The 55,755-nt window shown below is 40.6% G+C and carries 61 protein-coding genes, 1 rRNA gene, 2 riboswitches and 1 other annotated feature (1 of these 65 only partly in view); of the genes, 38 read left to right on the top strand and 24 right to left on the bottom strand.

What is annotated here, in order from left to right; translation table 11 throughout:
• Both B5354_RS06005 and B5354_RS06000 read right to left on the bottom strand, forming a co-directional pair.
• Positions 1-309: the start of a M23 family metallopeptidase gene (locus tag B5354_RS06005; protein ID WP_079526928.1), read on the bottom strand. The gene continues 636 nt to the left of window position 1, outside the view; the window shows 309 of its 945 coding nt (coding positions 1-309); the start codon lies at positions 307-309; its stop codon lies off the left edge, out of view.
• Between the two features lie 83 nt (positions 310-392).
• Positions 393-977, bottom strand: coding sequence for a YhcN/YlaJ family sporulation lipoprotein (locus B5354_RS06000; RefSeq protein WP_079526927.1), 585 nt, complete (start codon positions 975-977; stop codon positions 393-395).
• A gap of 114 nt (positions 978-1,091) precedes the next feature.
• On the opposite strand from B5354_RS06000, the gene B5354_RS05995 reads away from it, so the two are divergent.
• Positions 1,092-1,391 carry a YutD family protein gene (locus tag B5354_RS05995; RefSeq protein WP_079526925.1) on the top strand — a complete coding sequence of 100 codons (300 nt, stop codon included), beginning with the start codon at positions 1,092-1,094 and terminating at the stop codon, positions 1,389-1,391.
• A 73-nt stretch (positions 1,392-1,464) separates the two neighbouring features.
• Here the strand turns inward: B5354_RS05995 and B5354_RS05990 are convergent, their stop codons facing one another.
• Both B5354_RS05990 and glpX read right to left on the bottom strand, forming a co-directional pair.
• Positions 1,465-1,731 (bottom strand): DUF3055 domain-containing protein, encoded by a 267-nt coding sequence (locus B5354_RS05990; RefSeq protein WP_079526923.1) that lies wholly within the window; start codon positions 1,729-1,731, stop codon positions 1,465-1,467.
• Between the two features lie 11 nt (positions 1,732-1,742).
• Positions 1,743-2,714, bottom strand: a complete 972-nt coding sequence (gene glpX / locus B5354_RS05985) for a class II fructose-bisphosphatase (protein ID WP_079526921.1) — start codon at positions 2,712-2,714, stop codon at positions 1,743-1,745.
• 142 nt (positions 2,715-2,856) lie between these two features.
• Between glpX and B5354_RS05980 the strand changes: the two genes are divergently transcribed.
• Together B5354_RS05980 and B5354_RS05975 are read left to right on the top strand one after the other, a co-directional pair.
• The gene (locus tag B5354_RS05980; RefSeq protein WP_079526920.1) at positions 2,857-3,294 is read left to right on the top strand and encodes a DUF86 domain-containing protein; all 438 of its coding nucleotides are present in this window, start codon (positions 2,857-2,859) and stop codon (positions 3,292-3,294) included.
• A 44-nt stretch (positions 3,295-3,338) separates the two neighbouring features.
• A complete protein-coding gene (locus B5354_RS05975; RefSeq protein WP_079526918.1) occupies positions 3,339-4,106 on the top strand; it encodes a TIGR01457 family HAD-type hydrolase in 768 nt (255 codons plus the stop codon).
• Positions 4,107-4,167: 61 nt separating this feature from the next.
• On the opposite strand, the gene B5354_RS05970 is transcribed toward B5354_RS05975, so the two are convergent.
• Entirely contained in the window at positions 4,168-5,724 is a 1,557-nt protein-coding gene (locus tag B5354_RS05970) for a hypothetical protein (RefSeq protein ID WP_079526916.1), read from the bottom strand.
• A gap of 117 nt (positions 5,725-5,841) precedes the next feature.
• Complete coding sequence (locus B5354_RS05965) at positions 5,842-6,333, bottom strand: phosphatidylglycerophosphatase A family protein (RefSeq protein WP_079529094.1); 492 nt, start codon at positions 6,331-6,333, stop codon at positions 5,842-5,844.
• Between the two features lie 198 nt (positions 6,334-6,531).
• On the opposite strand from B5354_RS05965, the gene B5354_RS05960 reads away from it, so the two are divergent.
• A complete protein-coding gene (locus B5354_RS05960) occupies positions 6,532-7,497 on the top strand; it encodes a 2-hydroxyacid dehydrogenase (RefSeq protein WP_079526914.1) in 966 nt (321 codons plus the stop codon).
• Positions 7,498-7,604: 107 nt separating this feature from the next.
• Here the strand turns inward: B5354_RS05960 and B5354_RS05955 are convergent, their stop codons facing one another.
• The gene (locus tag B5354_RS05955) at positions 7,605-7,826 is read right to left on the bottom strand and encodes a NifU family protein (protein ID WP_079526912.1); all 222 of its coding nucleotides are present in this window, start codon (positions 7,824-7,826) and stop codon (positions 7,605-7,607) included.
• Positions 7,827-7,992: 166 nt separating this feature from the next.
• On the opposite strand from B5354_RS05955, the gene B5354_RS05950 reads away from it, so the two are divergent.
• The 3 genes from B5354_RS05950 to B5354_RS05940 all read left to right on the top strand — a co-directional run bounded on the left by B5354_RS05950 (position 7,993) and on the right by B5354_RS05940 (position 9,154).
• A complete protein-coding gene (locus tag B5354_RS05950; RefSeq protein WP_079526910.1) occupies positions 7,993-8,322 on the top strand; it encodes a YuzD family protein in 330 nt (109 codons plus the stop codon).
• A 96-nt stretch (positions 8,323-8,418) separates the two neighbouring features.
• A complete protein-coding gene (locus B5354_RS05945; protein WP_079526908.1) occupies positions 8,419-8,655 on the top strand; it encodes a YuzB family protein in 237 nt (78 codons plus the stop codon).
• 136 nt (positions 8,656-8,791) lie between these two features.
• Positions 8,792-9,154 (top strand): HesB/IscA family protein, encoded by a 363-nt coding sequence (locus tag B5354_RS05940; protein ID WP_079526906.1) that lies wholly within the window; start codon positions 8,792-8,794, stop codon positions 9,152-9,154.
• Between the two features lie 94 nt (positions 9,155-9,248).
• On the opposite strand, the gene B5354_RS05935 is transcribed toward B5354_RS05940, so the two are convergent.
• Positions 9,249-10,235, bottom strand: a complete 987-nt coding sequence (locus B5354_RS05935) for an NAD(P)/FAD-dependent oxidoreductase (protein WP_139377077.1) — start codon at positions 10,233-10,235, stop codon at positions 9,249-9,251.
• 314 nt (positions 10,236-10,549) lie between these two features.
• Between B5354_RS05935 and B5354_RS05930 the strand changes: the two genes are divergently transcribed.
• From B5354_RS05930 to B5354_RS20865, 3 genes are all read left to right on the top strand, one after another.
• Positions 10,550-11,770, top strand: a complete 1,221-nt coding sequence (locus tag B5354_RS05930; RefSeq protein WP_079526902.1) for an NAD(P)/FAD-dependent oxidoreductase — start codon at positions 10,550-10,552, stop codon at positions 11,768-11,770.
• Between the two features lie 110 nt (positions 11,771-11,880).
• Positions 11,881-12,198 (top strand): YuiB family protein, encoded by a 318-nt coding sequence (locus tag B5354_RS05925; protein WP_176142419.1) that lies wholly within the window; start codon positions 11,881-11,883, stop codon positions 12,196-12,198.
• Positions 12,199-12,286: 88 nt separating this feature from the next.
• A complete protein-coding gene (locus B5354_RS20865; RefSeq protein ID WP_079526900.1) occupies positions 12,287-12,970 on the top strand; it encodes a 3D domain-containing protein in 684 nt (227 codons plus the stop codon).
• A 42-nt stretch (positions 12,971-13,012) separates the two neighbouring features.
• Here the strand turns inward: B5354_RS20865 and B5354_RS05915 are convergent, their stop codons facing one another.
• Positions 13,013-13,489, bottom strand: coding sequence for a divergent PAP2 family protein (locus B5354_RS05915; protein ID WP_079526898.1), 477 nt, complete (start codon positions 13,487-13,489; stop codon positions 13,013-13,015).
• Between the two features lie 162 nt (positions 13,490-13,651).
• Between B5354_RS05915 and B5354_RS05910 the strand changes: the two genes are divergently transcribed.
• Entirely contained in the window at positions 13,652-15,139 is a 1,488-nt protein-coding gene (locus tag B5354_RS05910) for a leucyl aminopeptidase (protein WP_079526896.1), read from the top strand.
• Between the two features lie 320 nt (positions 15,140-15,459).
• On the opposite strand, the gene B5354_RS05905 is transcribed toward B5354_RS05910, so the two are convergent.
• Together B5354_RS05905 and deoD are read right to left on the bottom strand one after the other, a co-directional pair.
• Positions 15,460-16,914, bottom strand: coding sequence for an IS1182 family transposase (locus tag B5354_RS05905; protein WP_079526894.1), 1,455 nt, complete (start codon positions 16,912-16,914; stop codon positions 15,460-15,462).
• Between the two features lie 150 nt (positions 16,915-17,064).
• A complete protein-coding gene (gene deoD / locus B5354_RS05900; protein WP_079526892.1) occupies positions 17,065-17,775 on the bottom strand; it encodes a purine-nucleoside phosphorylase in 711 nt (236 codons plus the stop codon).
• 210 nt (positions 17,776-17,985) lie between these two features.
• Between deoD and B5354_RS05895 the strand changes: the two genes are divergently transcribed.
• Both B5354_RS05895 and B5354_RS05890 read left to right on the top strand, forming a co-directional pair.
• Positions 17,986-18,474 carry a cation:proton antiporter regulatory subunit gene (locus B5354_RS05895; protein WP_079526891.1) on the top strand — a complete coding sequence of 163 codons (489 nt, stop codon included), beginning with the start codon at positions 17,986-17,988 and terminating at the stop codon, positions 18,472-18,474.
• 6 nt (positions 18,475-18,480) lie between these two features.
• Positions 18,481-19,659, top strand: a complete 1,179-nt coding sequence (locus B5354_RS05890; RefSeq protein WP_079526889.1) for a cation:proton antiporter — start codon at positions 18,481-18,483, stop codon at positions 19,657-19,659.
• 112 nt (positions 19,660-19,771) lie between these two features.
• Here B5354_RS05890 and kapB read toward each other — a convergent pair whose 3' ends face one another.
• Positions 19,772-20,155 carry a kinase-associated lipoprotein KapB gene (kapB, locus tag B5354_RS05885; protein ID WP_079526888.1) on the bottom strand — a complete coding sequence of 128 codons (384 nt, stop codon included), beginning with the start codon at positions 20,153-20,155 and terminating at the stop codon, positions 19,772-19,774.
• Between the two features lie 121 nt (positions 20,156-20,276).
• On the opposite strand from kapB, the gene B5354_RS05880 reads away from it, so the two are divergent.
• Positions 20,277-20,465 (top strand): hypothetical protein, encoded by a 189-nt coding sequence (locus B5354_RS05880; RefSeq protein ID WP_079526886.1) that lies wholly within the window; start codon positions 20,277-20,279, stop codon positions 20,463-20,465.
• Between the two features lie 134 nt (positions 20,466-20,599).
• On the top strand, positions 20,600-21,169 hold the full coding sequence (locus tag B5354_RS05875) for a superoxide dismutase family protein (protein ID WP_079526884.1): 570 nt from the start codon (positions 20,600-20,602) through the stop codon (positions 21,167-21,169).
• A 40-nt stretch (positions 21,170-21,209) separates the two neighbouring features.
• Here B5354_RS05875 and B5354_RS05870 read toward each other — a convergent pair whose 3' ends face one another.
• Entirely contained in the window at positions 21,210-22,382 is a 1,173-nt protein-coding gene (locus B5354_RS05870) for a MalY/PatB family protein (protein WP_079526882.1), read from the bottom strand.
• A 323-nt stretch (positions 22,383-22,705) separates the two neighbouring features.
• Here B5354_RS05870 and yugI point away from each other — a divergent pair, with 323 nt between their 5' ends.
• Positions 22,706-23,086 (top strand): S1 domain-containing post-transcriptional regulator GSP13, encoded by a 381-nt coding sequence (yugI, locus tag B5354_RS05865; RefSeq protein ID WP_079526880.1) that lies wholly within the window; start codon positions 22,706-22,708, stop codon positions 23,084-23,086.
• A 93-nt stretch (positions 23,087-23,179) separates the two neighbouring features.
• Here the strand turns inward: yugI and B5354_RS05860 are convergent, their stop codons facing one another.
• Positions 23,180-23,419, bottom strand: coding sequence for a DUF378 domain-containing protein (locus B5354_RS05860; RefSeq protein WP_079526878.1), 240 nt, complete (start codon positions 23,417-23,419; stop codon positions 23,180-23,182).
• A 141-nt stretch (positions 23,420-23,560) separates the two neighbouring features.
• Here B5354_RS05860 and B5354_RS05855 point away from each other — a divergent pair, with 141 nt between their 5' ends.
• The 3 genes from B5354_RS05855 to B5354_RS05845 all read left to right on the top strand — a co-directional run bounded on the left by B5354_RS05855 (position 23,561) and on the right by B5354_RS05845 (position 26,926).
• Positions 23,561-24,727 carry an iron-containing alcohol dehydrogenase gene (locus B5354_RS05855; RefSeq protein ID WP_079526876.1) on the top strand — a complete coding sequence of 389 codons (1,167 nt, stop codon included), beginning with the start codon at positions 23,561-23,563 and terminating at the stop codon, positions 24,725-24,727.
• A gap of 336 nt (positions 24,728-25,063) precedes the next feature.
• A complete protein-coding gene (locus B5354_RS05850) occupies positions 25,064-26,410 on the top strand; it encodes a glucose-6-phosphate isomerase (protein ID WP_079526874.1) in 1,347 nt (448 codons plus the stop codon).
• A gap of 93 nt (positions 26,411-26,503) precedes the next feature.
• The gene (locus B5354_RS05845) at positions 26,504-26,926 is read left to right on the top strand and encodes a YugN-like family protein (protein WP_079526872.1); all 423 of its coding nucleotides are present in this window, start codon (positions 26,504-26,506) and stop codon (positions 26,924-26,926) included.
• On the opposite strand, the gene B5354_RS05840 is transcribed toward B5354_RS05845, so the two are convergent.
• Positions 26,903-27,901 (bottom strand): potassium channel family protein, encoded by a 999-nt coding sequence (locus B5354_RS05840; RefSeq protein ID WP_079526870.1) that lies wholly within the window; start codon positions 27,899-27,901, stop codon positions 26,903-26,905. The two genes, B5354_RS05845 and B5354_RS05840, sit on opposite strands and share 24 nt — an antisense overlap.
• A gap of 91 nt (positions 27,902-27,992) precedes the next feature.
• Positions 27,993-28,547 carry a thioredoxin family protein gene (locus B5354_RS05835; RefSeq protein WP_079526868.1) on the bottom strand — a complete coding sequence of 185 codons (555 nt, stop codon included), beginning with the start codon at positions 28,545-28,547 and terminating at the stop codon, positions 27,993-27,995.
• A 167-nt stretch (positions 28,548-28,714) separates the two neighbouring features.
• Between B5354_RS05835 and B5354_RS05830 the strand changes: the two genes are divergently transcribed.
• The 4 genes from B5354_RS05830 (at position 28,715) to B5354_RS05815 (ending at position 32,931) form a co-directional block, all read left to right on the top strand.
• Complete coding sequence (locus B5354_RS05830; RefSeq protein ID WP_425432122.1) at positions 28,715-29,740, top strand: M20/M25/M40 family metallo-hydrolase; 1,026 nt, start codon at positions 28,715-28,717, stop codon at positions 29,738-29,740.
• A gap of 103 nt (positions 29,741-29,843) precedes the next feature.
• Complete coding sequence (locus B5354_RS05825; RefSeq protein WP_139377119.1) at positions 29,844-31,457, top strand: FMN-binding glutamate synthase family protein; 1,614 nt, start codon at positions 29,844-29,846, stop codon at positions 31,455-31,457.
• A gap of 22 nt (positions 31,458-31,479) precedes the next feature.
• Positions 31,480-31,953 (top strand): PTS sugar transporter subunit IIA, encoded by a 474-nt coding sequence (locus B5354_RS05820; protein ID WP_079526862.1) that lies wholly within the window; start codon positions 31,480-31,482, stop codon positions 31,951-31,953.
• Between the two features lie 72 nt (positions 31,954-32,025).
• Positions 32,026-32,177: riboswitch (FMN riboswitch) on the top strand.
• Between the two features lie 157 nt (positions 32,178-32,334).
• On the top strand, positions 32,335-32,931 hold the full coding sequence (locus B5354_RS05815) for an ECF transporter S component (protein WP_079526860.1): 597 nt from the start codon (positions 32,335-32,337) through the stop codon (positions 32,929-32,931).
• 79 nt (positions 32,932-33,010) lie between these two features.
• On the opposite strand, the gene B5354_RS05810 is transcribed toward B5354_RS05815, so the two are convergent.
• From B5354_RS05810 to B5354_RS05800, 3 genes are all read right to left on the bottom strand, one after another.
• Entirely contained in the window at positions 33,011-33,379 is a 369-nt protein-coding gene (locus tag B5354_RS05810) for a TraR/DksA C4-type zinc finger protein (protein WP_079526858.1), read from the bottom strand.
• A 29-nt stretch (positions 33,380-33,408) separates the two neighbouring features.
• Positions 33,409-33,804 (bottom strand): hotdog fold thioesterase, encoded by a 396-nt coding sequence (locus B5354_RS05805; protein WP_079526856.1) that lies wholly within the window; start codon positions 33,802-33,804, stop codon positions 33,409-33,411.
• A 139-nt stretch (positions 33,805-33,943) separates the two neighbouring features.
• Positions 33,944-34,891, bottom strand: a complete 948-nt coding sequence (locus B5354_RS05800) for a 1,4-dihydroxy-2-naphthoate polyprenyltransferase (protein WP_079526854.1) — start codon at positions 34,889-34,891, stop codon at positions 33,944-33,946.
• Between the two features lie 229 nt (positions 34,892-35,120).
• On the opposite strand from B5354_RS05800, the gene B5354_RS05795 reads away from it, so the two are divergent.
• The 7 genes from B5354_RS05795 (at position 35,121) to B5354_RS05765 (ending at position 42,988) form a co-directional block, all read left to right on the top strand.
• Positions 35,121-36,515, top strand: a complete 1,395-nt coding sequence (locus B5354_RS05795; RefSeq protein ID WP_079526852.1) for an isochorismate synthase — start codon at positions 35,121-35,123, stop codon at positions 36,513-36,515.
• A complete protein-coding gene (menD, locus tag B5354_RS05790) occupies positions 36,512-38,248 on the top strand; it encodes a 2-succinyl-5-enolpyruvyl-6-hydroxy-3-cyclohexene-1-carboxylic-acid synthase (protein ID WP_079526850.1) in 1,737 nt (578 codons plus the stop codon). The genes B5354_RS05795 and menD overlap by 4 nt, the downstream gene beginning before the upstream one ends.
• A 3-nt stretch (positions 38,249-38,251) precedes the next feature.
• Positions 38,252-39,049, top strand: coding sequence for a 2-succinyl-6-hydroxy-2,4-cyclohexadiene-1-carboxylate synthase (gene menH / locus B5354_RS05785; protein ID WP_079526848.1), 798 nt, complete (start codon positions 38,252-38,254; stop codon positions 39,047-39,049).
• A 57-nt stretch (positions 39,050-39,106) separates the two neighbouring features.
• Positions 39,107-39,925, top strand: coding sequence for a 1,4-dihydroxy-2-naphthoyl-CoA synthase (menB, locus tag B5354_RS05780; protein WP_079526846.1), 819 nt, complete (start codon positions 39,107-39,109; stop codon positions 39,923-39,925).
• Positions 39,926-40,005: 80 nt separating this feature from the next.
• Positions 40,006-41,481, top strand: a complete 1,476-nt coding sequence (locus B5354_RS05775) for an o-succinylbenzoate--CoA ligase (protein WP_079526844.1) — start codon at positions 40,006-40,008, stop codon at positions 41,479-41,481.
• A complete protein-coding gene (gene menC / locus B5354_RS05770) occupies positions 41,481-42,584 on the top strand; it encodes an o-succinylbenzoate synthase (protein ID WP_079526842.1) in 1,104 nt (367 codons plus the stop codon). The genes B5354_RS05775 and menC overlap by 1 nt, the downstream gene beginning before the upstream one ends.
• Before the next feature lie 86 nt (positions 42,585-42,670).
• Entirely contained in the window at positions 42,671-42,988 is a 318-nt protein-coding gene (locus B5354_RS05765) for a hydrolase (RefSeq protein WP_079526840.1), read from the top strand.
• Between the two features lie 30 nt (positions 42,989-43,018).
• On the opposite strand, the gene B5354_RS05760 is transcribed toward B5354_RS05765, so the two are convergent.
• Entirely contained in the window at positions 43,019-43,834 is an 816-nt protein-coding gene (locus B5354_RS05760; protein ID WP_079526838.1) for a DUF6612 family protein, read from the bottom strand.
• A gap of 250 nt (positions 43,835-44,084) precedes the next feature.
• Here B5354_RS05760 and ytkD point away from each other — a divergent pair, with 250 nt between their 5' ends.
• Positions 44,085-44,570: an RNA deprotection pyrophosphohydrolase gene (gene ytkD, locus B5354_RS05755; protein ID WP_079526836.1), complete on the top strand. Its 486-nt coding sequence runs from the start codon at positions 44,085-44,087 to the stop codon at positions 44,568-44,570.
• A gap of 82 nt (positions 44,571-44,652) precedes the next feature.
• Here ytkD and pckA read toward each other — a convergent pair whose 3' ends face one another.
• Positions 44,653-46,245: a phosphoenolpyruvate carboxykinase (ATP) gene (pckA, locus tag B5354_RS05750; protein WP_079526834.1), complete on the bottom strand. Its 1,593-nt coding sequence runs from the start codon at positions 46,243-46,245 to the stop codon at positions 44,653-44,655.
• Positions 46,246-46,679: 434 nt separating this feature from the next.
• Positions 46,680-46,794, top strand: a riboswitch (SAM riboswitch).
• 233 nt (positions 46,795-47,027) lie between these two features.
• Here pckA and metK point away from each other — a divergent pair.
• Entirely contained in the window at positions 47,028-48,224 is a 1,197-nt protein-coding gene (metK, locus tag B5354_RS05745; protein WP_079526833.1) for a methionine adenosyltransferase, read from the top strand.
• Between the two features lie 57 nt (positions 48,225-48,281).
• Here the strand turns inward: metK and B5354_RS05740 are convergent, their stop codons facing one another.
• Positions 48,282-48,797, bottom strand: coding sequence for a gamma carbonic anhydrase (locus B5354_RS05740; RefSeq protein WP_079526831.1), 516 nt, complete (start codon positions 48,795-48,797; stop codon positions 48,282-48,284).
• A gap of 70 nt (positions 48,798-48,867) precedes the next feature.
• Between B5354_RS05740 and B5354_RS05735 the strand changes: the two genes are divergently transcribed.
• Both B5354_RS05735 and B5354_RS05730 read left to right on the top strand, forming a co-directional pair.
• Complete coding sequence (locus tag B5354_RS05735) at positions 48,868-49,647, top strand: alpha/beta hydrolase (RefSeq protein WP_079526829.1); 780 nt, start codon at positions 48,868-48,870, stop codon at positions 49,645-49,647.
• A 3-nt stretch (positions 49,648-49,650) separates the two neighbouring features.
• Positions 49,651-50,727, top strand: a complete 1,077-nt coding sequence (locus B5354_RS05730) for a tetraprenyl-beta-curcumene synthase family protein (protein ID WP_281252725.1) — start codon at positions 49,651-49,653, stop codon at positions 50,725-50,727.
• A gap of 10 nt (positions 50,728-50,737) precedes the next feature.
• Here the strand turns inward: B5354_RS05730 and mnmM are convergent, their stop codons facing one another.
• Together mnmM and B5354_RS20435 are read right to left on the bottom strand one after the other, a co-directional pair.
• Positions 50,738-51,310: a tRNA 5-(aminomethyl)-2-thiouridylate-methyltransferase MnmM gene (gene mnmM / locus B5354_RS05725; protein ID WP_176142418.1), complete on the bottom strand. Its 573-nt coding sequence runs from the start codon at positions 51,308-51,310 to the stop codon at positions 50,738-50,740.
• A 149-nt stretch (positions 51,311-51,459) separates the two neighbouring features.
• Positions 51,460-51,606 carry a hypothetical protein gene (locus B5354_RS20435; protein WP_176142417.1) on the bottom strand — a complete coding sequence of 49 codons (147 nt, stop codon included), beginning with the start codon at positions 51,604-51,606 and terminating at the stop codon, positions 51,460-51,462.
• A gap of 124 nt (positions 51,607-51,730) precedes the next feature.
• Positions 51,731-51,948, top strand: a binding site (T-box leader).
• A 55-nt stretch (positions 51,949-52,003) separates the two neighbouring features.
• Here B5354_RS20435 and leuS point away from each other — a divergent pair.
• From leuS to B5354_RS05705, 4 genes are all read left to right on the top strand, one after another.
• Positions 52,004-54,418 (top strand): leucine--tRNA ligase, encoded by a 2,415-nt coding sequence (leuS, locus tag B5354_RS05720; protein WP_079526827.1) that lies wholly within the window; start codon positions 52,004-52,006, stop codon positions 54,416-54,418.
• A gap of 131 nt (positions 54,419-54,549) precedes the next feature.
• Entirely contained in the window at positions 54,550-54,861 is a 312-nt protein-coding gene (locus B5354_RS05715; RefSeq protein WP_079526825.1) for a rhodanese-like domain-containing protein, read from the top strand.
• Between the two features lie 21 nt (positions 54,862-54,882).
• The gene (locus tag B5354_RS05710; protein WP_079526823.1) at positions 54,883-55,218 is read left to right on the top strand and encodes a rhodanese-like domain-containing protein; all 336 of its coding nucleotides are present in this window, start codon (positions 54,883-54,885) and stop codon (positions 55,216-55,218) included.
• Positions 55,219-55,690: 472 nt separating this feature from the next.
• A 16S ribosomal RNA gene (locus tag B5354_RS05705) occupies positions 55,691-55,755 on the top strand; the annotation flags it as partial.

Here is a 55,755-nt window from a genome sequence, read left to right as displayed (position 1 = left end):
TTTTTTATCAGCGTTTCCGCTGGCTCCCCATCCATCTGGAAAAAAGAGCGAAGGTCCTTTGACTCCTTTCCAAAATAACGGATCAGGTTTAATTGCTGTTACTCTTTCCTCGGGAATTTCTTCGTTTATTTGCCGCTCATACTGATCAATAGCAGCAAAGTAATACCAAGGGATGTTGGTGACAGCAGAAGTTTTTTTGTAAAGGGACATGCGTTCAGACTCTTCGCTTGCTGAAACATTATATATAGAGAACAACTGACAGATAGCTGTAATCACAATGGTTAAAAGTACTGTAGAACGAATGTTCATTTTTATTCACCTTCAAATTAATTGGTACAGTTAGCCTTTCTTTCCTATCAACCTCTTATGCTTGGTAAAAGTTAGGGAAAGAATTAGGATGGATCTGTATTTTCAGCCTGGTCCTCTTTACCTTGAGGAGCTTCCTTTAATTTTTGAATAATGTTATCGATCACTTCATTATATTGATCATCATAAACTGTGGAGTTGCTTAAGCTTTGAATATCGCCAAATGCAGAAGGGTTATCGGAAACATATACATGGTAAAAGCTTGGAACTAATGAATAGGCTGTCTTTTTCACTATATCAGCTGATAGCTCCCGATCTTGACCTTCCGGTGCTTGATAAGCAACAAGAACTTCTTCATCAGTAACAAGAGTTGCTACGTCTTCAAATTCATCGTATTTAAGAATCATGCGTGAAATCATGTCAGCCACTTTTTCTTTATTAACTTTAAAGTTCTGATTTTGTTCCGCGTCCTGGTCAAGCTGATCTTTTTCATAACGAACGTAACCTACCTGTCCTTCCATGGGACGGTCGTTATAGTCATCCATTTCATTTCGATGGAGTGCTTCATCCGTACCCTGGTCTCTTGCTTCTTCTTTCTGAGCTTCCGTACAACCGGCTAATAACAGGAAAGTCAGTCCCATTATAAGTGTAATTAATCTATAATTTTTCATGTTAAATCCTCCTGTTCATATGACAACTTACTTTTTAGGTTGGACTTTTTTTAAGGAATGATACAAAATTTTTATGGATGTATTATCACCACTGTTTTTAAATATGGTACACTAATGACAAGGTATGAGGTGATCCGAGTGATTGAACTGTTTGGGAAAACATATGAAGTCGTCGAGAATTATCGGGATGGCTTTAATGAGGAAGAATTAGAAGGCCGTTTTAGTGATATTTTAAGTAAATATGATTTTATAGTTGGGGATTGGGGCTACGGTCAGCTTCGTCTTAAAGGTTTTTACGATGATCAAAATGCTAAAGCCACTTTTGAAACGAAAATAAGTACGCTTGAGGATTATTTATACGAATATTGTAACTTTGGCTGTGCTTACTTTGTGTTGAAAAAAGTAGTCAAGTAAATCAAAAACCGGCAAGGTGTAGAAACCATGCCGGTTTTTTGATGTGGAGCCTGCCAAGAGAGGAAGGCTTTAGTTAAATGAGTTCGTGTAACCTTGCTCTAAGTTCTTCTGCATCAATTTCATTAATTTGAAATGTATGTTCAAGATAGTTTGGTTTATCCAACGTTTCGTGATCTAAAAGACCGAATCTATTTTTGTTTAGGTCTAAAACCATGGTTTGATCAGGAAAGTGCTCTGTTTGTAGGAAGGCTAATTCATATCGGTGACCTCCGACGGAAAATACAACAAAGCGGGTTGTTGTATTTTCCGTAACATCTTTCATGAGTTGATAATCACTCATAACGTCAGCTCCTATTTTTCAAACTTAAGATGTGGTTTATGGTCCAGGTGATGGTTGGCTTTAATAAAGCGGACTGTTCGTGTTTTGGCACGCATGACAATCGAGTCTGTTTCAACCAGATCGCCTCCGAGAAACTTCACGCCATTTAACAGTTCACCTTCTGTCACACCTGTAGCGGCGAAGATCGCATCATCACCCCTGACAAGATCATTTAAGGTAAGGTGCTGAAGAGGATCTTCAAGTCCCATAGTCTGGCAGCGTTGTGCTTCTTCATCGTTTTGAGGGACAAGTCTAGCCTGCATATCACCGCCTAGGCTTTTGATGGCAGCGGCGGATATGACTCCTTCAGGTGCACCGCCAGTCCCTACGAAAAGGTCCACACCTGTTTGGGGCAGACATGTTGCAATCGAAGCGCCAACATCTCCGTCTCCAAAAAGCTTAACACGGGCACCTTTTTTAATGATGCGATCGATGATTTCCTGATGACGCTCTCGTTCCTGAATAATAACGGTTAAATCTTCAATGCGTTTATTATTTGCTCTGGCAACGATATCAATGGTCCGTTCTATGGGATCGTCGATATGTATAAGGCCTTTAGCCCTTTTACCTGCGGCTATTTTGTCCATATACATATCTGGAGCATGAAGCAAAGTACCGCGTTCCGCTGCTGCAATAACGGCCATGGCATTATTATGACCTTTTGCAACAATATTAGTACCTTCTAAAGGATCAACAGCGATATCGACCTTAGGCCCTGTTTTATCTCCAAGCTCTTCACCAATGTAAAGCATAGGGGCTTCGTCTAATTCGCCTTCGCCAATGACAACAACACCGTCCATTGAAACTGAATCAAACATCGTTCTCATTGCGGTTGTAGCAGCATCGTCGGCATTCATTTTATCGCCGCGGCCCATCCATTGGGCAGAAGCTATGGATGCTGCTTCTGTTACACGTACTAATTCTAATGCAAGTTCTCTATCCAATAAGTTCGCCTCCGATTCCTTTAATTCCACTATATACTATAGCAGAATTCGTATAAAAACGTAAATATACATCCTAATATCCCATGAAAAGACAATTGTGTTATTCTATTTAAGTGAAAGAGTGTTAGAAGGAGGAGACATCATGTATTTTGTTGATCGAAAAAAAATTGAAGAGTTATTGTTATATATGGAGACATTACTAGCTGAACAAAAGAAGCATTCATTCCAAACGTTTGCCGACTATTTAGGTTTAGAAAGACTGACACATCTATGTGTGGAAATTATCATTGATGTAGGCAATCAAATGATTGATGGTTTTATCATGCGTGATCCTGGAAGTTATGAGGATATCATTGATATTTTAACGGATGAAAAAGTTCTTCCTGAAGAGGAACTAGGCAACTATAAAGAAATAATCAAACTCCGTAAAATCGTTGTACAGCAGTATTTAATGGTTGATCATGAAGCGATTTTGCAAACTTGGGATCAAAACAGTGGGTCGCTTAGTCAGTTTCCAGGTCGGATTCGTAAGTATTTGAACGACGAGCTAGGTCCTGTAAGTGCTTTCTCAAAGGAATAGAACGAGAAAAATATCAGCAAATTGAGAGAGCAGGTGTGAAATCAATGAAAAAGTACAAGGCTTATTTTATCGACCTAGATGGAACCATGTACAGAGGCAAAGATCCAATACCCGGAGCTGCAGAGTTTGTTAATTTTCTACAGGGTCAATCGATTCCTTTTATGTATTTGACAAACAATTCGTCGGCAAAACCAGAGCAGGTAGTGGAGAAGTTGACTAATATGGGCATCCCTGCTGCAGATGATCAAGTGTTTACTTCAAGTCTTGCGACAGCAAAGTATGTCACCTCCTTGAAGTCCCAGGCTAAAGTATATGTGATTGGAGAGGAAGGACTGTATGATGCTCTCGAGAAAGAGGGGCACGAGATTACTAATGATGGAGCGGATTATGTAATTATAGGGATTGATCGTCACATTTCTTATGAAAAACTTGCTGAGGCCTGTCTAAATGTTCGAAACGGTGCGAAGTTAATAAGTACGAACAAGGATGCTGCCATCCCCACAGAGAGAGGAATGCTTCCTGGAAATGGAGCGATCACTTCTGTAGTATCGGTCAGCACGGGGGTGGAGCCAATTTTCGTTGGAAAACCGGAGGCTATTGCCATGGAGCAGGCTTTGAATAAAGTTGGCTTAAAAAAGCAGGAGGTACTGATGGTCGGTGACAATTATGAGACAGATATTCTGGCTGGGATAAATGCTGGTCTGGATACATTAATGGTGGAAACTGGAGTTTCATCCTTTAAAGATATTCAACACTGCTTAAAACAGCCGACCTATAAAATGAAAGACTTATATGAATGGTTGAAATCATAAATACTAAGATTAGTGGGTAAGTCATCGACGGATGATTTTACCCACTAATCTTAGTATGTTTTTAAATAAGGTAAGGTCCGAAAAATATAGTGACAAATAGAATGTGAACACCAACAAAATAACTAAGGCGTACTGTGATTGACCAATCCCTTCTGCTTATGTGCATAATCACATAGGTGATCAAAGCAAATACAAGGGTATAGACAATGGAACTGCCTGTAAAGCTTAAATACTCAGGAGTACGTGATAATAAAGAAGGCGTATAAATACTATCTTTAAATACGATAGCGGCTCCCAAGTATATACCGGCCCCTAAGAAAAATATCCATTCCCGATCTCTATCATAGGCTTTATTTGAGCTAAACATCATGACCGTAATGAAGAGTAAGGGCCAAATATACCAAATGATTCCCACGATAATTGCGAAAAAGCTATAAGAAAGCATCCCTAATGTTTTCCCTAATGCACCGAGAAGATAATCCCCGGAAATCTGCTGAGATTGCTCAATAATTTCAGGATGGGAAGAGGCAAGCAGCAGGCGTTTTGTATCCCCCTGTTCATCCACCCAAACTATGGCATCTTCATTGATTCGTTCTGGATTGGCGGAAGAATTAGGCGTATTACTCAACCTTGTGGTGATTGGTTCACCTTGTTGATTAATTCTGGCTTCATAAATGTTGAACTGTCCTTCTTCACGGTAACCTGTTTTCGTAAATCCATACCCTTTAAAAAGGAGGGTCGTTTGCCCATTTCCGGATTTCATTTCGAAGTCTGAGACCTCCGTTAATGGTTGATGGGCTGCCGGGTCAGAAAAGGTAACTGCCTCTAACCGTGGCTTCTCATTAAGGGGTTGTTTAGAATAGTAATAGTGTGAAACTGGTTTGCCTGACATACTTTGTTTCTGGAATGTTTGCAGAAACAGCGAATACTCCTGGTCTTCTATTGTGAACTGAATAGCTTCTGCTACCTCAGATGGCTTTGTCTTGAATTGGGTTTCTGCTATTTTAGCAACCGTAGTATCTTTTACTTGATAAAAAGTAAGATCAATCCCTGAAGTGTCTGTTTGCTGTGTCATCAAATAGATCTGTGAATTAGATTCATACACACTGAATTCAACTTTATCGCTTGCTAAGGTCAATAATGAAGATGAAGCTTTTGTTGCTGGATTCATTATGAAAATATCCGGCCCCTGCTGGTAGATTATATTATTTTTGAGTGGGATAAAACGAGATGCGTCGGTAACTTTTTCTTTTGTCTTGCCATCATAGATTGTATAGTAATCAAAATAAAGTATGTGATCATTCTTTACATAGGTTTCTGTCCATTTATTATACGGAATATCATATGTATGTTCCGCAATGACTTGATGAGTGTCGTTAAGTATTTTCTGGCGTACTCCTTCTCTCGTTGCATATGAAATGGAAAGCTTTTCATTATCTGTTTTTGTAATGTGTGGTTCAATGTTTGAAGAGGCGATTCCGAGTTCAATTTCCCGACTCCACTCTTCATTCGGAGGTACGGTTACTTCTTGGTAATTTTCGATAAACAGGATGAAAACACCGACCAGGACGATCAATAACGGGCCAATCCATATCCAACTTTCCTTAAAACGTGCCATAACCCCATTCCTTTCAAAGTCATTATAACTACTATATGCTATATAACGAATAAAAAGGTTTAAGGTTTCAGAAAATTATTAAAAAAAGCCACGCGTTGAGCGTGACTTTCACTTTTCTTATTCTTCTTCAGCCTCGCCAACTGCACTGTGAGCAAGTCTGCTTGAAGCAGCCGCTGCAATGGCTCCGACAATGTCGTCTAAGAATGTATGACATGCCCCGGAAGATTTATCATTCAGTGCCTTAAGGATGCCAGGTTTCTGTTTATCTATATATCCGTAATTTGTGAAACCAATGGATCCATAAACATTTACAATAGAAAAGGCGATGATTTCATCTACTCCATATAATCCTTCATCAACTTCAATGGTGGACTGAAGCGGTTCCTCAAGCTTTTTTTCTTCAGCGAGCACGTCAAGCTGGATCCCGGTGACGATCGCATTTTGTACTTCACGTTTTTTAAGTACTTGATTTACGTTAAACCGACACTCCTCCATGGTTAGCTTTGGATGGTATTTCGATTGAAGGTAATGGACGAGTTCGGCCATATCGTCTACGGTTACTCCTCTTTCAATCAGCCATTCTCTTGCTTTTTTCTCTAATACAGACATTGTTCGATTTTCTCCACTCATGATTATCGACCTCCTTGCATGTAGTTACCGTACCATAATGTTTCTGTTTTATGGAAAAATGATCAAGCCATAACTGCATTATATCAAAAATTTCTGTCAGGCATTCCATCATATGTTTTCCTGTTTATTTTCGTTTATAATATATTCTATAAGGATGTATGAAAGGGAGGGGATAAAGTGAATAAACCGTACGTGTATATCACGAGGAAACTGCCGGAAGATGTGGTGGCTCCTTTTAGGGAAAAGTTAAACATTGACATGTGGGACAGTGCTGAAGAATCTGTTGAGTATAATAAGCTGCTGGAAGAATCCAAGAAGGCGGATGGACTAGTGACGATGCTAAGTGACCCCATCGATGAGGCGCTGCTGAACCAAACAGAAACCTTGCAGGTTGTCGCTAATTTAGCGGTGGGTTTTGACAATATCGATATCGATGCCGCTAAAAAGAATGGCATCACGGTGACGAATACACCAGATGTGTTAACAGATACAACAGCTGATTTAACTTTTGCTCTGTTAATGGCAGCTGCAAGGAGACTCCTCGAAGCAGCGGATGTGATTAAACAGGGAAAGTGGGAGCATTGGTCACCACTGTTACTTGCAGGTACAGATATTCATCATAAGACAATAGGTATAGTTGGAATGGGACGAATAGGCGAAATTGTGGCGAAACGGGCTAATGGTTTCGATATGAATGTGCTCTATCATAATAGAACCCGAAAGCAAAAAGCTGAGGAGGAATTGGGACTTAACTATGTCAGTTTCGACCAGCTTATCAGCACGGCTGACTTTATCGTTTCCTTAGTTCCGTTGACAGATGAGACATACCATTTGTTTAATGCCGATGTTTTTAGAAGTATGAAATCTGAAGCCATTTTTATTAATGCATCCAGAGGAAAAGTGATGGATGAAATGGCTCTTTATGAGGCAGTAAAGTCTGGTGAAATTAAGGGAGCAGGACTTGATGTATTTGAAGAAGAACCGATTTCAGAGGATCATCCGCTTCTAACGCTTGAAGAAGTGATTTGTTTGCCGCATATTGGATCTGCGAGTCTCGAAACCAGATACAGAATGATGGAGTTGAGTCTTAAGAACACCCTCCACGTGTTAGAAGGGAAAAGTCCGCTGACAGCAGTTGACTAGAAAATAATGAAGACCGCCCATGCCTCCTGCATGGGCGGTCTTCATTAAAATGAGGTGTTCTATTTCGAAAGGGTATTACCCTCGTTAGTTGACACCATTCAACTTTTTTAAAATACCTGCTCAACTTCATGAATTCCAGGGATTTCCTGAGAAAGTGCACGCTCAATTCCTGCTTTTAAAGTAATGGTAGAGCTTGGGCAATTGCCGCATGCTCCCATTAAACGAAGACGGACAATGCCATCTTCAACGTCAACTAATTCTACATCTCCTCCATCACGCAGTAAAAATGGGCGAAGTTTATTTAGTACTTCTTGGACTTGTGTTTCCATGTTTGATCGTCCCCTTTCGATATGATCATTATAAAACGGATTGAACTAAAAATCTATGGATGGCTCTTCAAAATATGATTTAATTGAGAACTACTTTCATTTTATCTTTTTTATCATCTTTTGTAAAATGGTTGTATATGACTAACATCGAGATGGAGGGGCTTAGATGAGTAATCAAAAGATTTACTTAACAGTTTATGGTGCAGAAGAAAGGTGTGCCAGCTGTGTCAACGCACCAGGATCAAAAGAAACGTTTGAATGGCTGGAAGCAGCTATTACACGGAAGTATGGACAAGGGCATGTAGACTTTGACTATGTGGATATTCATTCAGAGCATCATAATGGGACAGACTATGAATATGTGCAGCAAATCTTAAATGACGAGCTTTTCTATCCATTGATCATCGTAAACGGAGAAGTGGCCGGTGAGGGGATCCCGCGCTTGAAATCAGTTTATGCCGTGCTTGAGCAACATGGTTTGCAAGAATTATCTTAAGGCTGTTATGAGTAAGTATGATGGTGTCTTTTTAATGAATAATGTGATAGGATTATATTCTAGTGGGGTTTCATCCAGGGTAAAGAGGTGAAGCGGATGAATCCAATTATTGAATTTTGTGTAAATAATTTAATCAGCGGGGCTGATGAAGCTATGGAAGAGCTTGAAAAAGACCCGGACCTTGATGTTATAGAATACGGTTGCCTTAGCCAGTGCGGCATTTGTTCTCAAGGATTGTATGCATTGGTAAATGGTGATCGCGTAATGGCGGACACACCTGAAGAGTTAGTGCAAAATATTTATCAGCACCTGGAAGAAAATCCCCTGTTTTAAAGGTGTCATGCTGACTGTGAAAATCCTTTTATGATCTTTTTTCATAAAGGGGTTTTTTGATAAAGTAGCGGATATTTGCTCAGGGTTGAGTTAATTTAGTATACTAATTATAAGGATATGAAAGGAGAGGCTCCAGATGATTCTTAATATCACGGAAGCAGCTAACCATCGAATCACAGAAATGATGAAGGAAGAAGAATCGAGCGATGTACACCTTCGTTTTGGAATAAAGGGTGGAGGCTGTAGTGGATTGTCTTATGCGATGGGCTTCGAAGAGGAAATTAATGAAGAGTTAGACAAGACTATGGTATTGGACGGCATCCCTGTCGTCATTCATAATCAAGATATTCCGATCATTGAAGGCACAACAATTGACTTCAAACAAAACATGATGGGCGGCGGTTTTACGATCGATAATCCGAACGCCATTGTTTCGTGCGGCTGTGGATCTTCTTTTAAAACAGCAACAAACGCAGGGACACCGGATCCTAATTGCTAAAAGCTGATGATCCTCCTTACGTTCTAACGAATGTAAAGGAGGATTTTTTATGCAACAAAGGCTAGGCTCAATAACTGAGCCTAGCCTTTAATAGTTAGGAAAACATGCTTGTAGAATGTTTCGGCTGTACCCGTGCATTTGGGTCTAAGTAAGCTTTAGCATTGTTCACCGCAGTTGGTCCTTCACCAAAACCAGAAGCGATCAGCTTCACTTTTCCTGGATAGGTGCAAATATCTCCCGCTGCATAAATTCCTTCAATATTTGTTTCCATTTTAGAATTTACAACAATACTATTTTTTTCGATTTCCAGTTCCCAGTTTTTAATGGGACCTAAAGATGAGATAAAACCATAATTCACGACTACTTCATCCACATCGATGGTTTCCACGCGGTCACCTTTAACTTCATGCAGCTCTACCTGGTTTATGCGATCTTCACCGATCATTTTTTCGGGGGTAAAGGGAGTCATCAATTTGACACTAGAGTTCATAAGCTGCTCGACACTGTGTTCGTGGGCTCGGAATTTATCACGACGATGGACTAATGAAACTTGTTTAGCTACAGGTTCAAGCATTAATGCCCAGTCAACGGCTGAATCTCCGCCGCCGCAAATCATAACATTTTTATCAGCGAAATGATTCATATCATTAACGTGATAGTGTAAGTTGGTCTGTTCGAATCGTTCTGTGTCGTCTATTTTAAGTCTTCTAGGCTGGAAAGCCCCATTGCCGGCAGTTACGATCAGTGTACGTGTATAATGTACTTCGGAATTTGTTGTCAGCTTGAAAGAGCCATCTTCAAGACGTTCTACCGTTTCAACTGCCTGATCCAGAGCAATCGCAGGATCAAATGCCAATGCTTGTTCTTCTAGATTATCAACAAGTTCCTGGGCCCGAACACGTGGGAACCCAGCCACATCAAATATATATTTTTCAGGGTATAGTGCAGTAAGCTGCCCGCCCAAATGAGGTAAACTCTCTATTATCTTAACGCTTGCTTGACGCATGCCGCCATAGAATGCAGTAAATAAACCGACGGGGCCTCCGCCAATGATTGTTATATCATATACTTTATCATCCATTAAGTTTGCCTCCTTCAGATAAAATTACACTTTTTCTATTCTATCATAAACTAAATTTTATTGGCAGTTCTATTGATTTGTATGGAATATTATAAAGTCATAATAGTTAGGAAATTTCGGAAAATTACTCAAGGGTTGAAAATAGAAAAGAAAAGGTCTAAGATAAAAATTAGAAAACATTTTACGATTTTATGACAAAATTAAATAAGAATCGACGGTCTTTTTTTTATGTTGGATTGTGTGAAACGAGTCACAAAGGAACAATATTTAATAAGCCAGTATGAGGTTAAAAATTTCGAGATGGAAGTGATATCATGAATAATCCTAATATCGTGATCATTGGAGCCGGGTACGGTGGAATTATGACAGCAGTTAAGCTGCAAAAAAGCTTAAACGTAAATGATGCGAACATTACGTTAGTGAACAAACATAGCTATCATTATCAAACGACTTGGCTTCATGAAAATGCAGCTGGAACATTGCACCATGACCGGACCAGGATCCAAATTAACGATCTTATTGACACAAGCAAAATTAATTTTGTTCAGGACACTGTAACGAAAGTAAGACCAGATGAAAAGAAAGTCACACTGGAAAACGGTGAACTTTCTTATGACTATTTAGTAGTTGGGCTTGGCTTTGAAGCTGCAACATTCGGAATTTCCGGTCTAAAGGAAAACGCCTTTACAATTAGCAGTATTAATAGTGCCCGACTTATTCGTCAGCATATTGAATACAACTTTGCTAAGTATAATAATGAAGCAGACAAAAAAGAAGAGCGGTTAAATCTGGTTGTCGGAGGCGCAGGATTTACAGGAATTGAGTTCGTTGGTGAACTCGCAAACCGGGTTCCTGAACTTTGTAAGGAATACGATATTCCACGTGAAAATGTGCGTATTATCAACGTTGAAGCAGCACCTACTGCACTTCCAGGTTTTGATCCTGAATTAGTGGAGTATGCAATGAATTCCCTTGAAGCACGCGGTGTAGAATTTAAAATTGGTGCGATGATCAAGGAAGTCACTGAAGATAAGCTGATATTTGAAAAAGATGAAAAGCGCGAAGAGATTGCTACCAACACGGTTGTATGGGCAGCTGGTGTTCAAGGTAACTCCTTAATTGTTGACGCTGGTTTTGAAACAAACCGTGGTCGTATTCCAGTACGTGACGATTTACGTGCTCCTAATTACGATGATGTTTTCATCGTTGGCGACTGTGCGTTAATTATGAATGAGGAAACTGAGCGTCCATATCCTCCAACAGCACAAATAGCTATTCAAATGGCTGAACATACAGCAGCGAGCCTTACGAAATTAGTGCAAGGGGATAACCACCTAGAGTCATTTACACCTAAAATTCAAGGTACGGTTGCCTCACTTGGTCATAGTGACGCAATTGGAGTTGTGTTCGACGATAAGAAGTTATTTGGCTGGTCTGCCTCAGCAATGAAGAAAGTGATTGATAATCGCTATCTTCTCAAACTGGGTGGAATCGGACTTCTCCTTAAAAAAGGAAAACTTAATCTCTTTAAATAAGTTTGATAAATACAAGCAAAGGCAGGCTAGCTGTCTTTGCTTTTTTAAGGCCGAGAATATATAATTTTTATGCATGATCGTTCTTGCGCTTTTAATTAGGGGGATTTATTTTGAATATTGTTCAGTTTGTTGTGTCAATGCTATTGTTTTTTGTGTTGTTCTTTGGGATTTCTTTTTTGATTAACATGATTTTACGATCTTCCTGGATTATGGCGATTGTATATCCTGCCATTGTTTTACTCATCGTAGATAATTTTGAGATGAGTCGATATTTTACTGAAACTTCCGCAGCCTTTGGAACTGTTTTCGATCAAATCGTTCATCTTCAAGCTGTTGATATTACTATTCTTCTTTGTGGTTTTGCTGGAACCATTGGAGCAGGTATAGTTATCAAATTACTTAGAAAACACGGATATCAAATGTTTTAATCCACACACCACGGCGTTTTTGATGAACGTCGTGGTGTTGTATATTTCAGGTAAATGTTGGACATGATGACATCGTGAGGTGATAATCATGAGAAAATATTTACGGACTCTTTTTTTCGTAGCATTATTTGCGACTGCTGTTTATTTTACCTGGGTGAACATTACTAATATTACACTTAAAGATGTCGATAACTGGTTATCTAGTAGTAATGACAAGGTCTCTGCATTGACTATTAATGCATTTGAGGGTAGAGAAACAGGACTTGAAACAAAATCTCTTAATGTAAAAAAAGCACAACAACGCTATGTTTCAACTTCTACTGTGGAAGCACCTGCTTCTCTTAAGGAAACGATAGATCTATCTCAGTATCCAAGTCATACAGTGGTTGCGACAGGCTATACAGCTGGGTATGAATCAACGGGGAAAACACCAAATCATCCTCAGTTCGGAATTACTTTTTCCGGCGTTACCGTAAAAAGAGACTTATATTCTACCATTGCTGCAGATTTATCCGTATATCCAATAGGGACGATTTTATTTATCCCTGATTACGGCTATGGAGTTGTAGCAGATAAAGGTTCTGCGATTAACGGAAACGAGATTGATTTATATTACCCGACAGTGGATGATGTATATGAGCATTGGGGTAAGAAAAAGGTCGATGTATATGTCATTAAACAAGGCGATGGCACTCTTACTGAAAGGGATTTAACTCAACTTAATAAAAATGAAGCCCTGCAAGTATTTAGAACACAGATTCTTGAAGAATAAAATAATACCGGATCCGATCTAATCGGATCCGGTATTATTACATTAATAGACTAATACATTCAGCACTAAGGTTAAACCAATTCCAGTGAGTGCCCCAAAAAAGACCTCAATCGGCCTGTGGCCTAGCAATTCCTTCAGCTCTTCTCGTTTTTGAAACTCTTCTTTATTTCCCCATTCTTTCGCTTCCCCAACGAAGCGATGAAAATCATTTAATAAAATATTTAACATAATAGCTTGTTCCCCTGTTTGCCTTCGAACTCCTGTAGAATCAAACATGACGATAATTGAAAACACACAAGCAACAGCAAAGATCGAGGAATCAAAACCTTGGTCGAGCCCGACACCTGTTGCTAAAGCCGTGACAGCAGCTGAGTGACTGCTTGGCATTCCGCCAGTGCTGAACGCAAGGCCTCCGTCAAATTTACGAGAGGCGATAAATTGAATGGGAACTTTAATGATTTGTGCAAAAATTATCGCGGCGAGTGCCGCCCAAAGAGGGAAATTTTGTAGTAAATTCATACGGCCGAAAGACATCCTTTCCTTCATTATGCCTGTAAAGGAATATAGGTTTCTAAAGATCTTAAGTGTATTGTATCATATGAATCTTCCCTGAGTCCTTCTAAAAGTTGTGGGAAGCAGTCTGATAGTTTTTTTAGTATACTGACAATGGAGGTGTTAACCATGTTCAACATTGAAAAAGATTTATTTGGCCAAAATCACACACTTGTTGTCGGTTTATTTAAGGGAGATATTGATCATCAAATAACCTATCAAACATTAAATGATCACTCCTCCGGCCAAATTGCTTTGTACACTAAGGAAGGTGATCTCTCCTCAGAGTATAAAGAAGTTTCCAAATATCTGCCTTCTGATCAACTTCCTCTAAAGCGGATTTATTTTTTGGGATTAGGTGACAGTAAACAACTTACAAGAAAACAGCTTAAGAGTGCGTTTGGGAAGTTATTTAAAGAGCTGCAATCTGACAACGTCAACGAAGTTTCCATAGCTCTTGATAGTTTCCAATCAGACAACCTTAGTAGCAATGATTGCGCTCAACTTATTGCTGAATCAATGGGCACAGCGACTTATCAACTCGTTCATTTTAAACATGAGCAATCTAAAATACCATCAATGATTGACTCACTCACTTTAATTTCAAATGATCAGGAAGAAGACCTTCTCCGTTCGTTAAAAAAAGGATATTCCTTCAGTCACGGTGTGAACACAGCCAGGCATTTAGTGCATCTCCCTGCTAACATGCTGACATCCACCAATATGGCAAATCATGCTGTGAGTATGGCTGACAGTTATGATTTTGAAGTGGAAATCCTGGAAAAGAATCAAATGGAAGAGCTGGGCATGGGGGCCTTGCTCGCTGTCAATCAGGGTTCCGTAGAGCCTCCGAAGATGATTATATTGAAATATCAGGGGCTGGAGGAATGGACAGATGTTACTGCCCTAGTCGGTAAAGGGATTACATATGACACTGGAGGTTACTCAATCAAGACGAAGACAGGCATGCCTGGCATGAAAGGGGATATGGGTGGAGCAGCAGCTGTACTTGGGGCAATGGATATTATTGGCCGTTTAAAGCCCGAGCAAAATGTATTAGCTGTTATCCCTTCCTCTGACAACATGATTTCCGGTACAGCGTTTAAACCTGATGACGTTATTACATCTTTGAGTGGACGTACAATTGAAGTGCTAAATACTGATGCAGAAGGTAGATTGGCCCTTGCCGATGGAGTAACCTATGCCAAACAACTGGGTGCTGAACGTATTATCAACGTAGCTACCTTAACAGGTGGGGTTGTTACAGCATTAGGTTCATGGATGACAGGTGCTATGACGAATAACAAAGACTTTTACGAAGCAGTGCAGAAAAGCAGTGAAGCTGTAGATGAGCCAATTTGGCAGCTTCCTTATAACGATGATTATCGGGAACAAGTTAGAAAAAGCTCGATTGCTGACTTAAATAATTCTCCTACACGCAAAGCCCATCCCATTATGGGAGGAGCTTTTGTCGGGGAGTTTGCAGAAGAAACCCCGTGGGTGCACTTAGATATTGCTGGAACGTCAATCGCGGAAGCATCTCACGATTTAGGCCCTAAAGGTCCAACAGGTGTGATGGCTCGAACTTTATCTCATTACATTCTAACAAGATCTTGAGAGCTTTTCTGATTCTTTAAGAAGCAATCTAAGGATCATAATTCAGGTTGTTTTTTTACTGAGTGCAAAAATGATCGATTAATTATAGGCATTGGCACTGAGCAAAATCAGGCAAGTGTATAGAATAGAGGATAAGGTTAAGGGGTAGCTTTAATACACAGAATGGAGATCAATTTTGTATCAAATAAAAAAGCCCGCACAGTAGCGAGGCCACTGAAGAACTGCGCGATTTCAAATGATGTGTAAAAATATAGGCGGGTTGAACGAAGAATTCATTCAACCCGCCTATTTCTTTTAATTTTAAGAGGGTCTTTTTCCTCTTATTCCTCCATGAGCTTCATAATTCGCTTTAGATTAACGGTGAATATTGCCATCGCCCCTTGTATACGCATGCCTCGGAGACCCGAAGATGAGGCAATCTCATATCCGTGTCTATGCTTCAATTCACTATTCTTCGCTTCGATCTTATATCGTTCTTTTGCCCTTTCCTTAAAGTGTTCGCTGTTTTGAAACGCTAGTTGGTTCTGGTGTTCCTCCGATTTTATGGAAACGGAATAGGACTTGGTTTTAGCTCCTGGCTTATAACACCCTTCTTGAAGGGGACACCTCTTACACTTTTCCACATCAAAGTAGTACGAGTCCACTTGATTGGTGGCGTCACCCTTTTTTCCTTGACGGGCTTTTCGAACAGCCATATGACCGGCGGGGCATACATACATCCCGGCATCCTTATTGAACTCAAATTCATCTTCTTTCTTTCGGTAACCATGGGATACTGAAGGGTTTAACTTGGAAACGAGGCTCATGTCGTTTTCTCTGGCATAAGCGATATTTCCTTTTTCTGAATACCCAGCGTCTCCAATGATTTCTTCAACTTCCATTCCAGCTTCCTGGCTCTTTCCCACTAACGTCTGAAGGTGTTTTCCATCTGTCTTTTCGCCTGTCGTCACGGTTGCCGCGGTGATGATGCGATCCTGAGACAGCGCGAGGTGAGTCTTATATCCAAAGAAGGAAGAGTCTGCGGATTTGTGACCAAGACGGGCATCCGGGTCTTCTGACTCCCTAAGTTCCAGTTGGTCGTCTTCGATGGTTTCCTTCAATAAATTTAATGGTTCTTTGATCTTGGGAAGCGAAACGAGGGCAGGTTCTTTTTCGATCACTTCGACCAAACGTTGGGAATAGTCCAATTCAGCATCCAGGGTGTCTTCCGTGGGCTTACCAGGGAACTTATGCTTCATATCTTCATCTTCAGTGTAAATTAATTTACGTACGGACTTTGAACGGTTGCGCAGCACTTCTTCTGGAGACGTCTGATTATAGCGGGACCTGGTGTGCGTTGCGTCCAGGATGACAGACTTGGATTGAATAACATCTTTTTCAATCGCAATCTCGACGCTCTTCTGAATTAAGAGATCCATCAGATCATCGTCATCCAAGCGCTTACGTCGAAAGTAAGCTAGTAAACTTGGGTCGATGACCTCCTCTTCGGGGGCCATCTCTAAGAAGTATTTGAAGGACATGTCCACTTGAGTACGTTCCACTAAGTCGACGTCCGAAATCTTATAAATGGTCTTTAATAATAGGTATTTAAACATACGAATAGGGTGAATAGCATGTCGACCGTTCGTGTGACAGTATTTACTTTCAAGCTCCTCGTACACGAAAGAAAAATCAACAAGGTCATTAATTTTTCGAAGCAGGTGGTCTTTCGGAACCACCATATCGTATAGCCCCTCAAATTGACTGAAGTTCATTGATAATTGTCGGTCTAACATCCAATCCCTCACTTTTATGTAGTCTTTTCATTATACAAGAAAACACAGTGCCTTTCTTCGATAAATCGAAGAAAGGCACCGTGTTTAGTTTTATCGTGGACTTTTTCAGTGGCCTCACAGTAGCGGGCTTTTAAATTCAAGTGGTATGAGTTAGTCTTCAATGGCTGCGTCTAATGCTACCTCAATCATGTCATTAAAAGTGGTCTGACGTTCCTCTGAAGACGTTTCTTCGCCAGTTAAAATGTGATCACTAACGGTAAGTACAGAAAGCGCCTGGCGGTTGTATTTGGCTGCAAGTGTGTATAATGCGGTTGTTTCCATTTCCACTGCTAATACATTGTATTTAGCTAATAAGTTGAAAAGGTCCATGGCATTATCACGGTAAAAACTGTCGCTTGTGAAAACATTCCCGACACGTAGTTTTAGGCCTTTATCAATACCGGCATCATAAGCGTTTTTCAGTAGACCGAAGTCAGCTGTCGGCGCGAAATCTATGTGGTTAAATACCATTCGATTCATTTGTGAGTCAGTAGTTGATGTTGAGGCTAAAATAACATCACGTACTTTAACATCTTTTTGCAGGGCTCCACACGTACCCACACGGATGAGCTTCTGAACATCGTAGCTTTCCATCAATTCATTAATATAGATTGAAATGGATGGAACACCCATCCCAGTTCCTTGAACAGAAATACGTTCACCTTTATATGTTCCTGTGTAGCCATACATGCCGCGGACTTCATTGTAGCATGTGGCATCATCCAGGAAATTCTCAGCAATATATTTTGCTCTTAAGGGATCTCCAGGTAATAGAATTTTATCGGCAATTTCTCCAGGTTTGGCACCAATATGTACACTCATTGGTATAACCTCCTCTTAGACATTTAACACTATTTAAAATTACCATAGACGAAACTAGAAAACAAATTCGGGTGTAGATTGGCAGCTCAACTCCTGATAGTATAACAATGTAACCGATTAAAGCTAATTTGGTTTTTATTACTAATGAAGCCGTCATAATGTGTGATACTAATGAGACTAAGTCAAAGAAGAAAAAGGAGTGGTTCGAAAATGAATATATCTGTTTCGCAGTTACCAGGCATTGGTCAAAAAATTACCTTAAAGACAGCTGAGGACAGTATGCTTGTATTGATCGTACATCATACAGGCAAGCGGGAGCTGTATTTTTTTGAAGAGGCTGACAGTGAAGAAGCAGACTTTGCTATGGATTTGACATCGGATGAAACGAGGGAGCTTGGCGCCCAGCTGCTTGGTGCAACATACCAGCCTGTCGATGCCAATAAATTAAAGATGTTCAAGAATCAGATTGTGATCGATTGGATTGAATTAAAAGAGGCTTCTCCTATTACTGAACAAACAATTGAGGAATCTGAAATCAGAAATCGGACAGGAGTTACAATTATTGGTATCATTAAAGGAGACGAAACCATTGCTATCCCAGAGGCAGATACAAAACTGTTACCAGGGGATGTCATTATGACGATTGGTAAGCAGGAGCAGATTGACAGCTTCTCTGAATTGTGCAGTGGAAAGGGCTGATGATTAGTGCATAGTGAATTTCCTGCCCTGTTGGGTGCAGGGCTAATTCTAATTGCTATTTTTTATTTAGGTTTTTTAAGTCTTAAAATTAAGGTCCCTGGAGTTATTCTTTACATTCTATTGGGGATCGTCTTAGCTGGAGAACTAGGCGGAAACGAACTTCTACACTTTGCAAGTGAAATAGGAATTGTTCTGTTATTTTTCTTATTAGGTTTAGAGTTCAACGTGAAACGACTTGGTGGGATTGCTAAAAAGATCTGGCCATCAGGTTTGTTGGACTTGCTCTTAAGCTTAGGGATTACTACAGGTATTGCCCTTTTATTTAATCTTGATCTGTTTTCTAGTTTTTTAATAGGCGGGATTGCCTATGCCACGAGTTCATCGATTACAGCTAAGCTGTTGGATGACCGGGGCAGGATGGCTAACATAGAAACAGAATATATATTAGGTATACTTATTTTTGAAGACCTCGCTGCGCCGATTGTGGTAGCTATTTTATTTGGTGTCAGTTCTGGTGAGACTTTCACAACAGTTTCTTTTCTAGCTATTACCGGAAAAATTATCGGATTAACGTTAGCTGCGATCATCCTTGGTAAAACAGTATTTAAAAAAGTTGAGACGCTGCTTGATCGTATAGCAGACGAAGATTTTAAGATTGCGTTGCTGACAGGGATAGCTTTATCTTACGGTGGTTTAGCTTTATACCTTGGTTTATCAGAGGTACTGGGAGCATTTTTAGCAGGTATGATGTTGGCTGAGATTGGAAAAATAGAAAAAGTAGAACAAACCGTTTTTCCAATTCGAGATCTTATGCTTCCAACTTTCTTTGTTTACTTTGGGACAACCATTGACTTAGGCAATGGTGTACCGATGGCAGGTCTGCTCGTCACTGTTCTAGTATGGTCCGTGATTGCAAAACTGCTAGTCGGCATACTTGGCGGACCACTTTATGGATTGCCAAAACGAGCTTCCTTACGAGCAGGTTTGTCGATTTGTTCAAGAGGTGAATTTTCTGTGGTTATTGCCGGTGTCGCTACTGGGGTGTTTAAAGCCTTTAGTGGGTTGTATATTCTCATCGCGGCTTTCATAGGAATGGTTTTGTTTGAGCAGGCACCGAAAATCGTTACAAAAGTTTATGGAAAGCCTCAAAAAAAGAAGAAAAATTTAAAAGTGCCTGGAACCTGAAAAAATCAGGCTGTCGAGAAAGTCTCGGCAGCCTGATTTTTTCTGATTTCTTTCATTTTTCCCCGCGCTCATTTGTTATTCTATTGATAAGATTCTGTTTCGACGGTGTTTTTTAGCTAAAGTATTGATTTTCAAGGTCTTTTAACTGATCTAAGGCATGTTGGTTAAAATTTGTTTCTCTTCGTGTCAATTTTTGTTTCAACTTTTCAACTGATTGTTTCAATGACACGTCGTAATCAGGAACTTGTTTACTTTCATAAAGGTGGACTGCCTGTTTGTGGATATTTGCCTTTTCTTGAAAACTTAGTGCCTTTCGTTGATGAAAAAACACATCGTCTGTTTTACCAGGATTATGAAGGTCGCCTTGCATCGGATGCTTGTCTACGGCGAGTATTTTGACTAAATAATTTTGCTTGCGATCTTCTATTACTTCACCTATGTAGATCCCTGATTTATAATGGGCCTTAACAATTGTTCCGTTCTGAAAGTCTGACACGTAAACCCCTCCTTGTTGACTATTGTACCAGAGTTTAAAAATGTGAAAAAATAGAGAAGCATTACTTATGGAGAAGTGAATTTGTTATAATGGTGATGTATTAGGAAAGGTGTGTTGCCCTATGATGGAATTTCTCTATTTCCCCGAAGATAAATCTGAATATATTCCAGCTCTTCTGACCTTATTAGTATTTATCATAGCTGCTGCAATTACGATGTACTTTATCATTAAAGTTTCTCGTAAGGAGGAGGAGCGGACAGATTACTCTCCCGTCCAGGAGGAACAAGATAACTATCAACATGATCAATGAACGGCAACACTTGGGTACTATCTCAGGTGTTGTTTTTTTATGTATCGCTTCACTCTCATTGCTTCTGCCGATTATAAATACACCGTTTCTTGGAAAAGCTAAAGGTATGATTATAATAGGAAAGGGCGTACAATATGAGAGTTGTTTGGATCGTCGCATTTGTTAGTTTATTAATGATGACTGGCTGTGGGGAAAAACGTTCTCCTTTAGAATCGGCACTTTATAATCAGGAAGGGGACCGTGTAGGGACTGTCACCTTAACAGAACAGCCAGATGGAGTAGAGGTGAAAGTACAAGCAGAAGGTCTTGAGCCTGGTCCTCATGGCATCCATATTCATGAGTTTCCTAAATGTGAAGGGCCAGATTTTAAAAGTGCGGGAAATCATTTTAACCCCACCAAAAAGAAGCATGGCTTGTTAAACCAGAAAGGCGCTCATGCAGGCGATCTTCCTAATCTTGATGCAGAATCAAGCGGATCAGCTAAAGCAAAACTGATGCTTTCCGGAGCTACACTGAAAGACGGTCAAACTTCTTTATTAAGAAGTGAAGGGACGTCATTAGTTATTCATAGCGAACCTGATGACGGCATGTCACAGCCTGCAGGTGAATCAGGAGATCGGGTAGCTTGTGCAGAGATCACGTTAAATAGTGATAAGGATAAAACAAGTGACCCTACTGATTTAAATGAGAAACAAAAAGAATAGCAACATCCCCTCCCGTAAGGATCGGTGAGGGGATGTTTTTTTATATATGATTAACTGCTTGTATGATTCGTGAGACTCCCTCTTCGATGAGCTTTTTAGGGGCAGCGATATTCATTCGCATAAAGCCTGCTCCTTCTTCACCAAACGAAGCTCCTTCATTTAGGCCTACCTTTGCTTTCTTTTTCATAAAGGAAATCAGTTCTGGCTGGGATAGGTTAAGTTTACGACAATCGATCCATAATAAATAGGTGCCTTCAGCGGGAATAACCTGTAATGTCTCAGTTTCTTCATGAAGGCGTTTTGTGACATAGTTTCGGTTTATCTCAAGTGTTTCGATCAATTGCTCAAGCCATTCTTCTCCGTGAAGGTAGGCAGCTTCCATAGCAGTAATGCCCAGTGTGTTAAGCATGAACATTCCTTGTTTATTGAAGTAATCTGTTACTAGTCCTCTAACTTCTTCGTTTTCTATAATTAAGTAGGAGGCCTGTAATCCTGCCAGATTAAATGTTTTTGTTGGAGAGAGACAGGTTATCGTATTGTTACTAGCTTCTTTAGATAGACCAGCTAACGGAATATGTGTGTGCCCTGGATAGATTAAGTCAGCGTGTATCTCATCCGAAATTACCTTAACACCATGTTTTAGACAAATATCATTAATTTGTTTGAGTTCTTTACGATTCCAGACTCTTCCGACGGGATTGTGTGGATTGCAAAGAATAAATAACTTAACCTGATAGTCCCGGATTTTAGATTCAAAGTCCGTGAAATCAATGGAATAAATTCCATCGTTAAGGACTAAGGGATTCTCAACAAGTGTACGGTTATGATCGTTGACTACACTTGAAAAAGGTGGATAGACAGGCGTCTGAATCATAATAGCATCATTTTTTCCAGTTAATGATTGCACAGCCATATGCAAACTTGGGATAACTCCAGGGCTGTATGTAATCCAGTCCTTCTTCACATTCCAATCATGACGTCGGTCAAGCCAGTTGATTATGGCAGTCTTAAGTGGCTCGTCAGCCAGTGTATATCCGAAAATTCCGTGTTCAACTCTTTGGGTTAGAGCCTGGACAACTGCTTCAGGAGCCTTGAAATCCATGTCGGCTACCCACATCGGGAGCACATCTGGGTCCTGATAAAGTTCTTCAGCTAAATCCCATTTAACAGATCTTGTGCCTTTTCTTTCTGTTATTTCAGAGAAACGGTTCATTGTATCACTGCTCCTTCAAGTGGATCTTATACTTATACTAACGAATAATTGCAAAAGATAGAAATAGAAAGCTTACAACCATAAAATAAAAAAAAGCAAAGCGAATGATCGCTTTGCTTCACAGGGGGAATACGAGAAAGTCTTACGGTATTATTAATATCCTTATAGATCGTGTTTTAAACCTGTTTCTTAATATTTCTTGTGAAAAATAATAGATTAAGAGGTTAAGGATCATCAGAAGCTTTTGCTAATTATGAAATGTTATGATAAAATCAGTAATTGCGTTAAAAGAAACGAATAATCTATATCAGGAGTTGTATAGCATGTCAGATAAGTTTCAAGAAGGTCAAGTTTTAGAGGGTAAAGTTACAGGGATACAGCCATACGGTGCTTTCGTTGCACTTGACGAGCAAGTACAGGGTCTTGTGCATATTTCTGAAGTAACTCATGGCTATGTGAAGGATATTAACGAACATCTTTCTGAAGGTGATGAAGTCCAAGTTAAGATTCTAAACATTGATGAGAAAAATAATAAATACTCTCTCTCTATTCGTGCCACACAAGAAGCACCTAAAAAGGAACGTCGTCCTCGTAAGCAAGCGACTCCTCAGCAAGAAGATGCTTCAGCAGGATTTAACACACTTAAGGATAAGTTAGAAGACTGGATTAAACAGTCCGATGACCGTGAGAAATTCCGCAAATAATTCTTAGAAAAGCTTTAACTGTACGATTACTGCTTTTCAAACTGAAAACCCGGCTTCCGCAGCCGGGTTTTTTGCATTCTTCTGTATAATTCCTTACTCAGTTGAATCTGCTGTTCTTGCTTCATGATGTTCTGCAGCACGAGAGAAATAAAGGGAAATGGTAATAAGTCCGCTAATTCCTACAAGCGTATAGATAATTCGCGCAAACGCTCCACTTTGTTCTCCGCCTCCAAATAAACCAGCGACAAGATCGTATTGGAACAAACCAATTAGACCCCAGTTTATAGCTCCAATAACTGTCAGTAGTAAAGCGATTCGTTGGATTGTATTCATATTTTCACTCCTTCTGTTAGTAAAATGAACATTTATAGTTTTAGGAATAAAAAACAATTTATACATATTGCGTTTCTTTTGAGAAATTCTCATGGATCAGGGATAATGGGACACTGAGAAATAAAGAGAGGGGAAGAAGTAATGGACGCATTTACATTTCATAATCCGACGAAGCTTATTTTTGGTAAAAACCAAGTTGAACAATTAACTGAACAGCTTCCTACAAATATAGAAAATATATTAATTGTTTACGGTGGAGGCAGTATTAAGAAAAACGGAGTTTACGATCGTGTCATGAAAGAATTAAATAAAACAACTGTTCATGTTCATGAATTGGCAGGTGTCGAACCTAATCCTAAGCTGAGTACGGTTCGAAAAGGCGTTGAGCTTTGTAAAAGAGAGGGTATCGATTTTCTGCTTGCCGTCGGCGGTGGCAGTGTCATTGACTGTACAAAAACCATTGCCGCGGGTGCAAAATACGAAGGTGATGCCTGGGATTTAGTTACTCGTAAAAATACACCAGATGGGGTCCTTCCTTTTGGTACTGTGCTTACTTTGGCGGCAACAGGGTCTGAAATGAATGGAGGAGCAGTGATTACGAATTGGGAGACAAACGAAAAATATGGCTGGGGTTATGCCCCTTATACATATCCAACGTTCTCTATTCTGGATCCGCAGAACACCATCACAGTGCCGCGTGAACAGACGATTTATGGCATCGTCGATATGATGTCACATTTACTAGAGCAGTATTTTCACAACCCAACCCAGTCACCTGTACAGGATGAAATGGTCGAAGGTGTCTTACGGACAGTTATAGATACGGCGCCTAAACTTCTGGATGACCTTGAGTCATATGAACATCGTGAGACAATTTTATATGCTGGGACTATTGCTTTAAATGGGATGCTGCAGATGGGATACCGAGGAGATTGGGCGAGTCATAATATTGAACACGCTGTCTCGGCTGTGTATGACATTCCTCATGCTGGAGGACTTGCAATTCTTTTTCCTAATTGGATGAAGCATAATCTTGATGTCGATGAAGGGCGATTCGTACGATTGGCTACAAACGTGTTCTCAGTCGATTCTGAAGGCAAATCAAATCGTCAAATAGCTGAGGAAGGGATTGACTCTTTACAGGAGTTCTGGACGTCTATAGGGGCTCCTAAAGCACTGGCAGATTACGAAATAGATGATCAGAAGTTTGATTTGATCGTTAATCGTGCTATGAAACGAGGAGCTTTCGGTAACTTTAGCAAGCTTGAAGCCAATGATGTAGAAGCTATATTGGAAATGTCAAAGTAACCTTGTGAACATAAGCAAAGCAACGGTATCAGAAACGAAGAGATACTTAGCGTAGTCAAAAATTTGCAGACTCATGTGGGAACAGCACGAGTCGAAGATCCTCCAGGAAAGCAAAGTATTTTGTCGGAGCGATGTCAGTAACCATTTCTTAGCACACAATAACCCGAACTGTTACATTACGTTCGGGTTATTTGTGTGTTTGAATTCAGTTTTGTCCCAGTTTCTTCTTTTTTGTATTGGATGCGTTTACATGTAAAGGCCTACTTGATTTGCTCAGAACGTTTCGGTAAAGTGAAATTGGCTTAGTTTTTTAATGATGATCTTGGAGGGATGGAAATGACACACGTGCGTTTTGATTATGAAAAAGCTTTACCATTTTTTAATAAACACGAACTTGAATATATGGAAGGAACTGTATCATTAGCACATAAAGCATTACATGAAAAAACGGGTGCAGGACATGACTTTTTAGGTTGGCTTGATTTACCAGTAGATTATGATAAAGAGGAATTTTCACGGATTAAGCAAGCTGCAGAAAAGATCAAGAAAGATTCAGATGTTCTCCTTGTTATAGGAATAGGCGGCTCATACTTAGGTGCTCGTGCTGCGATAGAAATGCTTAATCACAGTTTCTACAATGAACTGTCAGCTGATCAGCGCTCTGCCCCGCAAGTATTCTTTGTGGGAAACAGTATTAGTGCTCCTTATATTAATGAATTATTTGATGTGCTGAAGGATAAAGATGTTTCCATCAATGTGATTTCAAAAAGCGGCACGACGACTGAACCGGCGATTGCATTTCGCATCTTCCGTAAGTTTTTGGAGGAAAAGTACGGTCGTGAACAAGCCCAAAAACGAATTTACGCCACTACAGATAAGGAAAAAGGTGCATTGAAAACATTAGCAGAGGAACAGGGGTATGAATCCTTTGTAGTTCCAGATAATGTTGGCGGGCGTTATTCAGTGCTTACAGCTGTAGGGTTGCTTCCAATTGCAGCCAGCGGCATCGATATTGATGATATGATGCAGGGAGCACAGGCAAGTCGAGAAGAATTAAGTACAGATCGTTTGTCTGAGAACCCAGCCTATCAATATGCTGCGGTCAGAAATGTGCTGTACAACAAAGGAAAAACAATTGAGATGATGGTCAATTATGAGCCTTCTTTACAGTATTTCTCAGAATGGTGGAAACAGTTGTTTGGCGAAAGTGAAGGTAAGGACCAGAAGGGGATTTTTCCAAGTTCCGCAAACTTCTCAACAGATCTTCATTCACTAGGGCAATATGTTCAAGATGGCCGTCGTGATTTATTTGAAACGATTTTGCATGTGGAAGAGCCGACCTCAGATTATACGATAGAAGAAGATGAGCAAAATTTAGATGGGCTGAATTATCTGGCTGGAAAGACTGTTGATGAAGTGAATGAGAAGGCTTATCAGGGCACAATGCTTGCTCATACAGATGGTCAAGTGCCGAATTTGATTGTGCATATACCGAAGCGAGATGCATTTACATTTGGCTATCTCGCCTATTTCTTTGAAAAAGCGTGTGCGATCAGCGGATATATTCTTGGTGTAAATCCGTTTGATCAGCCAGGAGTTGAAGCATATAAGAAAAATATGTTCGCGCTCCTTGGAAAGCCTGGATTCGAACAACAAAAACAAGACCTGGAAAAACGCTTATAATAAACCATTAATTACCACCTCAGGTCATCCAGAAAATGGATGACCTGAGGTGGTTTTATTTGGGCAGGATAAGATGAAAAGGAGGGATTGTGTATGATTAATTTGGAATCTCAACTAACGGATGAGCTATTTGACTTACATGAACTTGAGCAAAAGCTTCAGTCTATTGGCTTCACTTTCTCGGATAATTGGGATTATGAGCATGGTTACTTTGATTATAAAATTGCGGAACAAGGCGGTTATCAATTTCTTAGGATTCCTTTCTCTGTTGTGGAAGGAACACTAGATTCGCCAACAGCTCCTGCGACGGTCAAAGTAAACAAACCTTATTTGCTTTCTCATGCTTATCAGGATGGTATTGATGATCATGTGCAGGAAGGAAATTTCCGAGCAGCATTTGATCAGTTTCAAACTCCTCGTGATAAGGATGCTGACTTTCCTGAAGAATTTATCCAAACAGGCAAGGAATTAATTCAACAGTGTGAGCAAGCATTACTCGTTGAACGGCGTAAATAAAACTAAGTAATCCTCCTCTGTTAACGTAGTATTCGAATCAAAATCAAAGTAAAAATTCTTTCCATTCCTTATCCCAATCACTTGAGAGCTTTGGTTCAAATAATGTTCGAGTATCTGAATCATCGGTTTCCCTGCTAAGGAAGAAGATACTTTCTCCTCATGGAACTGACGATTGGTCAATAAGTTTAAAAAAAGTTGAAAGGGCTGAAGGGGGTCTTTTCGGTAAAGCTCATGATAAAATAAACTGCTCATGAAATCATTTGACCGAATTACCGTATTGGCTCCGGCTCTTTCAGCATTAATTTTTTGACGTTCTGTAAGGACTTCAGCAATGATAAATAAATTTGGGTGATGTCCTTTTAAGGAAACAAGCTGGTGTATGACGGCTTGATCGGATTGATGCTCTTTTTTTGAAGGGTTCGCTGTAACGACGGCCATTCTTGCTTTACATACGTTCGCCTTTTCAAGTGTTTCTTCGTTTGTGGCATCGCCCTTGATGAAGTGGATGTTCGCCAAGTTTTGATACAAATGATTGATTGTCTTATCAATTAAAACGATATTATCTTTAATATCATCTTCCCTCATCATATCAATCAATTGCCTTGTTCGTTCATTCCAGCCGATGACAATAATATGCGACTCACCTTTATATCGCACTTGCCCTTTCGAAAGGGCCCGCTCATGTTCAACGGTGGTCGATGCTAAGGTCACCATATAAAAGGTGAGAAGTCCTCCGCCTGAAAAGATTAATAACATGGCTATAATTTTTCCGGGCACTGTCAGTGGCACGTAATCTCCATATCCGACTGTAGCCCCTGTTATAAATGCCCACCAGATCCCGTCAAAAATTGATGGGAAACTGTTTGGTTCTATGAGATGAATCGAAGTGCCGAAAATGATCATTGTAATAAATATGCCGGATAATAGCCTGATAAATAGAGGAAGTTGAAAATAATCGCGAATCCATTGCTGCATACCAATAAAGCCCCTTTTTATATACTAGTATGGCTAGCAGGAGGAAGATTCAAACATAAAGAAAGCATGCCTATGCCGGCATGCTTAACTCTTATTTAGCAAAAGTTTTTTTAAGGTCTTGATACACGAATGAGTGAAATTCTTTGTTGTCACGATAAGCCTTTGTTACAAACTTCAGCATTTCTTGTTGCTTTTCTTTAAAATCATCTGCCTCCTTTGGAGGGAGAGCGGCTATCGAGTTGTCGATAAATGCCTGTAATTCCGGGGCACGAGGCCCCCAATTGAATAGTTCCCTTCCGTTTTCTTCTATGACAATAATCTTTGGAATGGAGCGGGACTTTCCATTGGTCAGGTATTGGTCCATCAATTCAAGGTTTTCATCGCGCTTTAGAAAACGGGTCTCGATCCCTGCGACTTCGGCTATACGCAAAAATATCGGTACATTCAACATGGCATCTCCACACCAGTCTTCCGTAATGACAATAGATAGAAGCTGTTTGGCCTTTAGTTTATTGAAAAACGGCATGTCTTCCTCAGGAACCGTGAACTGATCATAGATTTTGATAAGGTTTTTCTGATTCTGTTCCATCGATTCGATATAAGGGTCTGGAGTTATCCCTTTTTGAAACCATTCATGTAAATTCATTTCATGCTCTCTCCTTTACTATGCATACAGCTCTTCATTTTCCCTAAATGTTGAAAAAGTATGCTTTTTTTTAATAAATCATGAGAAATGGTATAATTTTCAACAGTGTGAACTATTTGAGGAGGTTTATTTTCTTGGAAAAAAAACAAATTGATCTATTATTACAAATGCTAAAGACCCCATCACCATCCAGCATGGAGATGGAGATTCAAAAATCATGGATGAAAGAAATGAAAGCTTATGCCGATGAAATAAAGACAGATAACGCCGGAAATGTCATTGCTGTGTTAAATCCTGACGCGGAATTCAAGGTGCTGCTTGCCGGACACTGCGATGAGATTGCGCTTGTGATTAACCGTATCGATGAACAAGGGTATCTCCACTTTGATAAAATGGGCGGAATTAATCCTAAGGCTGCAGTGGGGATGAAGGTGAATGTATTAGGCTATAGCCATTCTATTACAGGTGTAATTGGTGTCAACGCCCAGCATCACGGAGGCTTAAAAGACGACTTCGGGTTAGAAGACCTCTTTATTGATTGTGGAGCGAAATCAAAACAGGAGATGGAGAAGTTTGTTCAAATCGGTGACTTAGCCGTATATAAACGTGATCCAGAAGTTATGATGGATCGTTATATTTCTGGAAGAGGGCTTGATAATCGCACAGGACAATTTATCGTTGGGGAAGTGTTAAGAAAACTAGCGCAACGCAGCGTTAACGTAGGAGTTTATGCTGCTAGTACAGTTAACGAAGAAACCAACATGGGAGGCGCGTATTTTGCGGCAGCAGGCATTCAACCGACGATGGCTATCGCTTGTGACGTGACCTTCGCCACTGATTATCCTGGTGTAAATAAAAATAAATATGGGGATGTTCGCCTCGAGGGCGGTCCTGTCTTAGCTAAAGGGGCTCCTATAAATCGGAAAATCAATCAGCTGCTTGAGAGGAGCGCGTCCTCATTAAACCTTGGACTGCAATATGAATTAACGCCACGAATGACTGGTACTGATGCGGACCGAATGCGTCTGACTGGACAAGGTGTTCCCGTTAGTCTAGTATCTCTTCCGTTACGCTACATGCACTCACCTGTGGAGACAGTCAGTATCAAAGATATGGAGGAAGAAATCGACCTATTAGTTGATATGATTGCGAATTTGACTGGTAAGGAAAGCTTAAATCCTTTAGAAGATTAACTACCAAACTCTGGCTTATAGCCAGGGTTTTTCTTATGCTGAAAAAATGATTGAGAGCAAGGAAAAAGTGGTATATGAAACTAGGAACGATTGAATGATTTACATGCGAAGGAGTGATTTTGTGGAAGCAGCAGCTCTGCTATTGATAGGGATTTTAACTGTTTTTATTGCCTTCATTATAGCTATAGCTTTATTTATAATCAGAGTCATGTTTAGAGACAAAAAGCAGGAAGGGCACTCTATCTTAAGGAATTATCCTATTCTTGGAAAGATGAGATATATCACTGAAAAAATGGGCCCCGAATTACGGCAATATCTGTTCAACGATGATAATGAAGGGAAACCATTTACCCGTAATCAGATGGAGGGTACATATATTTCAGCTAAATATAATAAGAGGTTAATCGGATTTGGATCTGAACGCGATTTTGAAGCACCTGGTTATTATCTCAAAAATGCTATGTATCCGACACATCGTGAGGAGATGCTTGTCGATAACGAAAAAAAGGTTCGCACCAAAGTGTATCAAATAGATAAAGATAAACTTTTCCAACGCAAGGAGCATTCTTCATATAAAGAAGCAAATCCATTTTATTTACCAGATGAGGAAGCTGTCGTAATTGGACAGGATACATGTAAATATCCCTTTATGGTGAAGGGACTGATTGGTCAATCTGCAATGAGTTACGGGTCACTTGGTGAAAAAGCGATTACCGCCCTGTCTACCGGGCTTGGGTTAGCAGGCGGAGCTTGGATGAATACAGGAGAAGGCGGATTGTCCCATCACCATCTTAAAGGCGGAGTGGATATTATATACCAAATCGGACCAGGATTATTTGGTGTCCGGACGAAGGATGGCGAATTTTCATGGGAGGAATTTAAACGGAAAAGTGAAATAGACGAAGTAAAGGCGTTTGAACTAAAGCTTGCACAGGGTGCAAAAACAAGAGGCGGACATGTTGACGGAGCGAAGGTGACACCTGAAATAGCCGAAATACGCAACGTTGAACCATGGGAGTCCATAGACAGCCCCAATCGCTTTTACCAATTTGGGAATAATGAAGAAATGTCTGAATTTATGAAGCAGTTACGTGAAGTAAGTGGCAAGCCTATTGGAATGAAGATCGTGGTTGGGAACATTGAACAATTAGAAGAAATGGTCTCACATATGGCAGATAGTCAAGAAGGTCCCGATTTTATTACAGTTGATGGAGGAGAAGGAGGTACTGGAGCGTCCTATCAGGAACTTGCAGATGCCACTGGACTACCCATTAAATCAGCCTTGCCTGTCGTAGATGATATGTTGAAGAAGTATAATGTACGAGACCGTGTAAAGGTGTTTGCATCTGGTCAATTAATATCTCCTGACAAGGTAGCAATGGCTCTAGCAATGGGGGCCGATTTAGTGAATATCGCCAGAGGTATGATGTTTTCTGTAGGTTGCATTCAGGCTGAGATTTGTCATACAAACAATTGTCCAGTTGGAGTGGCTACGACAAATCCCAATCTTCAAAAAGCTTTAATTGTAGAAGAAAAGTCGTTCCGTACTTGTAACTATGTACTTTCATTAAGGGACGGTCTATACAATCTTGCGGCAGCTGTCGGAATTGACTGTCCAACTAAATTTGAACGCAAACATATTGTTTATCGTGATGAACATGGGCGTCTTCAATCATTAGAGGATATCTTTCCATCAGCAGAAGTAGTAGAATCATAATTGCTATAGAGGGGGAGTTAGTGTGAATAAGAAAATAGTTAGGGTTAGTAGTCCTTTCTCCGGTAAATTGATGCAGCTTGCCGATATTCCCAAACAAAAATTTTCTAACAAAATGATGGGAGAAGGTATAGCAATTGAACCGACTGATGGAGAAATGGTTGCTCCTGTATCCGGTGAAGTCACTCAAATATTTCCAACCAAACATGCTGTAAACCTATTAACGGATACGGGTGTTGAACTGTTAATTCAAGTTGGAATTGATACTGAAGACCTCGAAGGTGAAGGGTTCGAAACCAAAATAAAAGAGAAAGGTCATGTCTCCACGGGTGAATCCCTGATCACTTTCGATTTAGCAAAAGTAAGTCGAGAACTTACTAGTCTTGCTTCTCCTATCGTGATTATGAATCGTAATAAGGTTGCTCAGTTCTTCTATACCTCAAAATCTCATGTTATAAAAGGCGAAACGATTATAATAGAACTTGAACTTAGTGATTAGAAAGTCATATAAGCAAATATTGTTGCAATTCTCCGCATTCTTTTGTAAAATTAATAAAAATATAATATCGATTCAAATCTTCGGGGCAGGGTGCAATTCCCGACCGACGGTAAGGAATACGTGAGAAGTATTCTAAGTCCGTGACCCGTTAAGTATTAAACTTAACGGTGGACCTGGTGTAACTCCGGGACCGACAGTTAAAGTCTGGATGGGAGAAGATGTCAAGCGAAAACGGCAGGTATTGAACTCCGCCTTAACTTTCCTATGGACAAACCTCTATCCTTAAGTCTCGAGAGCTTAAGGGTTTTTATATGGGTGTATGTCTTTCGCTAACCTTCATCTGGGATTTTGAATCGATGCAAAAGATGGAGGAGGTTGTTGATGAACCAGTACACAGGTCAATCATCAAAGTTGTTAAAGTTAATTATATTATCGCTGTTTGGAAGCATTTCGATGGTTTTGATGTTGCTAAATTTTCCGTTACCCATGCTTCCTCAATACTTGAAAGTTGATTTTAGTGAAGTTCCTGCACTTGTTGCTGCCATTTTGTTCACACCGGCAGCTGGGATAATTGTTGAAGGATTAAAAAATACACTTTATCTTATTTATACAGGGGCTGCTGACCCTGTCGGTGTTGTCGCTAACTTCCTGGCTGGTGTTTTATTCATCGTGCCCGTTGCGTTGTTCTATCATAAATTCAAGAACGTTAAAAGTCTTGTCTCAGGGTTAGTAACAGGTTCTGTCATCATGGCAATAGGGATGAGTGTCCTCAATTATTTTCTGTTCTTACCTGCTTATAGCTGGTTTATGGGGTGGGAAACAATGTCTGCTCAAGTAAAATGGGTGACGGTTGTTGGAGCGGTTCTTCCCTTCAATGCTCTTAAAGGGGTAATTGTTGGAGTATTATTTATCCCGCTGTTTATTAAGCTTAAGCCGTGGATTGAGCAGAAGCGGGTTAAGACCTCTTCTGCTGCTTAATGGGAAACGGATAGTTTCTCCATAATAAATACGGAGATTATCAATATATGAAGGAGAGCGTATGGAACGCTCTCCTTTTTCATCTTTCTTCTGCTTCAGCTACGGTCATTCTTGCTGTAGGCATGGCTTTGAGGCGTTCGATTGGGATAGGCTCTCCAGACTTTTCACTTTTTCCATAACGCCCATCTTTAATTCGGTCAAGAGCAGCATTAATTTCTTTTAGCTTCTCTCGAGTTTGTTCATAAAGTGTATAGTCTTTCTCTTTTTCAAATTGTGAAGTTCCAAGATCTCCAGGATGGTCAGCCACACTGGAGAGTTCACCTTCCATATCGTTAGGATCTTCACTATTTTTCTGTTGGTTTTGAAATGCAGTCAACTCTTCTTCTGCTTCTTCTTTCATAGCTTCGAGCTGCTGTTTGAATTTATTCAACTGTTTATCAGTTAACATACTTTCACTCCTAATTTAGTGGGAAGCAGCTAGGAATTCTGACGGAGAACGACCCCGACTGTACACCTTGAAATAGAGATCAATTGTTGGTCTTCATCTTCTATCCGGATTTCCCAAACCATAGTTGTTCTTCCCCGATGATGAGGGATAGCAGTGCCATAAACAATGCCGGAACGTACACTTTTTATATGGTTAGCATTGATTTCAATTCCAAAAATCTGCTGATGTTCGGGGTCAATATTTAAAAAGGACCCAATGCTTGCAGCAGATTCAGCCAGTGCTACGCTTGCTCCCCCATGAAGAAAACCCATCGGTTGATGTGTTCGATGGTCGACAGGCATTTTAAGGGTAACTTTCTCTGGTGTCGCTTCGATGACTTCCATTCCTAGCGCTTCCATTAATGTGTTTTGTATAGATATATCCATTTTTATCATCCTTTACTTTTCATTCCCTGATTTCATAATATCAAACATACATAAATATGAGGTGATTTCAGCTTATCCTAAAATCAAAAAACCCGGACTCAAGAAGCTGTCCGGGTTGTCTTAAAGTTGCCTTCCATTTTTAAAAAGAAAAAGGGATTAACAGTTGTAAAAGAAGCGAAATTCCAAGTAACATACCGTAAAAGGTATTGGTCTGTGCAGTCGCCTTCATGGCTGGCATCATTTCTAGTGGGGATTTCTCACCAGCGAATCCTTGTATAGATTGGGTACCTTTTCTTATGCTAAGCAATGTAAGGAGTGACCAGATCGGAAGCATCCCTAATGCGATGAGCATTAAAGTCAGCCCATACGCGACCACATAAAGACTGAGCAAGAAACGGACAGCCCCATGATGGCCGAATAATATAGCTAATGTCTTACGGCCGTTTTCAGCATCTCCGACACGATCACGAATATTATTTGAGAGATTGATCGCTCCAATAAAAATCGCTATCGGAACTGAGATTACGATGACTTCCCATGATATACTTAATGATTGGATATAATAACTTATGGCAACAATGATTGTCCCCATGAACAATCCTGCTGCTAGTTCACCTAATGGAGTATAAGCGATTGGGTAAGGGCCGCCTGAGTAAAGATAACCTAACAGCATGGATACGAGACCGATCACGGCCACCCACCAGCTGGAAGAAGCACAGATATAAACGCCAAGCAATGTCGCCACTGCAAGGAAGCTTATGGCTAAGGTTAATACAGTTCGCGGTTGGATTCCATCTCGTACAATGGTACCGCCTATTCCAACAGACTTCTCGTTGTCTAATCCCCTGACGAAATCGTAGTATTCGTTAAACATATTAGTGGCCGCCTGAATTAAAATCGAGGCGAAAAGCATAGCGGCAAATAATCCAAGATGAATCCCATGATCAAGAGCAGCAAGCATCGTCCCTACGAATACAGGAACGAAAGCAGCGGTTAACGTATGGGGACGTAATAACCTCCACCAAACTTGAAATCCGTCACGTTCATTCAAGGAAGTTCTCATATTTTGATTTGAAACAGAACTCATGGGTGTCATCTCCCTTGTATTTAAACTAGTAATATAATATCAACTTAAGTTTAGGCAAACAGTCCTCTGGTGTCAATCCTTGTAAGAATATGCAAGAACCGATGAAGATTTCTTGAGTCAAGAGAAAAAAGAGAATAAAATAGAAGAGGGTATTCATCGTTTATTAAAAATGATTGAGTTATTATCTTAATATAATGCAACGTCCCAAACTGGGGTGGGAGGAATTTTAATGCTTCATATAAAAGTACCTCAAATAGATGAAATTGTTGAGGGAGCGATTAATAAGGCGACTGATGAAAGCAAACCGCAACTTATCAGTTTTGTGAATGAAATAGAATATACAAATGCTTTTTCTTTCTTAGATCGAGCGCAGAAGGTCGATCGTCATCGTTTATTTTGGAAAAGTGCAGATGAGGATTTTACGATGGCAGGGGTAGGTGCGGCCCATAAGATGATTGCAGCGCATCCGAATCGATTTAGGAAGATAGAATCAACGTGGAATGAACTACTGGACGAGGCACAAGTGTACGATCCTCACTATGAAAAAGGAACTGGTCTTGTCGCTTTGGGAGGATTTAGCTTTGATGCCAATCAAAACAATTCAACCCCATGGGAGGGCTTTCCTGACAGTCAAATGACAGTCCCAGCCTATTTGTTAACGAATAAAGGTTCGAAATCGTATTTGACTACGAATTTGCTTGTTTTTGAGGAAGATCATAAACAGCAGATTATACGCCAAATAGATGAGCATCAACAGCAGCTTTTACATGGTGATCGTCAAGAACATAAACTTCCTAAGCAAACGGGTTTAACGGAGATGGAAGCGGAAAAGTGGAAGCAAAGCGTCAAGCAAGCTACTGATGACATTAAGCAAGGAAAATTGGGGAAAGTTGTGCTTGCCAGGGAACTGCGTGTGAAATTTGACTCCTCAGCTGAGTTGGCCGCAATTGTGGAGGAATTATGCGAAACACAAGAAAATAGTTACATCTTCGTTTTCGAAAATGGCGGAGATTACTTTATCGGCGCAACGCCAGAAAGGCTGGCTAAATTGGAGAACCAGGAATTGGTCTCTACATGTTTAGCAGGAACAATTCCACGCGGCAAGGATGAAAAAGAGGATTACCTCTTTAGTCAGCAGCTTCTGAATGATCCAAAAAACCGGCAGGAGCACGATTTTGTGGTTCAGATGATTCGGGAAGCCGTTGAAGCATGCTGTTACAATGTCGAAATTCCTAGTGCACCAGTCGTTTATCCGCTTCGTAACTTACAGCATTTATATACCCCTGTCACAGCTACTCTTGAACAGGGATATACACTGCTTGATGTTGTAGAGAAGCTGCATCCGACTCCAGCACTCGGCGGCATGCCTCAGAAGCAATCAGTAGACTATATCAGGAAACATGAAGTGTTAAACCGCGGCTGGTATGCAGGCCCGATTGGCTGGTTTGACGGGCATAATAACGGGGAGTTTGCGGTAGCAATTCGTTCCGCACTTCTTCAGCAGGATGAAGCTTCTTTATTTGCTGGGTGCGGGGTCGTGGAAGATTCCAACCCTGATGCGGAATACGAGGAAACAGCTGTCAAGCTCAGGCCCATGTTATCCGTATTAGGAGGATCAGTATGAACTACACAGAAACTTTATCAAGATACATGACCCATTTTGTTGCCCAACTCGCTCATTCGGGGATAGAGGATGTGGTAATTTCACCTGGATCACGATCCACCCCCCTTGCTATGACATTTAGTGAATATGATCGGGTGAAGCATTGGGTTCATGTTGACGAGAGATCTGCTGCCTTTTTCGCATTAGGCCTAGCCAAAGCAAAACAAAAGGCTGTAGCGCTTGTCTGTACGTCCGGCACCGCTGCAGCCAACTATTATCCGGCAATCGTCGAAGCTTACTATAGCAGGATTCCGCTTGTTGTTTTAACGGCGGACCGTCCACATGAGCTTAGAGATGTAGGAGCTCCTCAATCTATTGACCAAATTGATATGTATGGTCATTACGTCAAATGGTTTCATGATTTAGCCTTACCTGAGGATGGGTTGCTCTCATATGTAAGAAAACAGGCGGCTCGTGCGGTTGAAGAAAGTGAGTCAAGCCACCCTGGACCAGTACATGTAAACCTTCCTCTGAGGGAGCCATTAGTTCCGGATTTTAATGTAAATGGGCTCTGGAATGAAGGAACAAAACCAATTCCAAAGAGTATTTATGGTTTGCCGCAGATTTCAGAAGAACAGGCAGTACATTTTGTGGAATTACTAGCCAGCGATAAAAAGGGTTTGATCGTATGCGGACCGCAAACGGATCCTAGTCTAGCATCCCATCTTACCATTTTGGCTGCACGCTCAGAAGTGCCGATTTTGGCAGACCCGTTATCCCAATTAAGAGCAGGCGAGCATGATAAGCGAAATATTATCGAAAACTATGATGCCATTTTAAAATCAGATAAAAGAAAAGAGTCACTCGAACCGGAATACATTATTCGGTTCGGGGCGATGCCGGTGTCTAAGCCTTACTTGCAGTGGATACAAAAGCACGGTTCGGCCATCGATCATTATGTGGTAGACACATATGCAAGCTATCGGGAACCTTCAGGTGTAGCCACACAATTTGTTTGGTCTGAACCTGGTGTTTTTTGCCAAATGATTTATTCCAATTTGCAAGCAGATCATATTGAAAGTGAGTGGTTACAGCATTGGCAGAAGATGAACACGCTTGCTAAAAGCCATATGCTTGCTGAACAGGGTGACGAATTAAATGAGGGACATGCGGTGGTCCGCTTGTCGAATTCGATGTTAGATCGTTCTGTTCTATTCGTCGGAAATAGTATGCCGATTCGAGATGTCGATAGCTTTTTTATGGCTACACCAAAGCATATTACAGTGATGGCTAATCGCGGTGCGAATGGGATTGATGGTGTAGTTTCAACAGCCCTTGGAGCAGCGGCAACTGGTCAGTCGACCACACTGCTGCTAGGTGACTTATCATTTTTCCATGATATGAATGGCTTGCTGCTTGCGAAGCAGCATCACTTGCCTATTACAATTGTTGTGATCAATAACGATGGGGGCGGAATCTTTTCTTATCTTTCACAAGCGACACAGCCTGCTTACTTTGAAGAGTTGTTTGGAACACCAATTGGGCTAGATTTTAGAAAAGTTGTAGAAATGTTTGGCGGAACACATAGACGTGTTGATAATTGGGAAGCCTACACACGTTCGTTAGAGGATAGTTATCAGGAAAATGGTTTGAGTGTTGTAGAAGTAATCACGAACAGGGAGGATCATGTGGATTTTCACAAAGAAAAATGGCAGGGGATCGCAGAGGCCCTGGATTCACTGGATGAGGTCTAGATTATGTATATTAAACTGACCCATCGTACTTACTGGGTAGAAGATGAAGGCGAAGGTTTGCCTGTTTTGATGCTCCATGGGTTTACAGGCAGCAGTCGCACATTTGCTAAAGTAAGGGAGTTCTTGCCATGTTCCATTCGGACTATTTGTATTGACATGCCAGGGCACGGATACACAGGAGTCGTCGGCACTTTGACGATGGAGCAATTTGCTGCAGATGTAGTGGAAATTCTGGAACATTTAAAACTCTCTGTTGTGGATGTTCTTGGTTATTCCATGGGCGGTCGGGCAGCTCTGTCTTTTGCTATGCTCTACCCTGAGTGGACAAATAAACTAATTCTTGAAAGTGCTTCGCCGGGTCTTGCCGATCCTGATGAGCAAATGGCTAGACGGACTAAGGATCAAGGGTTAATTGATAAAATTACTAACGAAGGCTTGCAAAGATTCGTCCATTATTGGGAGGATATTCCGCTCTTTGAAAGTCAAAAGCAGTTGTCTGCTGAAGACATTGCTCATTTGAAAGAAGAACGATTAAGACAGAATCCACATGGCTTAATTCAGTCTCTTCAAGGAATGGGAACAGGGCGGCAGCCCTCTTGGTGGGAGAGACTTTCAGACTTACCAGCAGAGGTGCTTCTGGTTGCAGGCGAGTGGGATGACAAATTTATCTCGATTAATAAGGAGATGGATTATCGACTGTCGGAATCCACTTTTGTCATCGTTGAAAATTCTGGACATACAGTCCATCTCGAAAAACCGAAGTTTTTTGCTAAAACTGTCGAAGACTTCGTGATACAATAGTAATTGTATGGAAGCGGATAAGCATGTCCGCAAATTGTTTAAAATGGAGGGTTATGTATGACCTATAACTGGGTTACTGAAAGAGAATACGAAGAAATTCTCTACGAAACTTTTGAAGGAATTGCTAAAATTACGATCAATCGTCCAGAAGTTCGTAATGCTTTTACTCCTAGAACTGTGCAAGAATTAATTGATGCTTTCGCATATGCACGTGATGATTCTAAAATCGGAGTCATTGTATTAGCTGGTGCTGGCGATGACGCATTTTGCTCAGGTGGAGACCAAAGCGTTAGAGGACACGGAGGTTATGTCGGTGACGACCAAATCCCTCGCTTGAATGTGTTAGACTTACAACGACTAATCCGGGTTATTCCTAAGCCTGTCGTTTCCATGGTTTCCGGATATGCAGTAGGTGGCGGTCATGTCCTACATATCGTTTGTGACCTGACTATTGCTGCTGATAATGCAATCTTTGGTCAAACAGGTCCAAAAGTTGGAAGTTTCGACGCGGGATATGGTGCTGGCTTGCTTTCCCGTATCGTCGGTCAAAAGAAAGCTCGAGAAATTTGGTATCTTTGCCGTCAATATAGTGCAAAAGAAGCGAAGGATATGGGACTCGTTAATACGGTTGTGCCTCTGGAGCAACTTGAAGATGAAACGGTTCAATGGTGTAGAGAAATGCTTGAGAAGTCACCAACAGCTCTTCGTTTCCTAAAAGCCTCTTTCAATGCTGATACAGATGGGCTGGCAGGCTTGCAGCAAATGGGCGGCGATGCAACCTTGCTTTATTACACCACAGAGGAAGCAAAAGAAGGGCGCGATGCGTTTAAAGAAAAACGCAAACCTGACTTCGGTCAGTTCCCGCGTTTCCCATGATCGAAAATAAAATGGTTCAAAAAAGGGCTTCCTATAGCTTAGGCAGCCCTTTTTATATGAGAAAAGGGAGGATAAAGAGCATGAGTGAAATTCCTCATTGGCTGGAGAAGCAGTATGAACTGCAGCCAGAAGCCACAGCAATTGAATATGGTGAACAGAAATCTTTGAGTTATTCTGCTCTAAGAGAAAAAAGTCGAGAACTGGCCAAAGGGTTAATGAAAGAGGGTATAAAGGCGGGAGATCATGTTGCCCTATTATCAGCTAATCGAATAGAGTTTCCCGTTTGTGTTCACGCACTAAGCTATATTGGAGCAGTTGTAGTCTGTTTAAATATAAGATTGACGCCGGAAGAACTTGCTTATCAAATGAACGACGCGGAAATTTCGGCATTGATTGTTGACTCTGACTTTGAAGACAAGGCTCTGCGTTCTATTGAAAAGGCCAAGTTAAAACATATAGAACTTATCAATATGCGTTGTCTGCCAAAATCTGATGAACCATTTGTTTTAAAAGAACAGCTGTGTTTAGAAGATGTTTTTACCATGATGTACACATCGGGCACCACAGGAAAACCTAAAGCTGTTATGCATACTTATGGAAATCACTGGTTCAGCGCTATCGGTTCCGCTCTTAATTTAGGTTTGTCGCAATCGGACAAGTGGCTGATTTGCCTGCCTATGTTTCATGTTGGTGGTTTTTCTTTACTCATGAAAAATGTTATTTACGGAATGCCAATTCGTCTGTTGTCACATTTTAATGCCCGAGTGATCAATAATGAGATTCTTCATCATGGTGTAACGATGGTTTCCGTGGTAACGGTTATGCTTCAAAGATTGATACGAGACTTACAACAAGAGAACTATCCTTCGTCTTTTAGGTGTTTTTTATTAGGCGGTGGACCAGTCCCTAAACCGTTATTAAAGAAGGCGAGTGAAAAGGGGATTCCTGTCTTTCAAACGTATGGTATGACGGAAACCAGTTCTCAAATTGCTACATTAAGCCCTGTGGATGCCTTTAATAAACTTGGCTCAGCAGGAAAAGCCCTGGCTCCAGCCATGCTAAAAGTTATGGTGGATGGGAGACCCGCTAACGCATATGAAACAGGAGAAATCCACGTTAAAGGACCGATGGTGTCAGCTGGATATTATAAAAAAGCGAGAAACAACTCAGAATATTTGGCAACGGGTGATGCAGGGTATTTGGATGAGGAAGGGTTTCTATACGTTGTTGACCGTGTTAAAGATATGATTATTTCAGGAGGGGAAAATATTTATCCTGCTGAAGTTGAGAGCGTTATAATGGGACTTGAAGGTGTCGAAGAAGTAGGGGTGGCTGCTGCAGTAGATGAAGAATGGGGAGAGGTGCCCGTGGCTTTTGTGGTCCTCCAGGCGGGAGCAGAACTTTCATTGGAGAAGCTGACCACCTATTGTCATCAACATTTGGCTTCCTATAAGATTCCGAAGCAGTTGTTTATCATTTCAGAGCTGCCAAGAAATGCCTCAAATAAGGTTGTCAGACGCAAATTATTTGAGTATGCGCAAGGGAACGATAATTAATGGATATCCAACGTATCGTTTTACGTAGAATTTCACTTCCGCTGCGAAGCCCGTTTCAAACCCATCAAGGTGAACTTCACGAGCGTTCCGTGATTATTGTTGAAGTTAGTGATCATCAGGGGTTGAAAGGGTACGGAGAAGTATCGGCTTTTTCCACCCCTTTTTATACAGCCGAAACAATCGAAACAGCCTGGCATATGCTGAGAGATATTATCCTTCCTCATCTAAACACCAGAGATATTCAGCATCCAGCTGACTTTGTGCGCATGACTTCCTTTATTCAAGGTAATCAAATGGTAAAAGCAGGTTTGGAAGGGGCTATATGGGATTTATATGCGAAACAGAACAAAGTGAGTTTAGCTGAATTGATTGGAGGTACGCGTGCTTACGTTAAAGCAGGTGCCGTTTTGAGTCTATCTGATTGTACTAAAAATGATATAAACAGATTAAAACAGTCTGGCTATGAACGATATAAATTAAAAGTTGAAAAAGGCAAAGAAAGAGACAAAATCAATCAGGTTCAGACCATCGACCCTGACCTGGCTATTATGATTGATGCAAATGGCATGTACAGAGAAGAAGATATAGATCACTTAACTGCCCTGGATGATTTAGGGCTGCTAATGATTGAGCAGCCTTTTGAACCTGGTGACTTCTATTTGCATAGACAGGCACAGCAACAAATGAGTACGCCGATTTGTTTGGATGAATCCATTATGTCATTACACGATGCAAGGCAAGCGATTGAACTCGGAAGCTGCCAAATCGTTAATATAAAAATCAGCCGTGTAGGAGGCATGACGGCAGCATTAAACATTCATGATTACTGTCAAAATAATGGAGTGCCTGTATGGTGTGGCGGCATGGTGGAAACAGGTATCGCCAAGGCCCACAATCTGGCTCTTGCTTCTTTACCTAACTTCACAATACCGGGTGATTTATCGAGTTCAGACAGATATTTTTATAAGGATGTTCTTAAAGAACCGATTGAAGTAATAGACGGTAAAATTAGGGTGCCAACGGAAAATGGAATAGGGGTAAATGTTGATGATTCTTATTTGGAAAAGGCTACCTCTCAAAGCTATGTCTGGCAGCCAGGTTAGATTAGTTTGGTAAAATATGCTTCTTGTTTTTTATTGTAATAAAGCCCTTCTAAATAGCTAAGGCTATGTGTAAGGAGGTTTTTATTATGGATGGGAAAAATCAGTACTTTGTAAATATCGGCACCCGTGAAATATCAATTAATCGCAACGGGAACAATGATGAGTTCATCATTAACGCAGATCGAGAAGAACTTCTATTATTAAGGGAAGTGTTTAATGAAATGTATAACTCGGACACAAGAGCTTTCTTTCGATCACACGTTCCGTTTGTAGAGTATCATAAAGATAGTTCGAATGACGAGTATGATGAGGGCATGACGAGAGCCTTGCAGATGATCTATGACTTAGGGGATGACACGACCAGGCACCATATCAGCGGGATGGGTATTTTAAAAGACAAATAACCGCCTCTGTTGTAGAAGCGGTTGTTTGTATTATTGTGTAGAATTTAAACTAGGCATCTCCTGTGCGTTTTTAATGATTTCCTGGGGAATGACAATCTCGCCAACTTCATTAAAATTGCTGTATTCACCACTCATTTTTTGACTAATAAATGCCTGCTTGCCATCCACTACTATAGAAAAGTCCATGGTTGATTCGATGGATTCAGGATAGTAGGTGTCTTTATTAATGGTTAAAGTATAGCTAGCCTTTTCAACATTTAACTCCTTCAGCAGGTTGTCAGGAAGCATTCCTTTGGGCATTGATTGAGCCATGGTTTTATCGATCAACTTTTGGACATTGTCTCCTTTAGAACTAAAAGACAAAACATAAGTATTATTTTTTTCTTCCATGTTAAATTCGTCTACATAGTCTTGCAGTATATCAAGTTGCTTTCCTGGAGTTTGCTGGGCGATGCTGGTTTGAGCCAATTGCTCCCAAAGTTCCTTAGGAGCTTTGACCCAGCCTTGTGTTCCTGGCTGAGACATATACAAGCCTTTTTTTGTATGATATTGTTCCACAGTCTTTCCCATAATATCAATCGTTTGATGTAATGCTAACGGCTGAAGTTGAATATCTGAATCAATCGAAGTTTTGATTGGTTCAGGGGGTACCTTGGTTTCAGATGATTCTGCACTATAGTTTTGAGTGACATCCAGATTCATGGAAAAGCTGTTTAATTCCTTTGAAGCTTCAGAAGACTTCATAAATACTTCTTTCGCCTTTTCAGCTTCATTACTCGAGCAAGCTGTTACAAACAGCATAGTGATAAACAATAAACTGAGTACAATCCATCTTATTTTCTTCATTTTAAATTCCTCCTTTTCCCTACATACTTTTACATACGAACGATGTCGAGATTAGTTTCATAATTATGGTAAAACATTCAGCGTTTACAAAGTGTACACGAGGGTATCTATAATCATAGTGATAATACGAACGGTACTGTTTGTAATCTGGCTTGCTTATGATACGATTTAAATAGCAATACATGACAGAGTGTATCGCTAAAGTTCTTATTCATTACATAATTAACGGATTAAAGGCAGATGATCTTACATGAAAACATTTAGCGATTACTATCGAAATCAAGTGAAGTTATCCTTTGATAATCATCCATTTTCTAAGACACCAAAGCATGTTTGGGTTATTTGTCAATTCGATAATAAATGGCTGTTGACCAACCATAAAGACAGGGGCCTCGAATTTCCTGGTGGCAAAGTAGAAAAAGGAGAAACAGCAAAAGATGCTGCGATCAGAGAAGTACTTGAAGAAACAGGCGGACGTGTCAAACAGATTGATTATGTGGGGCAATATCATGTAGCAGGGAAAGGCGGGACCATTGTTAAAAATGTGTATTTCGCTTCCATATCCCAATTGCAATCGCAAGACCATTATTTTGAAACGAATGGTCCTGTTTTGCTTGAGAAGCTTCCAGAGGGAATTGTCAGTGATGAGCAGTACAGTTTTATGATGAAAGATGATGTGCTGCCAAATTGTATGAAACAGATTAAAGAGAAATTTCTAGGAGAGCCTACTGAATAAGCTATAGTAATCAAAACGAGCGCGCAGTTTTTAACTGCGCGCTCGTTTGTTTTATCTATTTTGAGGTGATGAGGAAACATATTTATTTTCTGCCAAAAGCAGGGCCGGCATTTTTAACAGCTGAACTGGCATGGGTGAATTTCTTAAAGTTGTCGTGGAATTTTTCTGCTAGTTCCTGAGCTTTTTTATCATAAGCATCAGGATTATCCCATGTCTTTCTTGGTAATAATACATCATCTGGAACTCCTGGACAATGAAGCGGGATTTGAAGTCCGAATACTGGGTCATTGTACGTTTCTACTGAATTTAGCTCACCTTCAAGCGCTGCGTGAACCATTGACCGGGTATGGGAAAGTTTCATTCTTTCTCCTTCTCCATAGGCTCCTCCCGTCCATCCTGTATTGACCAGGTATACCTTTGTATCAAATTGATCGATTTTTTCGCCTAGCATCTCTGCATATACGGAAGGTGCTAATGGCAGGAATGGAGACCCGAAACAAGCAGAAAAGGTAGCTTGTGGAGAAGTAACTCCACGTTCTGTACCTGCTAATTTACTTGTGTATCCGCTTAAGAAATGATACATTGCCTGTTCTTTTGTCAGTTTACTAATTGGCGGGAGAACGCCCGTAGCATCAGCAGTTAAAAACACAATTGCATTTGGATGCCCCGCAATGCTTGGTTGTACGGTGTTATCAATGTGATGTAAAGGATATGCCGCCCTAGTGTTTTCAGTCAGGCTGGTATTGTCATAATCAGGAATCTGAGTTTCTTCATTCATTACTACGTTTTCTAACACTGAGCCAAATTGAATGGCATTAAAAATTTGCGGCTCTTTCTCCGCTGATAAGTTAATGCACTTGGCGTAACAGCCACCTTCGATATTAGCAACTCCATGGTTTGACCAGGCATGCTCGTCGTCTCCGATCAGACGGCGTTCCGGATCAGCAGACAACGTTGTTTTCCCTGTTCCTGATAAACCAAAGAATAACGCTACATCGCCTTCCTTTCCTACGTTAGCCGAACAGTGCATAGGCATAATATTTTGTTTAGGGAGCAGGTAGTTCATGACAGAGAATATAGACTTTTTAATTTCCCCTGCATATTCTGTTCCGCCAATGAGAACAATTCTATGTTTAAATGAAATCATAATGAAAGCTTCTGAGTTTGTTCCATCTACTTTTGGATTAGCTTTAAATGTTGGGGCAGATATGACTGTGAACTCAGCTTCGTGATCAGAAAGCTCTTGCTCAGTTGGACGGATAAACATTTGATGGGCAAATAAATTATGCCATGCGAATTCATTGATGACCTGAATAGGCAGTTGGCTTTTCTTGTCTGCTCCTGCGTACCCTTTAAAAACAAATACTTCATCACGTTCCTTTAAATGATCCAACACTTTGTGGTATAAATGGACGAATGTGCTCTCATCTATAGGCTGATTGGTGCTTCCCCAGTTGACGTTGGGTTCTGACTCATGATCTTTTACGATAAATTTATCCTTTGGAGATCGGCCAGTATAGGTGCCTGTAGTAGCTAGAACAGCCCCACGATCCGTTAACGATCCTTCTTTTTTGGAAAGTATTTTTTCTACAAGTTGTGGTACAGACAAATGATGGAGGACATGCTCTTGCGCTAAAAGTTGGTTTAAATCTGATAGTTGGTTAATGGCACTCATATGTGTCAACCCGCCTTTACTTTAGAATTAATAAAAAGCACAATTTGCTTTAAGTTGATTAATAGTATAACACATTCATTTTAATAATCCATACTAATAATGAAAATGCTTTCATTTTATTTTACTATAAAATTTTGTATCACGCATGCGATAACTTTGAACGAGTCAAACTGTTATTTGTGGGGGATATACCCTGTTTATTCGTTCCCTATTCCATATTGAAATAATGACAAAACTAGTTCTTAGTTATTTGTAAATCGGAGAATCAGTTTATCGTCTTTTTACTGGAAATGTAAATTGTTTTTTACTCCAGATATAAATGAGCTACCCTTATAATAGCGATATTTACGTAAAAATGCAGACCGTTTCTTAAAGCATAGTAAACGGATTGACATTAAATGAGGTTTTCGGTACGATTATCTCGAACGGATACTCTCTTATCCAGAGTTGGTGGAGGGACAGGCCCTGAGAAACCCGGCAACCGTCAGATAGCTGCTGACATGGTGCTAACCTGAAGCAAGGCAATTGTTATGCCTTGGACGATAAGAGCGAAAGGAAACGATGCCTTTCCTCTGAACGAAGGAAGGGTTTTTTCTTTTATTGGGAAAAGGTTCAGCACAATTTCTGATGATGTTCATATTCATATGTACATATAACGTGAAATGTGCAATAGCCATAAAAACGATTGTAAGGAAACCATGGGAATCTAGAGAGGTTTCTAATGATACTGGTAAAGAGTTCCGTCTAATCTATGTATTTAACAGAAGGAGGAGTTTAGCAGAATGCCAGCCAATCGCCGGTTATTCACATCTGAATCTGTAACAGAAGGTCATCCTGATAAAATCTGTGACCAGATTTCTGATGCGATTCTAGACGAAATTTTAAAAAATGATCCGAACGCACGTGTTGCGTGTGAAACAACTGTTACGACAGGACTTGTCCTCGTTTCAGGTGAGATCAGTACGAATACGTATGTAGATATCCCTGCTATTGTACGTCAAACGATTAAAGATATCGGCTATACAAGAGCGAAATATGGATTTGACGCTGATACATGTGCTGTATTAACGGCTATAGATGAACAATCTCCAGACATTGCAGGCGGAGTAGATGTAGCGCTGGAGTCAAGAGAGGGTCAAATGAGCGATCAAGAAATCGAGTCTATTGGTGCAGGAGACCAAGGTCTAATGTTCGGTTATGCAAATAACGAAACGGCTGAACTAATGCCCTTGCCGATATCTCTTGCTCATAAGTTATCGAAGCGTCTTTCTGATATGCGCAATGATGGTACTCTCGGTTATTTACGTCCAGATGGGAAGACTCAGGTAACGATTGAATATGATGAACATGATCAGCCTGTTCGAGTCGATACGATTGTTATCTCTACACAGCATGCCGAAGAGATAACACTTGAACAAATTCAAAGAGATTTGAAAGATAAAGTTATTCAGCCTGTTGTCCCGTCAGAACTTATTGATGAGGAGACCAAGTATTTTATTAATCCTACTGGAAGGTTTGTTATTGGGGGCCCACAAGGTGATGCCGGGTTAACAGGTAGAAAGATTATTGTTGACACATATGGCGGATATGCTCGCCATGGGGGAGGAGCCTTTAGCGGTAAAGACGCTACTAAAGTAGACCGATCTGGAGCCTATGCTGCCCGCTATGTTGCGAAAAACATTGTAGCTGCAGGCTTAGCTGATTCCTGTGAAGTTCAATTGGCATATGCCATTGGTGTAGCGCAGCCAGTTTCGATCTCCATTGATACACATGGGTCAGGAAAAGTAACGGAAGAGAAGCTTGTGACAGCAGTTAGGGAATTGTTTGATCTACGTCCTGCTGGCATTATTAAAATGCTTGATCTACGTCGTCCTATCTATCGTCAAACAGCTGCTTATGGTCACTTTGGCCGTACAGATGTTGAATTCCCATGGGAAAAAGTGGATCGGGCTGAAGACTTGAAAAAACGTCTGCAATAAATAGAGAAGAAAACCGTTCTTCATTTTAAGTTGAACGGTTTTCTTTATTTTTTGTTATCATTCTTTTCTAAGCTGCTTATACACTTGACCCTTCTCTACATAAGTTGTTCGGATTCGTTCTAGTTCTTTGTAATCTTCCTCGTTCAGTTCCCGAATCACTTTTGCTGGACGGCCGAAAGCTAGTGTCCGAGGAGGTATGACTTTACCCGGTGGAACAAGACTGCCTGCTCCAATAAACGACTGCTCACCTATTTCGGCACCATCGAGAATGAGAGACCCCATACCAATAAGTGCATCCTTTTTAATATGAGCCGAATGAAGGGTGACTTGGTGTCCTACAGTTACACCGTCTTCAATGATCAACGGTTGGTTGGGACTTTGATGCAGCATGCTTAAGTCCTGGATATTTACTTCTTTCCCAATTTTAACAGGAGCAACGTCCCCGCGTATAACAGTTTTAAACCAAACGCTTGCATACGGACCGATGACGACATCGCCCGTAATGGTTGCATCTTCAGCTATGTAGGCTGTCGAGTCAATTTGCGGGTACTTTCCTTTATATTCGCAAATCACGCTAATCCCCCTTATAATATGGATATAATCTAGTATAGCAAAAGTAAGGTGTTGCGTGGGAGGGATTCATATGAGTGCGGTGCAAGCGACTATTGTGATCGTTCATGGAGCTTTTGAACACATTGGAAGATATGAACATTTAATCAAACAGTTGCGTGCTGATGGTTATAAAGTTATTTGCAGGGATCTCCCTGGTCAAGGAAAATCAGAAGGTATGAAAGGTCATATTAGATCTTTTAATCAATACATACATACGATTGAGGAATGGTTGAAAGAGGTGGGAAAAGGTCCTGTCTTCCTTTTAGGGCACAGCATGGGTGGTTTAGCCGTTATTCGCGCGATGCAAAAGATCAAACTGAAGGTTGATGGTGTGGTCTTGTCCTCTCCGGCACTTGGAATTCTTGAAGGTGCTTCTAAACCGATGGAAGCGGCATCTCGAATTTTAAATCATATATGGCCAAAGCTGCAGGTTGGCAATCAGCTTAATCCTGAAAAGGTTACGAGAAATGAGGCTGTTCGCAAACGTGATGGTGGAGATGCTCTGATTTTAAAGAAAGTATCTGTACGTTGGTATAGAGAATTTCAGCGAAATATACAGCAAGCCTTCGTAGATAGTGATGAATTTCCAGACGTTCCTTTGCTGGTTATGCAAGCGGGGGAGGACTTAATGGTGGATGCGGAGAAGACAAAAGAATGGTTTCATAACGTCAAGCTTTCAGAGAAAACTTATAAAGAGTGGCCGGGTTTTTATCATGAGATTTTTAATGAACCGGAATGGAAAAGAGTTTACTCATATACCAGTCACTTTATTCACCAACAATTATCTAACCTACATCATAAGGAGGGATGACTTGTGGCACCTCAAGTTCCTGCGAATGCTTTACATCTAATGGCTAGAGTGTACAAGGATATTTTTCCGAGAGTGCACGTTGAACTTAATCAATGGTTTAGTAAAGCGAAAGATATACCAAATAGGGAGTTAAGAAATCAGGCATTAGCAAGTATTGAGTCAAAAACTTTTCACTGTGAGGGTGGAGGGATTTATGCCCTGTTAGCCAGGGACAGTTGGAAGGAATCGATTCGATTTATTGTGGCATATCAAACGATTAGTGACTATCTCGATAATTTATGTGATCGAAGCACTTCGATGGATCCGAAAGATTTCAGAATGCTGCATCAGGCAATGATTGATGCGCTTACGCCAAACAATGAAATTAAGGATTATTATTACTATCGTGAGGAGAAGGATGATGGCGGATATTTGGCAGATCTCGTCAAAACTTGTCAGTCAGTGCTGCGCGAAGCAAAAGATTACCCCGGGGTCTATGTACATACTTTGAAGCTTGGGGGACTGTATAGCGATCTTCAAGTACATAAGCATGTGATTGAAGAAGAACGTATTCCAAGGTTGAAGAATTGGTTCAAAAACCATCAAAAAAACTGGCCGAATCTAGAGTGGTTTGAGTTCTCTGCCTGTACAGGTTCTACGTTAGGGATATTCTGCTTAATTTCATATACACTGAGCGGGAAGATGACTGATGATTTAGCTAAACAAATTGAGAAAAGCTACTTCCCATTTATGCAGGGCCTTCATATTCTACTTGATTATTATATTGATCAACAGGAAGATGAAGAAGAAGGCGACTTGAATTTCTGTTCTTATTATGATCATGAAGAGCAAATGAAACAAAGGTTTGTATTTTTCGTAAAGCAAACGAACCAGGAAGTTCAAAAGCTCCCTGATGCTGCTTTTCACCAAATGATCCATGAAGGACTTGTGGGGATGTACCTTGCCGATCGGAAGGTAAGCAACATCCAACATGCGAGAGGATTTGTGAAGGAGTTATTAAAAGTAAGTGGAGCCAAGGCAACTTTCTTTTATTTTAATACAAAAATGTATCACAAAATAAAGCCTGGTAAGCCATTATAGGGTTACCAGGTTATTTCTTTTCGATGGCAAGAATAAACGGCGGCTGATTTCGCTGGTTGATAAACCCATGCTGCAGTACGTTGTAGTGACGTTGGTCTAAACGACTTACATAGTTAAGTAATGCTGTCTTTTCCTCTTCGCCCCCTGGATGGCCATAGTAGACAACCAATACTACCAGTCCCCCTTTTTGGATATAGGAGAGAATGCTTTGAATTGATGAAAGGGTATGATCAGCCTCGGTAATAACAGACTTATCACTGCCAGGTAAATAACCCAGGTTAAAGATGGCAGCTTTAAGACGTCTGAGATGATCGTCCGGAATATGTTGTTCAATAGCTGCGTGGCTATCATGAATCAGTGTGGTTTGTTCGATTAACTGATGATCGATGAGCCGTTGTTTGGTATTGGTGATGGCTTCTTCCTGAACATCAAACCCATATATGTAGCCGCTTTGACCAACGAGCTGGCTGATGAATTGGGTATCATGACCATTACCGCACGTCCCATCTATGGCGACATCCCCTGTTGTCAGCACATCCGCCATTAACTCATGGGCGTAATGCAGGGCTCTTTTCAGAATCATGTTTATATACCTTCTTTCTTATCGTATTCTTGTATAAGTTTGACAGCAAAGGTATTGTAGCATGTTTTTGGTGAATTTTGAATTTTGATAAGTAAACATATGGATATGATGATAAAGAAAGAACAGGTAAGCCCATTTTGAAAATGGGCTTACCTGTTTTGTTTTTTAGGTGGTTGATTAGAAGCTGATTTCCGCTTGTTTTTGATCGTATCAAAAGCTTTTTTAGCGTAACGTTTAGTTTGTTCGGGATTTTGTTTTGCGTAATCGGCTGCTTTTTTAATAAACTTTCGTACCATTACGACCCTCCGTTAAGAATAGTTTGATGTAAGTCACTATATACCCTGCACGAGCATGGCGTAAACATTATACGAAAAGTGAACTTGACAAAGCAATCACCTTTCATTACTATACGAATATAAATAATAAACGTAGAAGAGGACTAGTAGTAAAGTTTCAAGTATAAGAGAGGCAGCGGGTGGTGCGAGCTGTTCTTGACCTTTATGAACTCGCCTTGGATGTTGTAGGAACGAACAAATGAGTAGTTCCTTCCGGCTCTATCACCGTTATCGATATCAAGCGAGCGTATTTTTAACGTTAATTTGGGTGGTACCGCGGAAGATAAGTCTTTCGTCCCTTTGGATAACAAGGGACGAGAGACTTTTTTATATAGCAAAAGTATCAAGGAGGAACAGTATGGCTTTTAATCACAGGGAAATTGAAAAGAAATGGCAGAAATACTGGTTAGAAAATAAAATTTTTAAAACGAATAGCGACTCGGAAAAGGAAAAGTTTTATGCACTAGATATGTTTCCTTATCCATCAGGGGCTGGTCTCCATGTGGGTCACCCTGAAGGGTACACAGCGACAGACATTTTATCAAGAATGAAGCGTATGCAGGGGTATGAAGTACTGCATCCAATTGGCTGGGATGCATTTGGACTTCCTGCTGAACAATATGCTCTGGATACTGGAAATGACCCTCGGGAATTCACAAAACATAATATTGATACCTTTCGCAGACAAATACAAGAGTTAGGTTTCTCTTATGACTGGGACAGGGAAGTGAACACGACTGATCCCGACTACTATAAATGGACACAGTGGATTTTTCTGAAACTTTATGAAAAAGGACTTGCATACATTGACGAGGTAGCCGTGAACTGGTGCCCGGCGCTAGGTACAGTTCTTGCCAATGAGGAAGTAATTGATGGGAAAAGTGAACGTGGAGGTCACCCTGTAGAGCGCAGGCCTATGAAGCAATGGATGCTTAAAATTACTGCTTATGCAGACCGACTCCTGGAAGATCTTGAAGAATTAGATTGGCCGGAAAGCATTAAGGATATGCAGCGAAATTGGATCGGCAAATCGGAAGGTGCGGAAGTAAGCTTTGATATTGCTGGTCACGGTACTTCTTTCGATGTATTTACTACGAGACCGGATACACTTTTCGGTGCCACCTATGCTGTACTGGCCCCAGAGCACCCACTAGTTGATGCGATTGTAAGTGATGACCAACAAGAAGCAGTGAAGGAGTACATTGATCAAGCTCAGAAGAAAAGTGATCTTGAGCGAACTGATTTAGCTAAAAGTAAATCCGGCGTATTTACCGGAGCTTACGCGATTAACCCTATCGATGGTAATAAACTGCCAATATGGGTCGCTGATTATGTGCTTATGAGCTATGGAAGCGGTGCGATTATGGCTGTACCTGCTCACGATGAACGTGACTATGAATTTGCGACAAAGTATGACCTTCCAATTATCGAAGTAGTTGATGGCGGGGAAATTGAAGGTGAACCTTACACTGGGGACGGAGAACATGTAAACTCAGACTTCTTAAATGGATTAGGTAAAGACGAGGCGATTGCTAAAGCAATTAACTGGCTTGAAAAAAACGAGAAAGGTTCCAGGAAGACCACTTACCGGCTGCGTGACTGGTTGTTCAGTCGTCAGAGATATTGGGGAGAACCGATCCCAATTATTCACTGGGAAGACGGAACTACTTCACCTGTGCCGGAAGATCAACTACCTGTAACGCTTCCGGTAACTACGGAAATCAAACCTTCGGGAACCGGAGAGTCACCCTTAGCCAACATTAGTGAATGGGTAAATGTAGTGGATCCTGAAACAGGCATGAAGGGACGCCGTGAAACGAATACAATGCCACAATGGGCGGGGAGCTGCTGGTATTACCTGCGATACATTGATGCCCGTAATGGCGAGGCGTTTGCCGATTTTGAAAAATTAAAGAAATGGCTGCCTGTCGATGTCTATATTGGAGGAGCAGAGCATGCAGTTCTCCACTTGCTGTACGCACGTTTCTGGCATAAGGTTCTTTATGACATCGGTGCCGTCCCTACGAAAGAACCTTTTCAAAAGCTGTTTAACCAAGGAATGATCCTTGGTGAAGGTAATGAGAAAATGAGTAAATCTAAAGGGAATGTTGTGAATCCAGACGATATTGTTTACAGTCACGGCGCGGATACACTCAGATTATATGAAATGTTTATGGGACCACTCGATGCTTCGGTTGCATGGTCTACAAATGGGCTTGATGGAGCAAGACGGTTTTTGGATCGCGTGTGGAGATTGTTTGTAGTTGATGGGCAACTTTCGGAAGCTATTAAGGAAAACAGTGATGATGTGACGTTAGAGAAAACGTATCATGAAACGGTCCAAAGAGTAAGTGAAAACTTCCAGGAACTACGATTTAATACGGGGATTTCACAGATGATGGTTTTCATTAACGAAGGGTATAAGGCAAATGAGATTCCTAAACCATTTGCTGAAGGATTCGTTAAGTTGTTATCACCTGTAGCTCCTCATTTAGCCGAAGAACTATGGGAGAAGCTAGGTCATGGCGGAACCATCAGCTATCAGGAGTGGCCGACTTTCGATGAGTCTAAACTCGTTGAAAACGAAGTGGAGATTGTAATCCAGGTCACGGGGAAAGTAAGGGCCAAAATGATGGTGAACGTAGATGCTTCAAAAGAAGACTTAGAAAAAGCAGCATTAGAGAATGAACAGGTTCAAGACTGGCTGAAAGGGAAAACAGTTCGTAAGGTAATTGCAGTTCCAGGTAAACTGGTAAACATTGTAGCGAACTAATTATCTATAAAGAAGGACGTCACCCTTTCGAAGGCGTCCTTCTTTTTTAATGAGATGAGCTTAAATTCTTGACTTCAAGATGCAGACTAATACAATATGAAACACAGATAACATTAAGGAGGAGATCTCTAGTGAGTAATATTCCTGAAATCAATGCAGATGAACTGCAAGATGCCCTTGATAGTAACAAGGAGATTACGATTATAGATGTAAGGGAAGATGAAGAAGTAAAACAAGGTGTTATTCCGACTGCCGAACACATCCCGCTGGGTAATATACCGGAAGCCGTAAGCAGCCTTGATCAAAATAAAGAATATGTAATGGTTTGCCGTTCCGGAAAAAGAAGCATGAATGCCTCAGAATTTTTGAAGGAAAATGGATTTCAACAGGTCCAGAACCTTAAAGGCGGTATGCTTGCCTGGAATGGTGAGCTCGTTTTTTAAGGTGGAAAAGGAAAACATTATATGGAACTCATTTTATTTTTATTGATAATAATGATCTTAGTAGTCTTCCTGAAAGATGCGGCTGATCGTAAGTCGCTTACTCATATAGGGAAGGAACAGATTTCTATAGAAGAGTATTGTGTGATAGATATTCGAGATTATATATCGGCTTCGCATTCTCCATACCCGGGGGCTGAGAATATCCCTCTTAGCTATTTGTCTCGTGAATTCAAAGAGCGTATGGAATGTGAAAAGAATATTTTGCTGATCACCGATGATAAACGCGGTGCAAAAATGGCAGCCAAAATAATTAGAAAGAAAAGGAAAAGCTCTATTTATTATATAAAGTCAGCCTGATTAAACCACACCGCTCATAGGTGTGGTTTTTAAGATGCCATTGACAATTCAGTTCATTTCACATAAAGTGTTCAGTGTTGTTTTTAAATACAAATTACTGCAATTTGATTGTTGATTCGAAAAATCTATTGAACTATTGACAATCTTTTAGGCTTTGTGCTAGTATTTACTTACATCGCATTAGTTCATTGCGACTGCGATTTATAGTTAGTTTATATATCATAAAGAAAGTTGTTGACTTAACTTTCTAACCGTGATATATTAGTTAGGTCGCTGTTTTGAAGCGGCACTCAACATTTTGATCTTTGAAAACTGAACGAACCAACCAGTACGTCAACATATTCTTTCTATTCTATAGAGGGAATTCAAACAAGCACATTCGGTGTGCAAAGAGTTAAGGAACTTCAACTAAGTTCGCAACATCCTGTTGCAACGTTGAAGTCAGTGCATCCATGCACAAGCAAACTTTACTTTTATGGAGAGTTTGATCCTGGCTCAGGACGAACGCTGGCGGCGTGCCTAATACATGCAAGTCGA

It is taken from the genome of Halobacillus hunanensis (genome assembly GCF_900166655.1).
Lineage (GTDB): Bacteria > Bacillota > Bacilli > Bacillales > Halobacillaceae > Halobacillus_A > Halobacillus_A hunanensis.
The sequence above is the reverse complement of the archived record's forward strand: the minus strand, read 5'-3'. Positions and strand labels throughout refer to the sequence as shown.

Excerpts from the sequence above, each read along its gene's own strand:
- B5354_RS06000 (WP_079526927.1), bottom strand. The coding sequence starts at position 977 with ATGAAAAATTATAGATTAATTACACTTATAATGGGACTGACTTTCCTG.
- B5354_RS05995 (WP_079526925.1), top strand. The coding sequence starts at position 1,092 with ATGACAAGGTATGAGGTGATCCGAGTGATTGAACTGTTTGGGAAAACA.
- B5354_RS05990 (WP_079526923.1), bottom strand. The coding sequence starts at position 1,731 with ATGAGTGATTATCAACTCATGAAAGATGTTACGGAAAATACAACAACC.
- B5354_RS05980 (WP_079526920.1), top strand. The coding sequence starts at position 2,857 with ATGTATTTTGTTGATCGAAAAAAAATTGAAGAGTTATTGTTATATATG.
- B5354_RS05975 (WP_079526918.1), top strand. The coding sequence starts at position 3,339 with ATGAAAAAGTACAAGGCTTATTTTATCGACCTAGATGGAACCATGTAC.
- B5354_RS05970 (WP_079526916.1), bottom strand. The coding sequence starts at position 5,724 with ATGGCACGTTTTAAGGAAAGTTGGATATGGATTGGCCCGTTATTGATC.
- B5354_RS05965 (WP_079529094.1), bottom strand. The coding sequence starts at position 6,333 with ATGTCTGTATTAGAGAAAAAAGCAAGAGAATGGCTGATTGAAAGAGGA.
- B5354_RS05955 (WP_079526912.1), bottom strand. The coding sequence starts at position 7,826 with ATGGAAACACAAGTCCAAGAAGTACTAAATAAACTTCGCCCATTTTTA.
- B5354_RS05950 (WP_079526910.1), top strand. The coding sequence starts at position 7,993 with ATGAGTAATCAAAAGATTTACTTAACAGTTTATGGTGCAGAAGAAAGG.
- B5354_RS05945 (WP_079526908.1), top strand. The coding sequence starts at position 8,419 with ATGAATCCAATTATTGAATTTTGTGTAAATAATTTAATCAGCGGGGCT.
- B5354_RS05940 (WP_079526906.1), top strand. The coding sequence starts at position 8,792 with ATGATTCTTAATATCACGGAAGCAGCTAACCATCGAATCACAGAAATG.
- B5354_RS05935 (WP_139377077.1), bottom strand. The coding sequence starts at position 10,235 with ATGGATGATAAAGTATATGATATAACAATCATTGGCGGAGGCCCCGTC.
- B5354_RS05930 (WP_079526902.1), top strand. The coding sequence starts at position 10,550 with ATGAATAATCCTAATATCGTGATCATTGGAGCCGGGTACGGTGGAATT.
- B5354_RS20865 (WP_079526900.1), top strand. The coding sequence starts at position 12,287 with ATGAGAAAATATTTACGGACTCTTTTTTTCGTAGCATTATTTGCGACT.
- B5354_RS05915 (WP_079526898.1), bottom strand. The coding sequence starts at position 13,489 with ATGAATTTACTACAAAATTTCCCTCTTTGGGCGGCACTCGCCGCGATA.
- B5354_RS05910 (WP_079526896.1), top strand. The coding sequence starts at position 13,652 with ATGTTCAACATTGAAAAAGATTTATTTGGCCAAAATCACACACTTGTT.
- B5354_RS05905 (WP_079526894.1), bottom strand. The coding sequence starts at position 16,914 with ATGTTAGACCGACAATTATCAATGAACTTCAGTCAATTTGAGGGGCTA.
- deoD (WP_079526892.1), bottom strand. The coding sequence starts at position 17,775 with ATGAGTGTACATATTGGTGCCAAACCTGGAGAAATTGCCGATAAAATT.
- B5354_RS05895 (WP_079526891.1), top strand. The coding sequence starts at position 17,986 with ATGAATATATCTGTTTCGCAGTTACCAGGCATTGGTCAAAAAATTACC.
- B5354_RS05880 (WP_079526886.1), top strand. The coding sequence starts at position 20,277 with ATGATGGAATTTCTCTATTTCCCCGAAGATAAATCTGAATATATTCCA.
- B5354_RS05875 (WP_079526884.1), top strand. The coding sequence starts at position 20,600 with ATGAGAGTTGTTTGGATCGTCGCATTTGTTAGTTTATTAATGATGACT.
- B5354_RS05870 (WP_079526882.1), bottom strand. The coding sequence starts at position 22,382 with ATGAACCGTTTCTCTGAAATAACAGAAAGAAAAGGCACAAGATCTGTT.
- yugI (WP_079526880.1), top strand. The coding sequence starts at position 22,706 with ATGTCAGATAAGTTTCAAGAAGGTCAAGTTTTAGAGGGTAAAGTTACA.
- B5354_RS05860 (WP_079526878.1), bottom strand. The coding sequence starts at position 23,419 with ATGAATACAATCCAACGAATCGCTTTACTACTGACAGTTATTGGAGCT.
- B5354_RS05855 (WP_079526876.1), top strand. The coding sequence starts at position 23,561 with ATGGACGCATTTACATTTCATAATCCGACGAAGCTTATTTTTGGTAAA.
- B5354_RS05850 (WP_079526874.1), top strand. The coding sequence starts at position 25,064 with ATGACACACGTGCGTTTTGATTATGAAAAAGCTTTACCATTTTTTAAT.
- B5354_RS05845 (WP_079526872.1), top strand. The coding sequence starts at position 26,504 with ATGATTAATTTGGAATCTCAACTAACGGATGAGCTATTTGACTTACAT.
- B5354_RS05840 (WP_079526870.1), bottom strand. The coding sequence starts at position 27,901 with ATGCAGCAATGGATTCGCGATTATTTTCAACTTCCTCTATTTATCAGG.
- B5354_RS05835 (WP_079526868.1), bottom strand. The coding sequence starts at position 28,547 with ATGAATTTACATGAATGGTTTCAAAAAGGGATAACTCCAGACCCTTAT.
- B5354_RS05830 (WP_425432122.1), top strand. The coding sequence starts at position 28,715 with ATGCTAAAGACCCCATCACCATCCAGCATGGAGATGGAGATTCAAAAA.
- B5354_RS05825 (WP_139377119.1), top strand. The coding sequence starts at position 29,844 with ATGCGAAGGAGTGATTTTGTGGAAGCAGCAGCTCTGCTATTGATAGGG.
- B5354_RS05815 (WP_079526860.1), top strand. The coding sequence starts at position 32,335 with ATGAACCAGTACACAGGTCAATCATCAAAGTTGTTAAAGTTAATTATA.
- B5354_RS05810 (WP_079526858.1), bottom strand. The coding sequence starts at position 33,379 with ATGTTAACTGATAAACAGTTGAATAAATTCAAACAGCAGCTCGAAGCT.
- B5354_RS05805 (WP_079526856.1), bottom strand. The coding sequence starts at position 33,804 with ATGGATATATCTATACAAAACACATTAATGGAAGCGCTAGGAATGGAA.
- B5354_RS05800 (WP_079526854.1), bottom strand. The coding sequence starts at position 34,891 with ATGAGTTCTGTTTCAAATCAAAATATGAGAACTTCCTTGAATGAACGT.
- B5354_RS05795 (WP_079526852.1), top strand. The coding sequence starts at position 35,121 with ATGCTTCATATAAAAGTACCTCAAATAGATGAAATTGTTGAGGGAGCG.
- menD (WP_079526850.1), top strand. The coding sequence starts at position 36,512 with ATGAACTACACAGAAACTTTATCAAGATACATGACCCATTTTGTTGCC.
- menH (WP_079526848.1), top strand. The coding sequence starts at position 38,252 with ATGTATATTAAACTGACCCATCGTACTTACTGGGTAGAAGATGAAGGC.
- menB (WP_079526846.1), top strand. The coding sequence starts at position 39,107 with ATGACCTATAACTGGGTTACTGAAAGAGAATACGAAGAAATTCTCTAC.
- B5354_RS05775 (WP_079526844.1), top strand. The coding sequence starts at position 40,006 with ATGAGTGAAATTCCTCATTGGCTGGAGAAGCAGTATGAACTGCAGCCA.
- menC (WP_079526842.1), top strand. The coding sequence starts at position 41,481 with ATGGATATCCAACGTATCGTTTTACGTAGAATTTCACTTCCGCTGCGA.
- B5354_RS05765 (WP_079526840.1), top strand. The coding sequence starts at position 42,671 with ATGGATGGGAAAAATCAGTACTTTGTAAATATCGGCACCCGTGAAATA.
- B5354_RS05760 (WP_079526838.1), bottom strand. The coding sequence starts at position 43,834 with ATGAAGAAAATAAGATGGATTGTACTCAGTTTATTGTTTATCACTATG.
- ytkD (WP_079526836.1), top strand. The coding sequence starts at position 44,085 with ATGAAAACATTTAGCGATTACTATCGAAATCAAGTGAAGTTATCCTTT.
- pckA (WP_079526834.1), bottom strand. The coding sequence starts at position 46,245 with ATGAGTGCCATTAACCAACTATCAGATTTAAACCAACTTTTAGCGCAA.
- metK (WP_079526833.1), top strand. The coding sequence starts at position 47,028 with ATGCCAGCCAATCGCCGGTTATTCACATCTGAATCTGTAACAGAAGGT.
- B5354_RS05735 (WP_079526829.1), top strand. The coding sequence starts at position 48,868 with ATGAGTGCGGTGCAAGCGACTATTGTGATCGTTCATGGAGCTTTTGAA.
- mnmM (WP_176142418.1), bottom strand. The coding sequence starts at position 51,310 with ATGATTCTGAAAAGAGCCCTGCATTACGCCCATGAGTTAATGGCGGAT.
- B5354_RS20435 (WP_176142417.1), bottom strand. The coding sequence starts at position 51,606 with ATGGTACGAAAGTTTATTAAAAAAGCAGCCGATTACGCAAAACAAAAT.
- leuS (WP_079526827.1), top strand. The coding sequence starts at position 52,004 with ATGGCTTTTAATCACAGGGAAATTGAAAAGAAATGGCAGAAATACTGG.
- B5354_RS05710 (WP_079526823.1), top strand. The coding sequence starts at position 54,883 with ATGGAACTCATTTTATTTTTATTGATAATAATGATCTTAGTAGTCTTC.